This is a genomic window from Sphingomonas sp. H160509, from assembly GCF_024124765.2.
Lineage (GTDB): Bacteria > Pseudomonadota > Alphaproteobacteria > Sphingomonadales > Sphingomonadaceae > Sphingomonas.
On record NZ_JAMXSR020000004.1, the window covers coordinates 115,344 to 158,404 of the forward strand.

Here is a 43,061-nt window from a genome sequence, read left to right on the forward strand (position 1 = left end):
GATAGCCCAGAAACTCATGACGTAGAGGTCCATGTGGGCGACCCATCATAGACCTCGCAAAGCGTCAATCGGCAGCAGCAGGAACTTGTGGTTCTAGTGCGGATATCCTGCTGCCAGGGGTGTTGGGCACGCAGGTGCTGGGTCCAAAGCCAGGTACATCGAAAACGCTTATTAATTCGGTCATTACCTGGTGTGCTTCTGCGATCTTTGACTGAGAAAGTAGCTGAAAGTTCAGACTATCGGCCATCAGTTGCATCGCCTCGATCGATCCCTTGTCCATGAAGACGCGAGCGTCGGTTCGCTCGCCCTGCATAGCGATCAGGCAGCTCAGTGTGTCGGTGATCCCTCGATTCGTGGAGCGCTCGGCAGTGATTACCGCCTTCTTCGTGTTTTGAACGTGTTCGATTGAGACGCGGGGCATGACATTCTCCAAGCCCGCGGCGTGTGTCCGGGGCTTACTCGTGGGGCCGTTCGAGGCTGTTTGCGATGCGCTGCGCGGAAGAGTCGTAAATCGCCGGAGCGGCGATCACGACGAGTGCAGCCAAAACAGCAATCGCGAGGATCAGGGCAAGCCGCCGCAACGCGACGTCTGAATCCTGGTCCTGCCCACCGGAAGCAGAGAGCCGTTCGTCATCAAAAACGAAAGTGGATCGCTGTTCCCGAACCTCGGCGGGGTGCGGCAACTCTGCGGTGGGAAAGGGCCGATTGGCTATTGGCATCGACTGTCTAGACATCGGATATGGGGGGACGAAATCCTTGGGCGAGCCCTGCTCGGCTCCTGCCAGATTGCGCTCTACCGTTACGGTACCCGCGCCGGCACTTATCGATTCAAACCGTCGTAGCTGGTCTGCGGCGGACAATCGTGAGATGCCCCCGAGCTTCTTGCGTGCGGAGAAGACGTGCGAGTTCACCGTGGATGGCTTTATGCCGAGCTGGTGAGCGATTTCCTCGGCTTTGCACTCATGGTGGGCAAGCCGCAGGCAATTCCGCTCCATCGGCGTCAGCGAGTTGTACAGCATCTGGTCCATCGCTTGCTCGCCATGCTCCATCAACATCTCTGCCGCCAGTCTCAGCGAAACGTACCTGTCGGGTGTATTAAGCTAGGTCTGCTGACGACAGGCCTACGACTTGGCCCCCTGGAGGTCCATATGACGGGAGCGCATTATGGATTGGCACGGTAAGCGCCTGCCATGCTGAGTGAACTGGCGGTTGCGGGATTTTGCCTCGCATAGACAATTTGGGCGCGACCAACGAAGTCGCCTACCGCTGGCGACTGCCGACCCGCGTTGCCAAAATCGCTCGGCCCGATCCCCACACAAAAAGCGTCATTTCGGCTCTGAAAACGCTTGGACATTGGTTTGTAAGGAACAGCACGATTCAGTCTGTCAATAGATGCAATGTATTGAAAATATTTATGCTATGACCCGATTCGGTTCAGTTATCGGCGTACCAGCTATCGCTCCTAGGGGAGTTTTTAGTCATGCCCTCTTTTGAAGACTCTGCACGACGAGAGCGCGAGTATATCGCAGCTCAACTTCATATTACTGTCTCGGAATTGGCTCGATATCCCTATTGCGCAGGTGTTGAAAGCGTGCGCGGTAAGGTCGCACTTATGATACATTGGCTAGACGATACCCCCGATGGCGTCATCCGAGATGGGAGTATGCGGGGGATCATTCATCACCGATATCGAACTACCAACGTGGCGGTAAAAGATACTGAATAATATTACTAATCATCAACTTTCAGAATGGCGGGTAATTTTATTACTGGAGGGGCCCTTAGGGACCGAAGCTCTTCTTGAACTACTAGCATGGTAATGCTGGGACTGCTGCCCGGCTAAATTAACTTACGAAAACAGCTTCTGCATTCAGCTTAAGCGCCGGAGTAAACGCGGCCAACGTCTCAAATAGCGGTCATGAGCGACTTTCCGGGTTCGTTTTATGCGTCGACCCGAGTTAGCTAATTTCGCACAATCTGAGATTGTCAGATACCAATCAAGTACCTAGATGCGCCTTCTGAATTGGAGGCGTTTTATGTCTGACACTACCCTCGACCTTAACCCCCGTTGAACTCGCCATCGAGTTGACGATCGCCTGGCTGGCTAACCCCAATACGCGTACCAATGCTGACGATGTTCCAGCCTTCTTGAACAAAATGTATCAAACTGTTTCGGTGCTGGTCGGCGGAAACGCTACGGCTGCTGAGCCCGAGGCACCTGCTCAAGAATACACCCCGGCCGTGACGGCTCGTAAGTCGCTTGCCAGTCCCGATCACATCATCAGCATGATCGATGGCAAGCCGTACAAGACGCTGCGTCGTCATCTCGCGACTAATGGCATGACGCCAATGGAGTATCGCGAGCGTTATGGCCTGAAGGCTGATTACCCCATGGTCGCTCCTACCTATTCGGAAGCGCGCCGTACCATGGCTAAGAGCATCGGGCTGGGTCGCAAGCCCGGCCAGACGAATATAGCTATGGCAGACGCCAAGCCGGCTCCGCGCAAGCGCAAGGCCGAAGAGGCCGCAGTGGAATAATTTTACGGGGCTGGCTTCCTCGAAACAGGGAGCCGGCCCTTCCAATAGTGCGGCACTGACTACTTTGGGCACCAATTTTTACAAACCTAACGAAGGTTTGCGCGTGCGCCGGGGTTCAAGCTATGACGCTCCGCCATGCAAGGCATCGAGCGCATGACGGAGCGAAGCTTCGAGGCAGGGTTGGTCAGCAGTCGCACGGCTGAGGGCAGTTTTGACGACTGCCCCTACGATGAATGGCTCGCTCCAAATCTAAGGCGCGCCTGGGTTTACGGCTGGGCATCCGGCAAAAAAGAGTCGCCCCTGTAGACTGAAGCTGCGGCTCAGTTGACGGTGTATGCCGGTGGACAAGCCCCCCGCCGCAGCGTTTTAGACTCATGGCTTTCTGCGGTTGGGAAGTGCCGTCGCTTCCCGCTACGGACGCCTATATGACTTCCCGTCGTGAGTAGCCCGGGCCCACCCCGTACCAAGGTTGACGGCTGATTCGAGGAGCAAACTCTTTCAACCGACCGCTCCGCAATCAGGTACTACTACACCGATCAGTGTTGTAAAAAACGCCATCGTGTGAGTTCGGGAACGTCAGCCGCGGGCCGTGCAGCGCTGAAAAGGAAGCCTTGGCCAAAATTGCAGCCTGCGCTGCGCAGCAAAAGCGCTTGTTCTGCCGTCTCGATGCCCTCAGCCACGGTTTTCATTCTAAAACTTTTTGCGAGGCCAATTACGGCGTTCACTATCGGTGCGTCGCTCAAGTCCGCTAATAACGGCACAACGAACGACCGATCGATTTTTAGGACCGACACCGGAAATCGTTGGAGGTGCGACAGCGACGCGTAGCCGGTGCCAAAATCGTCAAGGGAAAGAGAAATGCCCGCCTGGCTTAACGTGGCCAAGGCCTCCTCCACGATATCGAGGTCTCGGCCGAGAAACACTGACTCGACTATTTCGATCTCCACCATGGAAGCAGGTACACCCGCGGCGGCCAGGCGCCCAAGTAGCTCTTGGGCGAAGCCCGGACGGCACAGATCTACACCGGATGCGTTCAGTGAGACATGACCGAACCCGGTCCCGGACTGCAGCCAATGTCGCATGTCGTCGATCACTTGGCGGTGCATGGACGCACTGATCTGGCGGCCGAGATCGCGATCATCGAAGGCGGCCGCCAGTGTGTCAGGCGTTTGTATGCCCTGGGTGGGATGGTCCCAGCGCAGCAGCGCTTCGAAACCCACCACATTACCTGTGACAAGGTCTATTTTGGGTTGATAGAAGGGTTTGATCAGCTCGGCGCTGAGAGCCTCACGGCCTACCGCGAGCATCGAAACGTGGCGCACAAGCTCGGCGCGCATCTCGGGCCTGAAATGGTGCAAGGAATTGCGACCACTAGCTTTCGCGTCATACAGCGCGAGGTCAGCGCTCCGAAGTAGCTCCTCACCGGTCGGGCCATGGAATGGGTAAATTGCCAGCCCGGCACTCACTTGGCATTCAATCGCGATATCGTCCACGTCTACTATGCCGTACAAGGCAAAGAATACGTCATGTGCCTTCTGTTCGACCCCGACCTGATCAGCGTCCTGGAGCAGTACGGCAAACTCGTCGCCGCCTAGCCGCGCTGGCGTGCCAAATCGAAGGGCCCTCAATCTCCCAGCGATCCAGCGCAGCACGGCGTCGCCAGCAGCGTGACCGTATCGATCATTGATCAACTTGAACCGGTCGATGTCAAAGACGATCACCGCTGTCGCACCGCCGTGCGCGGCAGTGTGCTGCAACGCAGCCTCGAGGCATTTCTGGAACGTGGCTCGGTTGGCAAGCTCGGTCAGTACGTCATGGCTGGCGCGCCACGCTACTTCCAACTCCGCCAGGCGCTGTTCGTGGACGTCTTCAGTCGTGCCGTACCAGCGCAGAACAGCGCCGGCGTCATCGCGCAAAGGAGCGCCGCGCGATCGTATCCATCTGAACGATCCGTCGTGTAGCATGAGGCGATAAATACAGTTGAGCGGCTGGCCAGTTGCGACACTATGCTCCCAGTTGCTCCGAAGCCGCATTACGTCGTCAACGTGGACGGCGCGAAAAAACCGTGTTCCTAACGCTTCCTTAGGTGGGCGCCCGGTCAGGCGCGTCCATGCCGACCCGACCTCGTTTAACGTGCCATCGCGTAAAGCGGTCCAGGCGATCTGCTCGCCCAGCTCAATTGTATAGCGGTATCGCTCCTCGCTCAGATGAAGCGCAGCCGCGGCACGGTTGCGTTCGGTGAAGTCCATCATCGCTCCCACCATACGGGTGGCTTTGCCGTTCTCATCTGTCACCAGGAACCCGCAGTCGACGATATCGGCATACCGCCCATCACCGCATTGGAAACGATAGCTTTCCCGCCATCGCTCGCCGGAACCAGCGTTAATTAACTTCTCGATGCTGGCAGAGACTCGGGCTCGGTCGTCGGGATGGATCTGCGCTTTCCACCAATCTCCATGATTTTTTTCGGGGCTGATGGGATGGCCGAGTTGGCTGAACATTGCCTCGCTCCAAGTCAACAGACCCGTACCGAAGTCCCAGTCCCAAACCACGTCGTCCGTCGCCTTGGTGGCGAGGCGGTAGCGTTCCTCGCTCGCACGCAACCTGTCCGTTGCACAACGTCTCTCGTCGCAATCCTCGGCCGTGCCGCACCATCTTAGGATCCGGCCGCGTCGCCCCCTTAGCGCTGTGGCGCGGAGGTGGAACCAGCGGTAATGGCCATTGGCCAGCCGGATGCGACATTCGATGTCCAGAGCACAGTCGCCCACGTTCGCCGTCCGCCAGGCTCGTTGGAGAGCCTCATGATCATCAGCATGGACGGCGCTGCGCCAATCTGCGCGCAATAGCTCGTGCGGAGCAAACCCGAGCTTTTCAAGCCCGTGCGGACCCACATTCACGATGGTACCGTTTGGGAGCGCCATCCAGGGGATAATGGGTCCAAACTCGACTAAGTACGCGTATTGCTCAGAACATTGCCCAATGGCGTCGAAACTTTCAGCCGTCGACCGGTCATCATGGACTGAGAAGCGCTTTTTTGCGAACCATAGCTCGAGAGCGAGCCGCGGCGCGGTGCAACCGAACTTCGTCGCTCATCTGGAACCTGCCCCCTAGGAAAACAAATTGGCACCGAGAATTAATAATTACCTATAGTAAACGCCTTTTTCGCTGGTCATTCTTAAAACTCAAGGTCTTTTTAAAGGCGGGTCGCGGTAAACAGATTACAAGCGGCAATGCAAATATCAGAGTCATAGGGTATAATTGTACTGGAGACGACGCGAATATGGCCTCCTATTCGTGAGGTATGCAAAACCCCGACCAACAACCAAATCAGCTTTTGAAGCCGAAGATGGAGCAAGCCCTTGGGCTTGCGGATGCTTTGATTTGACATTGGTCGGCACGTGGATATCGAGCAAAATAGAGGCTCTGTCTGCCTCAGATACGACCGATTTACCGCCGGGTTCTGGGAACGGACCATAAGCAGGGCGGTTTCTATAGCTGCTAGAAGCGTCCTGCCCTTTCGGGGGGAATGGCGGTGAAGGCTCGCAATGCTCTGTGGATCGGCAGGGCGTTTTAGTCATGATACGCGGAACAGACTTCAACACGTTCTGTTATCGTTATTACCGTCAGGCTTTCCCCCCTTTAGTTCTGATGGTGTATAAAGCGCCCCGTTGCCCCTCCGCAGCGGGGCGTTCTGTTTTCCACTTCTGCCAGCAAGGGATCTTTGGTTGGCAAAAGTGTAAGCGAAACGACATCTTTTGCAATGTGGCGGTGATCGTTTCAATTTTTAAAATTCGATCCTGAATAGAAGATCGACGGCAGGGCTGAAGCAGAGCGGCACGGTAAGAACCACCACGAACATTAATAGGAAGTTGGTCATAAATGCGCCAGCCGAAGGGTAAACCAGCTTCCTCAAAAGCCCGCAGACCAGCGATATTGGCGCGGCGAATAATAAAGTGATTAATAGCGCCTACCCTAGACTGGCCACAGTATGCGTTTCAGGACAACCGGTTGAGCGATCGCACGCACCCAACACGTTATCCACCAGTACAATACCGCCAATGCCAGACGCAAGAAGCCCGACCGTAAGACAGCCAAATGGCAAAACCTTTCGTAGGTGGGGAAAGAGTGGTTCTTCGCACATGCCGCAACATTAGGAACAATTGGAAGCCCTCTAAAGTAGCGGATTCTAGATCTGCTGCGCTGTTGCGGAACGTCCGCTCTCCCCATTATCGCCGCCCAGCAGTCAAATATGTGGAAAACCCTTTCTAAATTACGACTGCGCGACAAGCAGGTGTTTTCGTACGGCAGCCTATCGATCGTTTTATAACGCCGTCGCTAACCTTGTGTGGCGACTATCGTGTGATTTCCGACAACGATCGTCTGGCTTTGCCGGTCGCGTCGAGGTTGCCGTTATTGTACCACCCCGCAAGGCGTGATCATTGAGCGGGCCATTCCGTGTCCAGAATTGAGAACCACGCCGTATCGCCAGTCCGCTCAATCCTGCCGCCTTCATCCGCGCTGCGATCCGATGAAGTTTCTCAATCCCCTGATGTCTGGGTCCAAGGGGATAGATATCGATGTGACCGTCCTACGGTTCAGATCCCGATCGGGCAGGTCCGGACGCTCGTCGCCCATCGACACGCAGCACCGAGGATCGAGACGACCAATACCTCACGTCACTCCGACAGGCTGGTGATCGTAGAACTCGACCTGCATAGAAACAGGGCCGATCACCTCAACATGGTGCGGCTCGTCTGGATGGATGAGGCCCGGCATGCCAGGGTCGAGAACGCGCGAGGTTCCGTCCTCCCTGCAGTAGCGGAGCGACCCTTCTAAGATCCGGATCACGCCCCAGACACCGCGTTTCGTGCGATGCTCCCGTTGCAGCGCCTGGGGCAGAGTCTCCGCGGTGAACAAAGGCGACGAGCGGTAGGGCGTCGAGGCGTCGCGGAAAGCGCCACCGGGAATGTGCCGGGACGAGTCCCTCTGCAGCCGGTGAAGCGCCACTCGAGCCGCCCTGTCCCTGATTGATCATGTTTCACCTCCCTCTTCATGCTCGGGCGCCATCGCGCCACGTTTTCTCGAAAGACATCATCACGTGCCGTTTACGCGGTCGGCTAGTAAGCGAAGTGCTACGCCGAACATCGGCTGCGCGTTGGCATCAGACGGATCAGAGCAGGCCCGCCGCGCAGAGGCCAAGCAGGACCGCGATCGCGTCCTCCAGCACTGCGGCCGGAGGATCGCTCCTGAAGGACCGGGCAAGCCATTCACGCGCAAGCGCGCCGCCGTAGGTGCCGAGCGCCGCGCCGACCAAGCTGCACAGGCACCCTACGAGAATCATTCCCGAACTCGCGCCGACCGTGGCTCCTGCGAGTGACCCGGTGACCAGGCGGCCGGAGAGTTGAACGGGCACCGTTCTGCTCGGAGTCGAGGGCAGCAAATCCGTGATGAACTCGGCCAGCGCCAGCAAAGAGAGGATGCCTACGGTCCACGGGCTGGCCATGAAGCCCAGCCACGTTCCCGCCACCGGGAGCACACCAGCATAGGCGGCCCAGCTGGCCAGGGTCGGCGCGGTCATCGCACGCAGCCCCGCGACCAGACCGATCAGCAAGGACAGGAAAACGATCGTCATCGCACGCGAGCTCCTCAAAAGGTCAGGGCGTCGTTGTAGGCGTTGGCACGACGGCGCGCTTGCCCCCGACCGGCAGCGCTTGGCTGATTCCGTCACCGAGTGACGCACCAAGCGATCGCAACGGAACGCCGCCGCCAAGTGAACGGACGAGCGCGACGTCGAGGAGAAAGGCCCGTGACTCGAAGCCCGCCAGTACCCGGCGGCGGGTGAGCAGCCGGTCCTCGATCAGCAGCACGGACTGGTAGTCGGCCGCGCCCATTCGGTAGCGCAACTGAGCTAGCCGGTAGGCGCGCTCGGTGGCGACGACGGCGCCTTGAGCACCCGCTCTCGCATCGGCAAGGTGACGCTCACCTTGCACTACGTCCGCGACCTCGCGCAGCCCCTGCACGACCGCATCGTCATAGGTGGCGACCGCCGCATCGAACTCGGCACGTGCCCCGCTGTAGTTCGCGCGCCGCCGGCCGCCATCGAAGATGGGTAGGCTGAGCGCCGGCCCCGCCCCGCCAACGTCGGCGCCCGCGTTCAGGAGGTTGCCGAGACCCAGCGCGTCGAAGCCGATGAAGGCCAGGAGATTTACGCTCGGGTAGAACTGGGCGCGAGCCACCTTTATCCTACGTCCGGCCGCCTCGACACGCCAGCGTGCCGCAACCACGTCCGGCCGGCGTCCCAGCAAGTCGGCGGCAAGCGCAGCGGGCAGACCGAAGCTGCGTAGCGACGGCTTGACGGGACGTTCGATGGCCAGTCCCCGGTCTGGACCGGCACCCAGCAGAGCCGCGATGCGGTTGCGCGCGATGCCGATGGACTCGTCGGCTACGGCAAGATCCGCGCGCGCCGCAGGCGGGCCGGCCTCTGCTTGGGCCAGGTCAGATTCGGAATCGAAGCCGTGCTCCGTGCGCGCCCTGACTATCCGCAGGCTCTCACTGCGAAGATCAAGCGTGCTCTGGAGCACGTCGCGGTCCGCGTAGAGGCGGACCAAGTCTGCATAGGCCGCCGCGATCGACGCGGAGACTATCAACCTCGCCGCGGCGGCGTCCGCGGTCGCCGCCGCGGCATCCGAGCGAGCCGCTGCAAGCGTAGCCCGGTTCTTGCCCCAGAAATCCAATTCCCAGCTGAACCCGACAGTCGCGCGACCGTAGCCGCGGTAGCCGTCCCGCTGCGGGGTAACCGGAATGCCGTCCTCGCTGCTTGGCTTCGTAATCGTGACCGACGCATCCGCGTTAACGCTCGGGAGCAGGGGCGCTCCGGCCGCACCTACCGCGGCCTCGGCGCGGCGCAGGCGCGCGCTAGCCTGCGCGACCGACGGCGAGTCCTTCAGGCCTTCCTCGATCAACGCGTCGAGCTGGCCGTCGCCATAGGCGAGCCACCAGCTATCCGTGGGCCAGTCGGCGACAGGTGCTGCGAGGCTTTGGCTGCTCAAGTACGCCTGGGCTGCCTTTGGTACTGGGGCGGGGCCAAGATGGGGCGGCGACAGGCAGCCGCTCAGCAAGAGGCACGGCATCAGTAGGAGTGTGGGCAGCCGGCTCACGACCGGACGCCGCACTTGAACGATCCACCCTGGATCCACGAGAGCATGCCGCCGTGTGACCTGCCGTCGGCATGGCTCCCCAAGGCGATCCGTGGCGTCGCAGACATTCCGGTCGCTAGCCGCTCGCTAGACGGCTGGTCCCGATCCAGCAGTATGCGCACCGTAAAGCGCCGCGCGATCTTGGTGAAATTACCGGTCGCGTTGTCCGGAGGGATGACCGCGAACTCGGAACCGCTGGCGCCCTGGGTTCCCTCTACCACCCCGCAGAAGCTGGTCTCCGGCACCGCGTCGACGGCCACCTCGACCCGGTCACCCGGGCGCACGCGTGGAAGCTGCGTCTCGCGCAGGTTCGCCTCCACCCACAAGCCCTTTGTCGGGGTGATCGCCAGCAGCCGGGTCCCGGTGTTCACGAACTCGCCGAGCCGCACGTTGCGCGCTGCCACCCTGCCCTCGCGCGGCGCGACGATGGCGGTCCTGCCGAGATCGGCGCGCGCGCGGAGCAGCTTGGCCTCGGCGCTCTGCAGCTGCGCGCCGACGGCGAGAGTCTGCGCGTCGAGGACGCCGATCTGCCTGCGCGCGAAGGTCGCCTGCGCCCGGCTCTGCGCGACACCCGACACAGCGCGAACGTTTTCGGCGCGCGACGCCTCGAAGAGCTGACGGCTGATGGCGCCCCTCACCGACCAGGGCGTCCGAGCGTGCGAAGTCGGCACCCGTCTTTAACTGCGTGGCACGGGCCGCGACAACGCTCGAGTCGGCCACCTCTATCTGGGCCGCCTGGAGAGCGCGCTGCGCCGCAATCTGGCGGAGCGCCGCGTGCTGCTGCGCGACCGCCGCTTCCGCATCCGCCACTGCTGAGCGGTAATCAGTTGGGTCGATGTGCACGAGGACCTGCCCGGCCTTTACCAGTTGGTCGTTCTCCGTTTCGACGGCCGTGATGTAGCCGGGAACCTTCGGCGAGATAAAGGTGACATCGCCCTTCAGGAAGGCGTTGTCGGTGCTGATGAAGCCGGAGGACCCAGGGGTGGTGTCGTAGAGCGCGGCTACGGCTGCGGTCGCGACGCCCGCCACGAGGAACGCCACGGCGACCCTCCTAGCCGCGCCCCAGCGGCGGGGCTGCTGTTCGCCCCGCTCGTCCACCGGCTGCTGGATATCGGATTGCGCGTTCATACGATGCTCCTTCTAGGATCCGGTCGGGGCGCGATCTCGGATGGGATGCTGGGCAGGGCCCAGACGAGGACGGCTCCGAGCGCGAGCACGATGGCCGTGACGATGAAGGTGTCGGCGAACGCGAGGGCGAATGCCTGACCCGAGGCGGCGCGTCCCAACGCGGTCGTGGCGGCCGATTGTGCCGCGACAGTGTCGGCGGAGAACCGCCCAAAGGCGCCGGCTGTGGTCGCGAGACGCTGCGCGGTGGTCGGATCGGTCGCGGCCAAGCTCTCGACCAGAGACGCGGAGTGGAACTTCTCCCGCTCGACGAGCAGGTGGGAGAGCATCGCGAGACCAGTGACGATTCCGAGAACGCGCGCGAGGTTGAAGACTACCCCCACCGTCGGACCATCCTGCATCGTCGCGCCGAAGACGGCGAAGCGGAGCACCCCCACGGAGAATACGCCCATCCCTACCCCCGCGACCGCGGCCGCGGTCCGCAGCTGGTCGATCGCCCAGTCCGCCGAAAGGTCGCTGCAAAGGAGGGAGGCAAGCGCGAAGCACGCCAAGCCTGCGGAGAGCACGATGCGGGTGTCGTATCGCCTAGCGACGAGATACGCCGCGACGAGCCCGAGCGCCGTCCAAGGCGGCATGACCGTCAGCAGTCTCCCGAACTCCGCCGGCCGCAGGCTCTGGAGCCGCCCTAGATACTGCGGCACGATGAAGATCGCGAAGAGCGAGCCGAGATCGGAATACGAGCGAAAGGACTATCGCCAGGCTAAACGTCGGCCGGCGGAACACAGAGAGCATTAGGAGCGGTCGCGCCGCGCGGGCCATACCTGCGACGGCGAAGGAAACGCAGATCGCTCCTCCCAGGATCAGGCCCGGAACCCACCACGCTTCGCTCCAAAAGTGCCTCTCACCCTCCGAGAGCGCGAACAGTATCGCGCCGATGCCTACGGAGAGCAGCGCGTGGTCGGCCCAGTCTGCTTTCCGGAATGCGAGCGGGTCCCCACGTTCCGTCCTCAGGACGGAGAGCGCTGCGATGGTGTAGGGTAGCGCGGCGATCGCCTGGACCCAGAACAGCGACCGCCATCCCAACTGGTCGACGAGGAAGCCGCCGAGCAGCGCCGCGATGCCGAAAAACAGCGAGGTCGATGTCGCGAATAGCGCCATTCCCTCGAACCGTCCCGAGCCTGGCTTCAGGCTCGTCATCACGAGCAGCATGAACATCAGGGGCAGCACGCCGCCGAACGCGCCATGGGCGAAGCGGGCAACGAGCATCCAGGGGAGCGACGGCGCGCAGGCACAGGCCACGGAAGCCAGGACGAAACCGCCTCCCGCGAGCGCCATGGTGCGCCCGCGTCCGATGCCGGCCGCGAACGCAGGCGCAGCGAGGATGCCGACCACGCTGCCGACGTTCTGCATGGTGTTGACGAGAGCCGCGGAGTCAATCGGGACGGACAGGCCGCCCGAGACGTCCGCGATGGTCATGACGGTCATGACTGGGAAGACCGAGCCAAGGATGGCGCCGTAGCTCGCGGTCGCCAGGGCGGCGAGTGGCGGAGAATTTGCTGCGTTGCCCGCCATTGCTCGAAGTCCCCCTGCGCGATCCGCGAACCGGCCGTGCGCGATCCTGTTACCCCGCCCCCCGACCAAGGATTAGCCGGCGCGCGATCAACTGACTGGTGATGGCGGACGCATAATGGGTGGAGTCTGTCGCTCCCGCTCTGACCGGATAGGCGCCGACGGTCTTGTCCAGATCGAGCCGGTCTTGTTGGATCGATGCAGTTCCGCGTTCCGTCGACGCGTCGTCGGACCGCCCGCGGTGTCTCGGTGCTGCAGACGCGACGCGGGCGCGGCGGTTGCGCGGCGAACAGCGAGCCTCGTCTCAGCGCTCGACCGCAACCTTCACGGCACCGCCGGCCGGCGGCGCCAAGCCGACCAGCAGGGTCGGAATCAACTCGGAGACGGCGGGGTGGATCGGGACGGCCGAGCGCAGCTCTTCGATCAGCTGATCGGTGTTATTATGTCCAGCACCCGGTGGACCGCCTCGTCGCGGCCTGACCCAAGGAGGCGGCGCCTAAGATCCTCCTCTTGCCGGCTCAAGCACTTCCGCCGTGTCGCCAACCGTGACGACAAGCTCGCCGCAAACGTCCTCTCCGGCGTAGCCCTCGCAGCGGCCGTTTCCTTTTGGCTTTGATCGGAATGGAGACAGGGTTCCTGAAGAGGATGGAATGGCGGTCAAACGCATAAATCTGAACATCGCGGCTACCCAGCCTGACGCCGCGTGCGCCTTCTATGGCGGAGTTCTTGGCCTCGAAGTTGTTACGAAACACGGCTGGATCATGAACTTCGCCGCTTCACCTGTCGTGTTCACGCCTAAGATCAGCATCAGGAGCGAAGGGGGCTCGGGCACTTCAGCCCCCCAATTTATCAATCGAGTTGGACGATTTCGACGAAGCGCTTAGCCGTGCCAAGGTAGCAGGCTTAAATATTGAAATTGGACCGCAGTGGGAACCTGGGGGGATCCGCCGCTTCTAAATCCGCGATCCCTTTGGCAATCTCATCAACGCTCTAACCTATAGCGCGGGCAAGCCCGATTGAGTCTGGAGCCTGGAATTTTAATACTCGATGCCGCCCATGCGGAACACCCGGAGAGGCAAGCCTCCCCGAGTTCCTGATGCGGTCCCAGTCAATCGGCTCTGGCGCTCGCGAGATGGGCTCGGCGTCTACCGGGCACCCATCGTCAAGACGATCTTGCCCGCCTTGTGCGGTTCCTCGCCCTCTAGCATCCGGTGCGCGATAACGGCGTCACCGAGCGGGAGGACCGTCCCCACTTGGGTCACGAGCGCCCCATTGTCGAACATCGCCGTGAGCTCCGCGAGCGTCTCCGAACGGACGTCCACGAGCATGAAGCCGGCCTGCACTCCCCTGGCATCCGCCTGCGCTCGATCGGGCTCCGCCACGGCGGATACCAGACGTCCGCCGGACTTGATCGCCTCGAACAGGCTAATCTGACCTTCGCCCCCAACGAGGTCGACAGCGAGATCGACCTTCTCGTCGCCAAGCGCACCGCCGATGAGGACGATGTCCGCACCGAGCCTCGTCAGCTCCGCCCGCTCGTCGCGTAGCGCCGTGGCCACCACCCGAAGCCCGGCGGCCTTGGCGAGCTGGACAGCGAACCGGCCGACGTTGCCGGCGGCACCATGTACAAGGACGCTCTGCCCCTTCTGTGCGCCGCCGTGATTGAAGAGCGCTTGCCATGCCGTCACCGCGATGACCGGTGCCGATGCGGCTTCCACATGCGATAGCGCCGTGGGCTTCGCAGAGATCATGCCCGCCTTGCACAGAGCGTACTCGGCATAGCCGTCTGTGAAACGCTTGTTCGTAACGCCGTAGACCTCGTCACCTTGCCGAAACCCGGAGGAGGCGTCACCGAGGGAGGCTATCTCTCCAGAGACATCCGGAGCCGAGCGTCAGAGGAAGCGGCTGCGGTAAAACGCTCTTGCCGGATCGGATCCAACCATCCCACGGCCCGACGCCCGCGGCATGTACCTTTACCAGGACCTCGTCGGCACCCGGGGTAGGAATTGGAAGATCCTCTTCACGTATGGCGTCGGGGCCACCGAACTCATGCACCCGCATCGCCTTCATCGTACGGACTTCTGTCGAGACGCCATCTGCTGAACCCTGCTCGAACATGCTAAATCTCCTTCATTGACGTGGGATGTTGTTGATCGAGCCGCCAAGCAGGGCCACGAGTGTGACTACGACGAGCCCCGCGAACATCAACGCGATCAGCGGCTCGTCGAGCGGGGCGCAGAGCCACGCCGTAAGCGCGGCGACCGCTACGAGCATCGCCACGGCTGACAGCGTTGGCGCTATGCGACGCAGACCTTGCGAGCCACCGCGGACGGATCGATCGATGTGACGGCTGAAGCGGGATACGGCCTGGTCGGTGAAACCAATCGCGAGCATGCGCTGCTTCTCCGCAACGGACAGTTCGGCGCCTCGCAGCCTATAGAGGACCGCGAACCGCCGCAGCGCCTCGAGACGCCTGTCCGCTAACTGGTTCTGGCGTGAAAACCCGAAGAGCGCGGCGGCCACCCTTTGAACTCGGGTGGGCGTCCCAACGGATTCCAACCCATCTCGGAGGGAGAGTTCGATAACCTGGCGGTGGAGCGCCCTCTCGTCCGCCTTGCGGCGGGGGACGTCGCTCGGAGGGTCAGGGCAAAGCGAAGGGCCTGACGCGCTCGCCTCGAAGGCACTGCAATCCAGATCGAGATATGCCATTGCCGGTGCCCTTGAAGCTCTGCGGTCGACCCGCCTGTCGCATCCATTCATACCGTTGGCGCAGTCCGTGATTAGTCGCGGCGCACGCATTAGTCTGTTTCCGAGAGCGCTTGGATCCAGCCCCCCGTGACCAGGTAGATCGTTGATCAGAGGTGCCCGGAGACCCCCGTGCTCGCGATCACCGGATCGAGGGCGATCCCGGCCGCCACGCGCCTGCGATGCATAGGTCGCCGAAAAGATCGGTGTTGTCGGGTTCTGCGCTAGCGTGGGTGTCCATCGTGCGTATCCTCAATCGGCGGCGACGAAGCGGCTTGCCCAAACTGCGAACGCTTCCATGAAGTCGGTAAGGAGCGCCGCAGGAGCGGCCTCGCTCAGCGTCCCGTCTGCAGCGAAGCTCCGTTCCGCGTTGGCCAAGTAGACCTCCGGCTGCGGCATGACGGGCATGCCCATCGACATCGCGGCGAGGCGGAGGGCGTGGTTGGCCGCCATGCCTCCCATCGCGCCGGGTGATTGGCTCGCGATTGCAACCGGCTTACCTGCCAGCACGCTCTGGCCATAGGGCCGTGATGCGATGTCGAGGGCGTTCTTCAAGGCGCCGGGGATCGAGCGGTTATACTCGGGCGTCACGATAAGAACGGCCTGTGACCGTTCCAGTCTGGCGCGGAACTGTACATGCTCCTCCGGCGGCGCGTACTCGTCGTCCTGGTTGAACAGCGGAAGCTTCCCGATCGCCACCGTAGCGAGCGAGAGGCGTTGCGGAGCCGCATTGATCAGGGCGTTAGCGAGACGCGCACTAAAGCCATCTTTCCGTAAGCTTCCGATGAGAATTGGCACTTCCAAGTTGCTAGGCATTCGGGATCTCCATTTAGTTGTGCTGCCGATCAGTGGGAGTTGTGGGCCGCATCGGGTATGACGAGGTCCTTGGCGTTTGAGTTCTAGGGACGAAGACCGCCAGGAGCTTGGCGTGCTTGGTCGCGCTGACGTTGGCGCTGACCGAGTGGTGCGCGCCGGGCGGCTCTGACCAGCTCTCGCCGGCCCGATAGATCCTGACCGGCGAGCCGTTCACTGAGCTACGAACCGCGCCTTCAAGCACGTAGGCGAAGATGAAAGCGGACGGCGCATGCCGGTGGGCAGGGGACGCTCCGCCCGGGGGTAGTCCACGACGGCCGCGAGGAGCGTCTTGCCGGGGACGTTGGGTATGGCCTGGCTAAAGGCAGGAACGACGGTTTCGGTCGGAGGGGACGAGCCGGCGATCACTGCCGCGGAGGCCAGGGTCGCGATGAGTTTCAGCATTGACGGTCTCCGAGGAGGAAGATTACGGATGAACCCACGCGAGCGGTTCATCTTGTCGCTTCGCGGTGCATTTTGCCGGCTTCGGCCATCTAATACGGCGTCTGCGCTCAGGACGTTCGCCCCCGCCCGACTTATAAATTCGACATTCCGTCCATCGCCCGGCGCTGGCTGTCACCAGGACATCAAAAAAGACGCCATCGATTGACGCCGATCAGCTTGCAGCTCCGAGCGGTCCATCATTGAGCAATAAAGAAACGCCAAGGAATGCCATTGAGCGCAGCGGCGCGGCTGGCGCGCCTGTGACCTGGTCGAGGGAGGAGGAACGGTCAGCCTGTCGCGAAGTCGGATGATATCTGAACAGCTTCAGCCCACTTCCCTACGGTTCGGCGCTAGTTGTCTGGAGTAGACAACAGGCCGCGGCGCGAAGAGGAGCAACGCCGCCATCAACATAAGTTCGAGCGCGAACCCAAGCTGCGGGTCCATCCGCGACACGAACTGGAGTATCAATCCCGGCCATTCGGCCCCCGTCGAGCTTCCTTGCATGATCCGTCTCCGCAGTTGACGGCCGGTCTTACCGGAATGGCAAAGCCAGGCGGTATCCACTGCAGCTGCACATGACAGGTGCAGCATTGGTTCTAATCGGCTGGCCGGAGGAAGCGTAAACCGGAATCACCGCAGTGACGTGATCAGTCGATACTGCCGCGACCACGAGGACGAGACAATGAAGATCCTCTACAGAGCGGAGGCCACCGCGATTGGGGGCCGCGAGGGTTCAGCCGCGACCGCCGACGGGTCATTTCGCATCGGCTTCGCCACTCCCAAGGACCTGGGCGGTGACGGACGCCCGGGAAACAATCCAGAGCAGCTCTTCGCGGCCGGTTACGCCGCCTGCTTCCTTGATGCGATCAAGCGTGCGGCCGTGCAGGCTAGGACATACATCGCCGGCGATTCCAACGTCACCGTCACGGTTGGACTGATGGAGAGCGAGGGAGCTGAAGGCGTAGGGCTGACGATCTCCATCGCAGTCGATCTTCCAGGGACCGACGACGACCTCGCAAAAGCACTAATGCTCGAAGCGCACGCCACATGTCCGTACAGTCGGGCGACGCAGGGGAACGTCCCGGTCCGACTTCAGCTCGCATAGAGGCAGCACGGCGAAGAAGACATGGCCGGCGGCGGCTCCCGCGCAAAGGACGCTGCTGGGACACGGGTACTTAGAACACGCGCTAGGTTTGCTCGACGCATTTCGATCCCCGACCGGACAAGGTCGAGGCGACGACGATCTATGAAATTCGCTCATCCAGTCCGACGGCGCAATTCCTGCCAGAAGAACAGACGGTGCGTTGAATTGGCTTAGCGGATCCCACGGGATCGAAGCGATTCAGCAAGATAGGAAAAAGTGAAGCGCAACGCAGGAAAAGACGACCCGCCGGACGCGCGCAATGATCGTCGCCAACAGTTGGGGAGTATCAGCGATGTATTTTAATTCCATCATTCCGTTCGATGTCGGCTTCTCGTCGTCCAAGGTGGCGCGCGTCGACATCCTCGATAAGGCCAAAGTGATCATCGCCGTTGGAGGTCATCTCCGGACATCGGCGCATGGCGATACCCACGATCGCGCGTACTTGCTGGTCCTCCGGACCGCGGTGGCGGTGATTGGCGAGGAGCATGCCACGCAAATGCAGCCTGGACAGTGCACTATCGTGGAAGTCGATCCGGGCGCAACCTCCGTAAGCATGTCGAACACCGGTTGCCTCGCGCTGCAGTTCACGCAGTCCGCGTTAGACGCGATCTCGGATGACGCCAACGCGACCCGCATCACTGCACTTGGATTGGTTGGGGAGCCGCTGCAGGACGACTGCGTGGCCGCGATCGGCGCGGCCATGCTATCTGACATGGATGCGGCGACACCGTCGAGCCGGCTCTTCCTCACGAGCCTCGCGCTGGCGTTGCTGACGCATGTCGCCATCCGCTACGGCGGCCTCGAACCGGTGGAAAGGATCCGCAAGGGTGGGCTCGCGCCTTGGCAGGCCCAACGTGCGCAGGAGCGTATGCTCGCCGGGCTCGAAACAGATGTAGAGCTTTCCGCGGTCGCGCGTGAGTGCGGCCTGTCGACCAGTCATTTCTCTAGGGCGTTCCGGAACACTGTCGGCGAGCCGCCACATACCTGGCTGGTCAAGCGACGCCTTGAAGCCGCCAAGGAGATGATGGCCAGCCGCGATGTGGCCCTAGCGACGGTGGCACTAAGCTGTGGGTTCGCGGATCAGAGCCACTTTACGCGCGCGTTCACCCGCCAAGTGGGAACCAGCCCCGGGCAGTGGCGGCGTTGTCTGGCCCGATGACACCAGCTCAGCCCCAGCACAGTGCCAGGACTTCCGCGCCTCCCGAGGACAGTGGGACCTAGGACATCGTCGTTGCCGGCCGTTCTTCGGGTCACGACGACCATGGAACGGGGCGGCGCCACGTCGCTGCACCTAGCTGGTCAACCAAGCGCGATGCCGAAATGGACGTTCGAACGGCTGTCGTTAGCAACTCAACACCGTCTCAAGTCTCGATGCCGTGTGCCCAAGGCTGAGAAGAGAAGTGCTGCCGCAGGTGCTCAAGCAGAACCCGAACGCGCGCCGGCCGAGCACGCCCGGGCGGTGAGATGACGTTCACTGCCGCCGGCGTCACGGGCCAGTCCTTCAACACCTCCGTGAGGCGGCCATCTTGAAGCTCCTGCCAGACGTATGCCTCGGGCAGTGCGGTGATCCCCAGACCGGCGACGAGCGCTGGCACCGCTGCGACTCCGTTGTTCATGTGAACGGGGCCGTCCACGTGCACGGTCACCTCGCCGTGCTCCGGATGAGTGAAGTGCCAGGCATCGGCACCGGCAATGTGGGTGAATACGAGTGCGGGCAGGTTCGCTAGCTCGGTTGGATGCGTCGGAACCCCGTGCTTCGCGAAATAGCCCGGAGACGCCACGACAGGTACCCTGAAGGCGAACAGACGGCTGATGCGCATTGTCGAGTCGGCAACTGGACCGACCCTTAGCACGAAATCGAAGCTGTCCGAGACGAGGTCGATCCGCCTGTCGGTAAGTTCAAGGTCGATCTCGATCTCCGGGTATCGCTGCATGAACCCCGGCAGCACTGCGGCCAACTTGTCGATTCCGAACGCGGTCGTGCATCCTATGCGGATGAGCCCGCGCGGGATCGCCGCTTCCTCGAGCATCTCGGCCTCCACGGAGGCGCCGTCGGCCAAGATCCGCGTCGCGCGCTCGAGCGATTGTCGTCCGCTCTCCGTCAGGGAGAGCTTGCGAGTCGTGCGGTGAAGGAGCGTCGTGCGCATCCTTTCCTCCAGTCGTGTCACGGCCTTCGATACCGTCGTCTTCGCGAGACCAAGCTCCTCGGCTGCGTGGCTGAACGATCCACGCTCGGCGACTTTCGCGAAGATGGCCCAGGCCTCGAAGTCGGGCAGATGCGGCATGTCGGTCTCCGATCGGCAGGCTGGCAGGCCACCCGTGGTGAAGGCGAGCCGTGATACGTGTCGGCCGCTCTCACGGATGACATCACCAGGTTCTAGGCCGCGCCTGTCAGTGGCTCAAGCCGGTGCACCCTTGACGCTCACCACCGACACCGTCGGCGATCGCCTTTTGTCCAATCCCATCATGTTCGTTCCCACGGGGCCCCAGCCCGTACCACTTTGTGATGAACGCGCACGATGAAGCGTATGCTGATACGAACGTCCAAAGGGACCGTGCATGATGCAAGCCGGACGACGGGCGGCCGGCTATGGTAAATCCGCGGCCAACAGGTTTCCTCGGTCCCGGCACATGGGCGACGGAGACTTACGCCGGTTGCTGCGGACGGGCCCTAATAGGCGCTCAAGCAGCGTCTCCGCGCGCTCCCCCCTCCCGAGCGCGCGGAGACATCCGGCCGGAATCGCCGTGGCCACTCCAGCGTGGTCGGTGCGGGATTTTTGCGCCTCAGCTACCCTGCACTACCGATAGAGGCTGCGCGGCAACCCTGTATTGCCCGGGGGAGATACCGGCCGCCCGGTGAAACGCTTTGGTGAAATTTGCCTGTGACGAAAACCGGCAGGTGAGCGCGACTTGCGCCAGGGGTTCGGAGGACTCGGCGAGGAGCCTGCGGGCAAGGACCAGCCGCTGCTCGCTTACGTAGCGATGCGGCGGCAAGCCGACCGCTTTCTGGAAAGCGCGGGCGAAATGGTATCGGCTCAGGCAAGCGACCGAGGCCAGGTCGGCGACGCTAAGGTCGCCATCCGGGTTGTCCCGGACGTAGTCGAGGACCCGCTGCAACCTTGCGCCATCGAGGCCATCGGGCTTCGTGCCGGTGGCGGCGCGCTTGCGGGGCTGTCCCGAGTAGGAGTGGGCGAGATGAGCGCACAGTGCCAAAGACATAGTCTCGACGAGGAGCTTCCCGCCGGAAGTTTCCTCCCGCAGCTCGCTGAGTATCGAATTGCATAGCTGCCGGATCAGGTCATCCTCGATCCCTGCAAGATAGTGGATTGCCTCGGGCGAGAAAGGCCGGTCCCATTCTTCACGCGACAAAGTGTCGAACTGTTGCCGGGAAAGGTAGAGGTGGAAGACCTCGGGGATGTTACTGGTCATGCGTATGGAGTCTTCGTGGATCCCGATGGGGCAAAGCCAGAGAGTGCCAGGACGGGCGATTGTCTCCTGCCAGCTGCCACTACCCCGCCGCCCCACCTTGCCGCCCGCCGCACACCGCAGGGACATGGTGACTTCCATGTTCTCAGGGGGTGAACGGCGGCAGTTCGCCCGCAGGATGTGACCTGGTCTCGGCTGAGATTCCGGACCATCCCCGCCCGCCCGACGATAGAGAGAGATGCGCGCCGGGGAACTTTGCAGCACCGTGCCGGCAAATGGACGAGGTCGCATTTCCTCGACGGTTCAGCACGGGCCCGCCGCCTGCGAAGATGCCGCCCTCAACTTCTTGCACACTCGCTACCATTCATCGCTAGAACCTAGGCGCAACAGCTTTCGCGACATCTTACGGATGGAACCCAACGCTTCCATTATACTACCGTATCATTGCCGCTCGCCGCCAAGTGCGACCCGACCCGGGCAATGGCGATGCTGAAATGCTGGAAACCCGCATGACGAGCCGATTCGACCGCAGCTTCCGGACGCCCCTCGACTGAACGGGTCGCTGTATCGCACCGCCGCCAATGCAGCTGAAGTGACATCAAATGCCGCTCTCAGTGGTAGGTGCGCCGGTAGCGTCCGGGGCTCACGCCGACCACCTTCGTGAACGCTTTGGTGAAGTTCGCCTGGCCGGAGAACCGGCAGGACAGCGATATATCCACGAGCGGCACGTTCGTGTGCGCGAGCAGGTGCTTGGCATGGTCGAGCCGCCGTTCGCTCAGATACGCATGCGGCGGGCGGCCCGTCGCAAGGTGGAACGCCCTTGCGAAATGGAAGAGGCTGAAGCAGGCTGCCTCCGCCAAGTCGCTGACGCTAATGTCGTTCTCAAGGTTCTCCTCGACATATTCCAGAACGCGCTTCAGTCTGCGATCGTCAAGCAGCCCCTTCGCGCGGGCGATCGGCTGGCGCAACGGAGCGATCTCAACGTGTGAGTGGGCAAGGTTCGCAATCAGCTCGAAGGCGAGCGCGTCAATGCGCAGACCACCCGAGGAGGTCTCGCAGCAAAGCTCCTCGATCACCTGCTGGGTCACCTTGTGAACCAGTGGATCCGTAACCTGGCACTCGTATCGCATGTTCTGCGCAGAGCAGGTGAGCAGGCCCCTCGTTCCCCACCCGGATGAAGCTCTGCTGCGGTATGTAGATGTGAAGCACCTCTGGGAAGTCGTCGGAAAGACGGGTGGCCTCCTCCATTATGCCGGCAGGGCAGAGCCAGGTGGTGCCCGGCGTCGTCACGACCTCTTGGCAGATGCCGCCCGATCCCCGCGTGGAGAGCGCGTGCCGAGTATCACAAACCACCTGCGTGATCTCCGCATTCTGGGGAGTGAACGCTCCGATCTCTCCTGCCTTGTGACTGCGGAGTTCGGCTGACAGCATCGTCCACGACCTCCGCGATGATGACGCAATGAGATCGGTGTCCTTGAACTTCTCTAGACCGTGACCTTCCACGACGCTCCTCCCTGGCACTTGGCCGGCTCCCGTGCGGGCGTTCATCCGGTCCTCCGCGGAGCCTGCGCAAGCCGCGCTCCAGCCGTTATATTGCTAGGCCGTCCGGCGGTTCCCCGCCGACGCGCGCCCAAACCTGCCCGCCTGGATGGACGCGTCGGCAGCCTCCGCATATTATACGGCAGTATCATTGGCGGTGCCGTGCCGAAGGGATACGGACAGCCGGGGGACGATCGCAGGCACCATGAACAAGGTCTTCTCGAGGTGGCCGAGCCAAGCCCCGCCGCTCCAAAGGGATGCCACCAGGAATGCCGAGGTTGGCCTGCCGAGATGGGTCTTCGCCAAGCCGCAGCGAAATGGTCCGGAGAGACGCAGGGCCGGTGCAACGTATCGCCTAGCTATCCTCGCGGGTATAGGATCGACGCTTGCCGCTAGCCTGCTGCTCGGCAGCACCACCGCGGCATACGGATGGCCGGCATTCATCGCCGCGTGCTTCTCGGCCCTCGGTCTATCTGCGGCCGTCCAGATGAACCGGGCCAATTCCCGCTGCGAGGATCGTTTCGAGGCAATCTTCGAACGGGCCGGCATCTCAATGTGGCTGGAGGACTGGAGCGCGGCCGCGTCCGAAATCGAGACCATCTTACGGAGCGGCGTGCACGACATCGAAGGCTACTTCGCGACCAGGCCGGACGAGCTTCGGGCTTTGTGTGCGAAGGTGATAATTAAGGATGTTAACTCCTTCACCGTCGAGGAGGCTGGCGTCGGGAGCAAGGACGTCTTCCTCGGACCACTCGACCGGCTACTCCCGGAGACGGATCAGACCTTCGTGCAGTGGCTGGTCGCCATCGCGAGAGGTGACCGCTATTTCCGCTCCGAAGCGCACATCAGCACACCCGACGGGTCCGAGGCCGACGTGCTGTTCACGGCGGCGCTCCCAATTGACGTCGCGGGGTTCTCGACCGTGCTCGTGACCTCGCTCGATATCACCAACTACAAGAGGGAGCAGACCAAGCTGCTCGGCGCGGACGCGGAGATCGCGAGAGCCTCCCGCGCCTCCACGGTCGGCGCGCTCAGCGCATCGATCGCGCACGAGGTCAACTCGCCCCCTCGCCGCGGTCGTCGCGAATGCCCAGGCGGCTCGGCGCTGGCTGCAGCGGCCTTTACCCGAAGTTACCGAAGCGCTTGATGCAGTGTCGGCGATCATCGCCGACGCTACACGCGCGAAAGATGTCGTCGCGCGAACACGTTCCTTCGTCAGCAACGCCCCGAAAACATTCGCCCCGCTCGATCTGGTCGTCGCGGCACGAGAGGCGAACATGCTTGTCGAACGCGATCTGCGAAGCAGCGGCGCGACCGTAAGCCTTCTAGCCGAGTCCGACCTTCCGCTAGCCTGCGGTGACATGGTTCAGATCCAGCAGGTCTTCACCAACCTCCTGCTCAACGCTGCGCAGGCGATGGCGGGCAAGGACTGCGCGAAGGAGATCACCGTGTCGTTCAGGTCCGACGGACAGAACATACGGGTCGACGTCATCGATGAGGGGCCGGGGATAAGTGCGACGCAGCTCGAACGCGTATTCGATCCCTTCTACACCACCAGGGATGGCGGGATCGGCATGGGGCTTGCCATCTGTCGCAACTGCATCGACGCCCAGGGCGGCAACATCTGGGCCACGAGCAACCACTCAGGCGGTGCAACATTCCATTTTACGCTGCCGATCCACAATGACTAAAACGAACACTGGCGGCTTCTCACGCGTGATCGCCGTCGTCGACGACGATGAGCCGATCCGATCAGCATTGGCGCGCCTGTTGAGAACGATCGGATACGAAGCACGCCTCTATGCGAGCGCAGAGACACTGCTGGCCGAACTCCCACGCTCGTCACCGTCCTGCGTGCTTACGGACATCCAGATGCCCGGGATGAACGGCCTGGAACTCGCGAGGGAGCTCAGCAGGCTTGCACCGGCTCTGCCGGTCCTCGTGATGACGGCTTATCCGAGTCTCGCCAGTCGGGAATTGGCATTGGCGGCGGGCGCCACCGAGTATCTCACTAAACCGCTCGATGACCTGCTGCTCGAAGACTGGCTGCGGGAAGCGGTTGGTCCCCCGGTCTGATCCAGATTGCCGCAGAATTGTGCAAGACGCGCCTAATCCTTTCAAGTTATGCTTTCTTCCATGGGGACCGGATACGGCGTAAACGCACGGTGGGAGGCCGCCAAGAATGAAGGAAGGGGCTGCCGGCCTCGTTCACGTCGTCGAAGACGACAAGGCGCTGCGTGCAGCGCTCGTGCGCTTGATTCGGTCAGACGGACTCGAGGCGGTTGGACATGCCGACGCCATGGGCCTCGACGATAATTTGGGAGCCTATCGTCCGTCATGCATCCTGCTCGACATCAGACTTGACGGTGAGAGCGGGCTGAACGTGCAGGCGGCGCTTCGCGAGCGTGGAAGTACAACGCCGATCATTTTCCTGACGGGCTTCGGAACGATCCCGATGACGGTACAGGCGATGCGTGCCGGCGCCGTCGAATTCCTCACCAAGCCGGTAGATGACGACGTCCTGCTGGATGCGGTTCGGCGCGCGCTGGAAATGGATGCCTCTGCGGTGGAGCGTCAACACGCGGAGGGGGATCTCGCAGATCGGCTCATGAGTCTGACGGACCGTGAGCGCGAGGTGATGGCGCTCGCCATCGGAGGCCTCATGAACAAGCAGATCGCAGGCGAGCTGGGGACAACCGAGATCACAGCCAAGGTCCACAAGCGACGGATGATGACCAAGATGCGGGCGAGATCCCTCCCCGATCTGGTAAGGATGGCAGAAACGCTGGGCATGCAGGCGGCACGATCCCGCTAGCCGGAACCGAGGCAGAGCAACTCGGACAACCTAAGCCACTGTTTCAAAAATTTCGGTCGGCGTCGGGCGGGTCCCCCTCCGGCCCGAAGTGGAAAAACGCGACGTCGATCGCTCACTTCCAGAACAAGCGCGGCGGGATCGTCAAAGGCCGCGGCCGCGGCAGAGTCTATGCATCAGATCTGGGAGAAGATTATCATGCGAGATCCAGCGGTCAGAAACGGGGTGGCAGCCAGGTCCGAACGCGCGTTCACCGCGGCGGCTGCCCGGATAGCCAACGCCGCTGGCCAACCCGGGAGCTTCCTCGCCGCGGTCGGCGCGATCGCCACCTGGGGCGCTACGGGACCACTGTTCAGGTTTTCCGACACATGGCAGCTAGTAGTGAACACGGCTACGACGATCATCACGTTCCTGATGGTGTTCCTCATTCAGAATTCGCAAAATCGCGACGCAGCCGCCATTCAGGCGAAGCTCGACGAGCTGATCCGGGCGACCAAGGACGCCCGGAACCAGTTCATCGGCATCGAGCACCTTGCCGACCATGAGATTGAGGACGTCAGGCGGCTCCTGGAACGCGACTTCGCAGGTGCGATCCCGGAATTGTCCCCGCAGGAGGCCATCCGTCGGCTACAGGATCGGCTCTGAATTCCGCGGCCAGACGATCCCAACCGTGTAGTCCGCTTCCGCGCAAACGGTCAATTGCCCTCCCAGCATGGTGACAAGCCGTGAGACGACCCTCGGGGCGGTAGCCGGACCGAAGCGGACACCGCCGCATCCGGTACTCACGATCCGCACTTCGACGGCGTCCGTCCCGGTGATTATGCTCGCTCGCACCACCAGTGGACGGGTGGGATCAGCATGCTTCAGGGCGTTGGTCATGAGTTCCGCCAGCAAAGTCATGCGACGACGCGCGCGGTCGGCATATCGAGCTCCGATCCGAGGACGCTGAAGGTGAGCGACGCGTCCGTGCGCCCGAACGAGGTTGTGAGGCATCGCCAGATCTGCCGGGAATCGTCAGCGAGGTTCCCCGACGAGCCCAGCGCCAACCGACGGTGGAATTCGCCCATGGCCGAAATCCGGTCCTGCAGCGACTCCAACAACGCCCGACGCGACGCAGGTGCCTGCTCGCGACCAACACCACTGGCCATTGCCGCGATGACCTGGAGACTGTTGAGGAAGCGGTGATGAAGCTCCTCGAACAGCACATCCTGCGCTTCACAAGCCGATTGAGCCGCCTTGACCATGCCCATCCTCCTCACTGTAGGAGTGCCTGTCCAAGGGGGTGGCCGTCTTGCCGGACATGATCACGGATTGGACATCACGCCTATAGCACTCGATGGTTCGACGTTTTCGAGCGCGGTTCCAGTTTTCTCGTGCTTTGGTAGCGTAGGGCGTCGGCTCATGTTCAGTATCAGAAACTAGACTTCCGTAGCAGTGGCCTGCTTCCACTACGACCGTGGTCAAGCTGCCTTTCGCAGCTCCAGACTTTGCCAGATCCCGACCAGCGCTTCGATCAGTTCGCGCATCATCGCGACTGTGTGCGCCGGCCCCGGCGTGAAGCGTAGCCGCTCAGTGCCGCGAGGCACCGTCGGGTAGTTTATCGGCTGGACGTAGACGCCGTGTTCGGCGAGCAGGATATCGCTGATTTTCTTGGCTTCGACCGGATCGCCAACCAGCAGGGGCACGATGTGAGTCTCGCCGAGCATCACCGGCAACCCAGCTTCGCGCATCATTCCCTTAAGCATGGCGGCAGCCGCTTGCTGACCCTCTCGCTCAACGCTGGAGGCTTTCAGGTGTCGCACGCTCGCAAGCACGCCGGCGACCAGCACCGGCGACAGCGATGTCGTGAAGATGAACCCCGGCGCATAGGAGCGGATGACATCGACGATCATCCGGTCGGCCGCGATATAGCCGCCCATCACGCCGAACGCCTTACCCAGCGTGCCTTCGATGATCGTGATTCGGTCCGCGACACCGTCACGTTCGGTAATCCCGCCGCCGCGCGGGCCGTACATGCCCACCGCATGAACCTCATCGCAATAGGTCAGCGCGTTATAGCGATCTGCCAGGTCGCAGATCGCGGCGATCGGCGCCACGTCGCCCTCCATCGAATAGACGCTCTCGAACGCGAGCAGCTTTGGAGAAGCTGGATCCTCAGCGGCGAGCAATTCTTCGAGATGGGCCAGGTCGTTGTGTCGGAAAATGCGCTTCTCGCAGCCTGAATTACGGATGCCGGCGATCATCGAGGCGTGGTTGAGTTCATCTGAGAAGATCACACATCCCGGCAGCACGTTCGCGACCGTCGCCAGTGTCGCCTCGTTGGAGATGTATCCGCTGGTGAATAGGAGCGCCGCTTCCTTGCCATGCAGGTCAGCGAGTTCATGCTCGAGATCGACATGATAATGCGTGTTGCCGCCGATGTTGCGCGTGCCGCCAGACCCGGCACCGACGTCGTGCAACGCCTTCTCCATCGCCGCGATCACCTTGGGATGCTGCCCCATCGCGAGATAGTCGTTGGAGCACCAGACGGTGATCGGCTTTGGGCCATTGTGTCCGGCGAAGCAGCGCGCGTTTGGGAAGTCGCCCTTATTGCGCAGCACGTCGATGAACACGCGGTAGCGGCCTTCGGTATGAAGCCGTTCGATCGCCTGGGCGAACACGCGCGAGTAGTCACCTGCCCTTTTGAAGGTCGGCGGGTTCGAGGCGGCTGCCTCCGCCATCCCTCCAAGGAACCGTTGGTTCAAAGCCTCGCCTAGAGCACGATCCTTGGAAACGATCGGGACAAGCAATGCTTCCTCCTTTCCTGTCCGGGCGGGCTGGATCGCCGGCGCGCCGGTCAATGGTATCCAATCCCCGCCTGCAGCTTCCCGCGGAAGACCCAGTATGACCAAGCCGTGTAGAAGAGGATGACGGGGAGCAGGAGAAGTGTCCCGACGAGCAGGAAGGCTTGGGTGTCTGGCGACGAACTGGCCTGCCACAGCGAGTAGTGGTGCGGGACGATCATCGGCCACAGGCTGATGGCGATACCGAGATAGGAAACGAGGAAGAGCCCCATGCCAGCGATGAACATGCGCTGGTCGCCACCGCGTCCCTCCGTCGCGGTCCAGCCGAGATAGGCGATAAGACCGGTTGCCACTGGGATCGGGGATAGTGCGAGCAGATTGGGCCACGCCATCCATCGCCGCATGATGTCTGCGTCGGCCAGCGGCGTCCACACGCTCACCAGCACGACGGCCGCGAGGGTGCCGAAAAGCGCGATGCGACCCATCCTCCTCGCCCAGGTCTGAAGCTCGCCTTCCGTCTTTATGACGAGCCAGCCGGCACCGAGCAGCGCATAGCCGAACATCAACGCGATCCCCGTGGTGGCGGAGAACGGCGTGAGCCAGTCCCACGAGCTGCCGGCAAAGTCGCGGCCGCGTACGGCGAAACCTTGGATGAAAGCCCCGAGTACAGCACCCTGCGCGAAGGTCGCGACAGCGGAACCGTAGCAGAAGCCCTTCGCCCAGAAGCGCGAGATCCACGGTTGCTTGAAGCGAAACTCGAAAGCGACCCCACGAAAAACTAGGGCCAGCAGCATCATCAGCACAGGAAAGTAAACCGCGGGTATGATGATCGCGAAGGCGAGCGGGAACACCGACAACAGCGCGACACCGCCGAGGATGAGCCATGTCTCGTTGCCGTCCCAGACCGGCGCGATGGCGTTCATAACCATCGGCCTCTCCTGCTCATTCGCAAAGGCGTAAAGAATGCCGACGCCAAGGTCGAAGCCGTCGAGCAGCACGTACAGGAAGACACTCAGCGCGATGATGACCGTCCAGATCATCACGAGGTCGAGGAGACCGCCCATGCTCAGCGTTCCTTCTGACTGTCGAGCGCGACGCTAAACGGCGCCTCGTGCTGCAGGCCCTCGACCGGCTTATCGGGCAGTTCCTCGGCGACAGGTCCTCTCCTCACGATACCCGCCATGACGGCGATGCCTGCCGGAAACATCAGGAGGTAGACCCCCATGTAGGCAAGCAGCGACCAAAGCACGTCGGGTCCGGTCAGCGACGGCGACACGGAATGTGCGGTCCGCATGAGCCCGTAAACAGTCCACGGCTGCCGCCCGACCTCGGTTGTCGTCCACCCGGCAATCACGGCGACGAAGCCGAGAGGTGCAGTCCACTCGCAGATCTTAAGGAACCAGGCCGTGTCGTAAAGCCTCCGGCGAGCGCGCAGGAACCAGGCGATCAGGACGACGCAGAGCATGACCATTCCGACGCCGACCATGATGCGGAACGCGAAGAAGACTGGCCATACCGGAGGACGCTGGTCGGCCGGGAAGGACTTCAGACCTTTGATCTCGCCGTCCAACGAGTGGGTCAGGATGAGGCTGCCCATGGCCGGGACCTCGAGCGCGTAGCGGGTTCCCTCTCAGCGGACTGGTCGGGCCAGGCGAAGACGGTCAGGGGCACCCGGGTCCCCGTCTCCCAGCGCCCTTCGATTGCCGCGAGCTTGGCGGGCTGATGCTCGCGCGTGTTGAGGCCGTGCATGTCGCCGAGGACGATCTGCGCGGGCACGAAAACGGTCAGGAAGCCGAGCGCCATCCGCATCATGCGCCGTCCATCGGCGACGTGTTCCCCGCGCCTGATCACATAGGCGGCGACCCCGAGCACGACGAAGGCGGTGGTGACGTAGAAGGCGCTGACGTTGTGGGCGAGCCGATAGGGGAAAGAAGGATTGAATATGATGCGCATCCAGTCGACCGGGAAGAAACGGCCGTCGCGGATCACGTAGCCTGCAGGTGTCTGCATCCAGCTGTTCACCGACAGGATCCAGAACGAGGAGAACAGGGTTCCGACCGCCACCATGCAGGCGGCGAAGAAGTGCATCCCGCGGGGTACAAGCGTCCTCCCGAAGAGCAGCACACCGAGGAAAGTCGCCTCCAGGAAGAACGCCATCAAATCCTCGTATGCGAGCATCGGCGAGATGACGTTGGCGGCGGCATCCGAGAAACGCGACCAGTTGGTGCCGAACTGGAAGGGCATGATGATGCCGGAGACGACCCCCATCGCGAAGGAGACCGCGAAGATCCGCGTCCAGAACCGCGAGATCCGCAGCCATGCCGGATCCCGGGTAAAGTAGTGCAGCCCCTTCCAGAACGGCGATGTACGAGGCCAGACCGACGGTGAAGGCAGGCAACAGTATGTGCCAGCCAATCACCCACGCCCACTGGATACGGGAAAGGAGGAGCGGATCGAGATGCATGTCCGAGATCGCCTGAATGAGTGAGGATCGGGCTCAGCCGGCAATCGTCAGCCAGTACCCGTTCGCCACGGCGATGGTCCGAAAGTTTGTCGCGACCACCTGCGACGAGGATATCAGTGCGTCGGCGTCGTTCTCGTAGATCGTGCGAAGGTGGTTCCGCATCGCCTCGTCAGGCTGTGTCTTCTTCACCGCCAGCCGCGACAGCTTCAAGGCGAGCTCGAAGCCTAGTTCGGGGGTGTCGGTCCTTAGGGTGGGAAGGTAGCTGGACATCGCGATATCCTCGATCTGTGCCGCCCGGCGTAGCGTCCGATGCAGGCTAGGAGGGCTGGAGCGGTGGATGAGTGGGGCTGCGTTCGCTTCGCTGCGGCGGAACTACTGCCGCTCATGGAAAGATAGCGGATAGGCGGCGTTCCGGATGGTCAGCATCGGATCCGCGATCGCGATCCCCGCAGGCGTGCTTCCCGGCAGGAACGCGAGGGACTTGTCCGCGAGGGCCGTCTGCGGACCGACCCGGTCGATCGTCACGACACCGAGCTTCACGAGTCTGCGGCTTTCGGGCCACGCGATCGAGGGATCCTCGATCACGTCGACGGCCGCCGCCATCTGCGCGTACCATCCGAACCGGATCGGACCACGCGCGACCCGCTCGACGATCTCGCCCGCCAGGTAATCCGGCGACCGCTTCGCGACGTCGGCGGCAGTAAGGTAGTGATTGCCCGCCTCCGGCACGAACCTGTATCTGACAAAGTGGCTGTGCTGGGACGCGTCCGTTAACGCGAACGAGTTGACCCCAAAATAAGACGTGGTGCCCCAGCTGGCCGGGGAGCGTCCTGCGTCGTCAGGAAGCGCTTCGCCACCGGGTGTGATCCCTAGGGAAACGGTCGAGGGCGGTAGGCTTCGCAGCGTCCTTCCCGCTTGCGCCGATGGCCTCGAGTAACTCGCCGAACTCGCTCGCGGTGGAGACGGGGAACCCGTTGAAGCTGTGGTTCACGACGTCGTAGTTGCTGCCGTCCGGTAGGAGGAACTTGATCGCAAAACCTCGGGGGGAGGCATCGCCGGCGGTATCAGGTATTGTCGGCAGGCCTGTAAAATTAGAGAATCGCACGATCACCGGGACCGCCTCGCGAAACAGAAAGGCATGACTGAGCGCCCGCGCCTCGACCGTTGGCTGAAATGAGCCGAGGAGAATCGTGCCCTTTGAGTGGACGGCTCGCGCCCCGTGGGCGCCGAACGCCGCGTGGAGATCCTGGATGAGGTGACCCGGCGTCCGCTCGCTTAGCTGCTCGGGATCGCCGACACTCTTGCCATCGGTCGAGGAGACGGGATGCACCCCCGCAGAAAGCGTCGACTGCGCGCGAAGCGGACCTGAAGCCACTCCGAGGAGCAGGGCCACTGCCACGAATTTGCGGCACGCTCGGAAGCGGCACACTTGGAACTCGCTGCGCATTTATTTGACCTCCCGGGACGGCACTGCGGAGGGCGGCGCCGCACGACCCGGTTCCAGAGGTATGCGGCGGCACGTCGAAGTTCTTGATGGAAACCGGCATCGCTTGTCGCACTCTGCGCGAACCGCAAAGCGCGGTGCCGTCGAGCGTCATGCCTCTCAGACGTCTCAACCTGGGTCCGTCTAATCCTGCGCGGCCTCCTCGGTCACGTGGGCGATCGTCTCTTTCAGCGGCTCGAAGGTCCCAAAGATCCTACGCAAATCGACCCGCCGAATAAGGATGTCCTCGATGGAGTACTTGTCCAGGACGGCAAGGAACGCCTCGGTCGCTTCGCGAAGAACGCGCGGCATCGTGCAGGCCGGCGCGATGATGCATGAACCACAGTCCACCATCTCAAACCCCTGCTCAGTATGGCGGACCACGTCGCCTATGCGAATGTCGTCTGCCGGACGGCCGAGCTTCAGACCGCCATTCCGTCCGCGGACGGTCGTGAGGAAGCCGGCTTGGCCGAGGTCCTGCACGACCTTCATCAGGTGGTTCCTAGAGATGTTATAGGTGTGGGCGATCTCCGCGATCGACGAAAGTCCGTCTTCTCGGGCGCCGACGTGGAGAAGCACCCTGATCGCGTAGTCGGTGTAGCGCGTCAGCTGCACAGGATCCCTCTCCCTTCGGTTCCGCCGCGCCCCCCGCCAGACCGCCACCTCCCAGAAGCACGGAGGTCGGCAGGTCACCGGACGAAAGGCAGCCACCCATATCTAGGATTAAGATGTCCGGGGCACAACACAAATGATGCATAGCGATTGCATCTTTTGCTACCGAAGAATAGATGCACCGCAGATGCATGATTCGGGAGTTAGATACGGTGGCTCGGGAGATGGTTGATGAAGGTGAGATCCCACCCCTCGTCGACAGATTCTACGCACGGGTCCGGTCGGACGACCTGCTGGGTCCCATTTTCGCGGGCGCGGTCGGCGACTGGCCGGAGCACCTGTCGCGCCTCTGCGACTTCTGGTCGTCGGTCATGCTCACCAGCGGTCGCTACAAGGGCAGTCCGGTTTCTACGCACCTGCGCCATTCCCTCTGTAATGACCCCAACCACCTTCGAACGGTGGCTGGCCCTGTGGCGCATAACGACCGCGGAGATGCTGGAAGCCGACGTCGCCGCGGCGATGCAGGCCAAGGCCGAACGGATCGCGGACAGCCTTCAGCTGGCGATCATCCATCGCCCCCCGAACCAATTGACCCATTGAAAGAGGAGAAGACCATGACGAAACCGCTTAGCAGCAGGACCATCGAACTCGTGAAGGCAACGGTGCCCGCGTTGGAGAAGCACGGCGCGACGATTACGAACGTGATGTACGGTCGGCTATTCAAAGATGACCACGTCCGGGCGCTCTTCAATCACGCCAACCAGGGTGAAGGCGGCGGACAGGTCCACGCCCTTGCGGCAGCGGTCCTGGCCTATGCCCGCAACATCGACAATCTCGGGGTACTAGGCCCAGTCGTGGAACGGATTGCGCATAAGCACATCGGGTATAACATCCTTCCCGAGCACTATCCTTACGTCGCGACGGCGCTTCTCGACGCGATCGAGGAGGTGCTGGGTGATCTGGCGACGCCTGACATCCTTGCGGCATGGGGCGAGGCATACTGGTTCCTCGCTGAGGTGCTGAAGTCGCGAGAGGTCTTGCTCAGGGATGATATAGGGGCGCTGAAGGGTGGCTGGAGCGGGTGGCGCCGGCTGCGTGTCGTTGACAAGGTCCGCGAGAGTTCGCTGATCACATCGTTCATCCTACGCCCGGAGGACGGGGGCCCGTCATGCGGCACCGGGCTGGCCAGTATCTCACCTTTAGGTTCGACGCCCCGAATCAACCTGGCCTGAAGCGGAACTACTCGATCTCCAGCGCGCCAGGAGCGGACCATTACCGGATCTCTGTCAAGCGAGAGGATTTGGGGAACGGCGGTTCGCGCTATCTCCACGACGACCTCGCGGTCGAGGACGTGATCGAGGCAACGCCACCGTCTGGCGACTTCTTCCTCGCTGAACGTCCTTCGCGACCGGTGGTCCTGCTCTCGGGCGGAGTCGGGCTTACGCCAATGGTCAGCATGGTCGAAGCGATCGCGGCCGAACACCCTGGCGTCGATGCCTACTACGTCCACGCAACCGCGAGCAGCGCCACACATGCCATGGACGCGCACGTCCGTTCGCTGGCCGACCGCCACGGCGGGATCAGGGTAGCGACGTTCTATAGCGAGCCCGAGCCGGGCGACGTCGCAGGGGAAACCCACGACGCCGACGGGTTTGTAACTGTGGACTGGCTCCAGCGTAACACTCCGCTCCGCTCCGCCGACATCTACCTCTGCGGCCCGAAGGGCTTCCTGCAGACCTTCGTCAGCGGACTCGCTGGTGCAGGCGTCCCTGCCGACCGCATCCACTACGAGTTCTTCGGCCCCGCCGACGAACTGCTCGCTGCCTGATCAACGGATAACGACGCTTTAGTGGCGAAGCCAACGGCAGCAGAATGACGTAGCTCGTTTGTTTCGCCTCTATCGCATCGCGTCACGATGAGCCGCGGCACTTGGCACGGTTTCGAAAGACTTGGGATCGTCTTGCCTGGGGCTGGGCCGCTGTTCGGAAAACGTTACGACAGCTACCTCAACATCGGGGGGGCACGGCACGGCATTAATGGGGGCCGGATAACGGCAGCCGTCACGAAAACTGCCAACGTAAGAGGTAACCCTCGCGCCCGCGGGACATCGCTCCACATCCGGGAGCGACCAAGCTACGCCCTAGCGGCCTCCATTGTTGAACGCAGCGTTCTGAAGCATGCCAGTCAGGTCGAACGTGCGTATCTGAAAAACTATCAAATCATGGAGATGTTAGTGCGATCGTTATCAATGTCGTTGTATTTAGCGGGTGTATTGGCGCTCGGCGGTTTGGCCACTTGGGCGTCCGCCAGCGTCGACCCGTCCCCCAAGCCCGGCGGGGTCTACCTGCTCAAGCCAGGTATCTACGTGCAGCGAGATGTCTCTTGCGAGTCTGCCCCGAATGCCGCTGTCCGACAGTATGATGGCTTCGGCATCAGCGATGCGCGCACCCATGCATGCCGCGCGCGGATACTGGCGCATAGGGGCAGCCGATACGTCGTTGAGCAATCCTGCATCGACGCGGGAGCGGGCGCGGCTCCTAGGGTCAAGGAACGTCAAACCGTCATGATCGCCGACGCCCTGACCTTCACGGTCCGGACCACCGGCCAAGGGACGACCTACCGCTACTGCCCAGCTTACATGCTCCCCCCGGGCTTGCGCGAGACGAACAAGTGAGACGATCGATCGGCTGGTTGTGCGCATGAGGGGCACGGTCCAAGCGGCTAGGCAACTCGCGGACCGCCCGCTGGGAACGTAACGGCGAAGCCCTTGGCCGCCCCTTCCTCCGCCGCCATTCTACGAGGGGTAATCAAGCGGACGTCTCAGCAATCGACGTCTAGCGCTACGCCGTCCGTGGTGCAGAGCGGTCAGCACGCGAAACCTCGTTGAGGACGCAGTAACTGCGGGTCCAGCTCAGGCTCGTCGTCATCGACCACCGGCAAGCCGAAACTACGTTTCGAGGCCCATCGATGATTCTTGAACGAAGGGCCGCTTATCAACCCGAACGCTCCATAGCGGCCTGGCCGCTTTCCTGAAGAGTTTCGGATGCCGGCAGGCGTACGAAAGTCTTGGAAGCCCGAACCCGCGGGCCGCAGGCGATGCGCTATGGGGTTTTCGGTTTCCGGCCGGTCTTGGTGACCAGCGCCACGGCAGATGTAGGCGCGGGCTTGAAAGCAGACTGCCCGAATCCGGGTGAGCATGATGGGTTCGCCAGCGCGGACAGCGCGGCTTTGCTCGGTGTGGCCGCCCCTCTGATGGCTATCGGCGCAGGTAACATCGTCTCCGCAAGCACGAGCCCTGCGAGATAGATAACTCCTTGGCCGTGCCGGGTCACGACGCCTGTATCCCGGATAACGGCGCAGGAGCCGGTGGAGCGCGGGCCTGGCGCTGGCGAAGGAAGGTCTCGATGACCACCATACGCCCGCCGCAACACGGGCATGGCGGGCGGATGTCGTCCGGTTCGGCTCGTGCGTCGGACGCCGCGGGCGGTGCGACCCCGAGCAGTTCGCGGGCTCTTTCGAGATGCGCCTTGCGGGTGGCGCCTGCGAGCAGGCCATAGTGGCGGATGCGGTGGAAGCCCTTCGGCAGGACGTGGAGCAGGAAGCGGCGGATGAACTCGTCGGCGGTCAGCGTCATGACCTGCTGGCGGTCGGCGCCACCCCGGCGATAATCTTTATAGCGGAAGGTAACGCCGGTCTGGTCGAAGCGCAGGATCCGGCTGTTCGAGATCGCAACGCGGTGCGTGTAGCGCGACAGATAGGCGAGCACCGTCTCGGGGCCGGCAAACGGCGGCTTGGCGTAGACAACCCAGCGCTTCTTCCTGACCGGGGACAGGTGCCGCAGGGAATGCACGCCGGTCGGCGAGGTGCGCGAGCCTGCCGTAGAACGCGAGACGCCCAGTTTCGTGCAGCAACATCAGCCGGGTCAGGAACAGGCGACGAAACAGCTTACCCAGGACGCGTACCGGCAAGAGGAACGCGGGTCGTGATGACACCCAGCGACTACCGTCGGGCGAAAGTCCGCCGCCTGGGACAATCATGTGGATGTGCGGATGGTGGGTCATTGCCGAACCCCAGGTATGGAGCACCGCGGTGATGCCGATGCGCGCACCCAGATGCTTCGGGTCGGCGGCGATGGTCGTCATCGTCTCTGACGCCGCCTGGAACAGCAGGCCGTAGACCGCCGCCTTGTTCTGCCACGCGACATCGGCAACCTCGGCGGGCAGCGTGAAGACGACATGGAAGTAGCCGACCGGCAGAAGGTCGGCCTCGCGCTCGGCGAGCCACGTGCGTGCCGCTGCGCCCTGGCACCGCGGGCAGTGCCGGTTCCGGCAAGAGTTGTAGGCAACCCGCCAGTGCCCGCAGTCGGTGCAGGCTTCGACGTGACCGCCCATGACGGCGGTGCGGCAGGTCTCTATCGCCGACATCACCTTGAGCTGGTCGAGGCTCAGGTGTCCCGCGCGGGCGGCCCGGTACGTAGAACCAGCGGTGCGAAAGATGTCGGCGACCTCGACAGAGGCACGCATTCTCGCTCAGCCGCTGGGCGCTCTCGCTTCCATAGCGGTCATCGCCAGCCTGTCGAACGGACTGGTCACGTTGCGCAGCACCCGGGTGGCGACCTGCGTGTAATAGGCGGTGGTCTCCAGCTTGGCGTGCCCTAGCAGCGTCTGAATGATGCGAACGTCGATTCCGTCCTCGAGCAGGTGCGTGGCGAAACAGTGCCGCAACGTGTGCGGTCCGACCCGCTTGTCGATGCCCGCTGCTTGCCCCGCCTCGACCACCACCCGGTAGATCTGCCGCGTGCTGAGAGGCTTGAGATAGTGCTGACCGGGAAACAGCCACCCATCGACGTGCAATACGCCCCTCACGCCGACCCACTCGCCACCACTCTCGCAGCAACGCCAACAGCCCGACCGGGAGCATGGCGTTGCGATACCGCCCGCCCTTGCCGCGCTCGACCCGCAGCAGCATGCGCTCGCTGTCGACGTCGCGCACTTTGAGGGCGGAGACCTCGGCCGCACGCAGTCCGGCGCCATAGGCGACCGACAGCGCCGCCTGATGTTTGAGGCATGTGGTTGCCGCCAACAGCCGCGCCACCTCGTCCTGGCTCAGGACCACCGGCAACTTGCGCACGTGCCGCATGCGGACCAGCTTACGCGCCAGATCGGGCCGGTCGAGCGTCTGGGTAAAGAAGAACCGCAGTGCCGATACGATGGCATTCATGGTCGGCGCAGGCACGCCCAGGTCACACTGCTCGATCTGGAAGCGCCGAACCTCCTCCGCCGTTGCTGTGTCGGGCAAGCGTCCGAGGAACGTCGCGAACCGCCCGACGTCGCGAATGTAGTTCCGATGCGTCTCAGGACCGAAGCGGCGTATGTCCATCTCGTCAATGAGACGTTGGCGTAACGGGCTGACGGCAACAACGGGTATGAGGATTGTCATGGCAGGGCTCCTTTCGTGGAACCCCGATGCTCTGCCTGCTTCCCGTAGCGCTCAACCGATGCGCTACACCCGCGATGTCAATTCAACCGCGCCCCGCACGACCCTCCCGCGCAGCGGGTTCGTGCTTCCTTCCCATTGTCGCCATTCAGGGGCCCGATGTGTGGAAAACCCAGTCGTCATCACCATTGTGCGACAAACAGGTGTTTCGCGATACTTGGGCGGATGGCATATAGCGCTGACAAGCTGCGCCGACCAGCATCAACGGTTATAAAGCAATGGGCCGTCCTGCTGTCGCGAAAATCAGAAATGCTGCAACACGGCCATATGAGCGGTAGAAACCAGTCCTTTCGCTAACCAGCAGCCATTAGCGGACTTATAGCCGCTCTACTTGCTTACCAAAGCCGGATAGTGGGTTGGCTTCATTCACTGTGATCTATCCGCGTAGCGGAAGCAGCGCGCGTAGGCGAGTGTCACGCAGCCACAATCCTGCCCAGGCACCGACACCAAGTGCAACGTTGATAATTTCGGGCAAGATCAGCGCCTGCGTAACGCGCAGATGGGCAGCAAGCGCGCCGCCAACGAAACCCGTAATGAGTATCGCACCTAGCACTGCTGTGCGCGGGACCGCGTAGAGCGACCCGCTGACCAAGGCGAGCATGGCAACGGGGAGAAGTGTCTTTGAACCCCAGCCATCTGATGACATGTCGGACGCAAATACATGCGGTTGTAGCAAGCCGATGAGTCCATCGGCTATCATGATGAAGGCCACCAGTGTGCTGATCAGGACACCAGTGTGACGTTCGATCGTTCCCTTAATCATCGTAGTCCTTCCATTGCATGTCACAGATGAGTTGGAATCATCTCACGAACATAAACTGGACTAATTTATCATAATCAGAAAGATGACTATGATGCATTTGGAATAGGAGATTATGCCGACTCATTTCGGTTGTTTTTTTGAGGCATAATATGTATCATATTGCATATACAAGCCGAGCTATCGGATATATCTCTTCCGTTGATTTGGAGGAGCTTTGTCATGGTTCGGCTGCTTATAATCAGCTAGTAGGTGTCACTGGGCTGCTGGTCTTTGACGGTGTAAGGTACATTCAGCTGATTGAAGGTGAGGCTTCCGCTGTTTGCCCACTCATGGCCCGCATTGCTCGCGACAGTCGGCATGACAAAATCGTCTACATTATTGACGGGCATACTCCTCGACGAGCGTTTGAAAATTGGGATTTGGCATGTATCGGATTCAAAGCTAACCTAAGCGGTCCACAACTACTTGCGGATGTGAAAACGAAGGTCCGCAATGTAACTGACATCTATATTCAGGCGTCGTTTATAGGGTTTGCCGCTTTGGCAAAGTGACGCAATGCCAAGACATACGGTTTTTATAAATTTCTTAGCGAAAAGACCGCGGCCCTTATTAGAACAAGGTCGCATTCAAAACGCGGGCTGATCTTAACTTTAATTTCGTACAGATCGTGTCTACACTTATCGCAAGGGGGGAAGCACCGTGCAGTTAGTCAGGCAACGCATAAGTATAGGGGGCATAGTCTTTGTAACGCTCTTTGCACCTGCGATGGCAGTGGCGCAGGGTTTCGATGTCGAGCAGGCCACGCGTGCTTACCTTGATCTGCTTCATGGGCCGGCACGAGTGCAATCTGACGCCTATTTCGAGGGTGGATATTGGCTGATCCTTTGGAGCACGCTTGTTGCGTGGCTTGTCTACTGGGCAGTGCTGGCCACAGGCTTCTCGGCTCGACTGCGCACTTGGGCTGAAGCGCGCACCAAGCGGAGGGCGCTTGCGACTATGCTCTACGGGGTCGGCCTTACGTTGGTGACGACGATCGCCATGCTACCTTGGTCGATATACACCGGGTTTGTTCGCGAGGCTCAATATGGTTTGATGAGCCAGAGCTTTGCGCTCTGGTCCGTTGACCAGCTAAAGGCGCTTGTCCTTGCGCTGATCGTCACCCCTCTGGCGTTTGCAGCAATCTACGCAGTGATAAGGCGCGCGCCGCGTCTCTGGTGGGTTTGGGGTGCAGGCATGGCTTGGGCCTTCGCTTTGCTCGCGAGCGCAGTGCTCCCTGTGTTGATTGCTCCGCTGTTCTTCACGATGAGCGAGTTGCCGGCAGGCCCGCTTCGCGAACGGATCGTGGCGATGGCGCGGACACACGATATCCCAGCGGAACATATCTATGTCGCCGATCTGTCGCGACAGACCAAGCGCATCTCGGCAAACGTGTCTGGCTTAGGTCCAACCGTTCAGATCACGCTGACAGACAACCTTCTCTCTCGAACGAGCCCCGATGAGGTGGCCTCAGTCATGGGCCACGAGATGGGGCATTATGTGCTTGGCCATGTCTGGCGGAACGCCGCGTGGTTCGCAGTTCTTTTCCTGGCAATGTTCTTCGCTGTAGCAAAAGTGACGCCGATCGTAATAGCGCGACACCCCCGCTGGAGGGTTGAGGGCGTCTCCGACGTCGCCGCGGCTCCAGCGCTGCTGCTGGTAGCAACACTTGTTATGATGCTGGCGACGCCGTTCCAAAGCGCGATAGTCCGATCCGCCGAGAGCGAGGCGGATGCATTCGGCCTCGATGTAGCGCGTCAGCCCGATGCATTTGCGCTAATCGCGATCCGGCTATCGGAATATCGCAAGCTGGAGCCCGGTCCGATTGAGGAGTTCTTGTTCTTCGATCATCCGTCAGGTGAAACCCGCATACGTCGCGCCATGCAATGGAAGAAGGACCACGTGTCTGGTGCAACGATGGTCAAGCCGGTTCTGCGCCCTTGAGGCAAATTCGACCTGCTTTCTACCAAGTCCGGCCTTCCCCCTGTGCCGTAATTAGGGTCATACGCGACGGTCGAAAATCCGAGCTTCTGCGTGAGGAGGGTAGCGAGCTTGGGACCTGCCCCTTGCAGGCCATTAGTGGTACCATGATCGCATGTTGAAAATACGGATGAAGCGGGATGCGGAGCAGAACGCGGCCGTAATAAAGCGCCTCGCGCAGATCGAGACGTCAATCGTAGAACTCGGAAACGAGGACCTGCTCGATCTTGCTGACATTTTCAGGGAGAAGTCCGAGACGGCTATCGCGCAGTGTGCCTTTGCTGAAATGGCTCGACGCAAAATCACGCTTTAATCTGCCTACTTTAATCTGCCCGGCAATGCGGGATGTATGACGGCTTCCGCCCCACAGAGACATTAATCGGTCAATTCTCGGAACCGGTAGCGGACATTCCGCCGCCCTTTTTGGGAGAAGCAGCGTCGCGTAACGTCAACTATTGCACCCGCCGTCCCGAAACCTGCCAGCCGCTGGTGACGTACCGTTGTAAAATTCAACGCCTAAACGATTAATCGAGGATAACAGGAGCTGACCCGGGGAAACTACGATTGGGCGATCTTGCGGAGTCGCTCAGTATCTCGCACGAATACCCCTGTCTGCTTGGCGAACCATGTGGATCGGCGCCGAAGTAGGACTCCAGTAGATTTCCGACAAGTTAATAAATCTTCGCCAGAGCTTTACTTAGTCAGTGGCATCGATCAGCGCAGATCTGCGTCCCTTTCAACCCATACTTTTAAAATATTTCAGTTATTTGCATGCTTTGAGCGGGGCCTCGCTTTCGGCGCGGATCCACATACACGAGTGTGTTGTTTGATGTCGGCTTTGCCCAGCATCGATGGATAGATATCACGTCGGGATCTCACCATCTGGCGGAACGATGCCAGCTATGAGATTGTAGCCCTCGACGATACGGGGACTCACGATGGCCACCATCTACACTGCGTCACCAAAGCCGGATCACGGCTTTTTCATGAAAAACGGCGATCGCAATGGCAATCGTCATCGTACTCGGTTTTTCAACACAGCTGGCTACGGGCCGGTCCACCTTCGCCGTGCCATTGATGCTGCATCTTCACGCACTGGTGTTCTTCGGCTGGACGGTGCTCTTCGTGGTGCAGACCGCGCTGATCGGTCGATCCCTCTGCACGCATTCACAGGCGCCTGGGGTGGATCGGAGCGGTCTGGGCCACAACCGTTGTGCTCCTCGGAATCTACACGACGGTCATGATGGTTGGTCGAGGCGCTGCTCCGTTCTTCTTCACCCCGTCTTACTTCCTGTACATGAACTTGCTCACGGTCATCGGCTTCGGGGTCTTGACAGCCGCAGCGATCTTTATGCGCCGACGGACAGCATGCCACCGCCGTCTTATGATCTGCGGAATGGCCATACTGACCGGGCCAGCGTTCGGCCGCCTGCTTCCGCTGCCGCTGCTTATCCCTTGGGCTGCTTGGGCGGTGTTCGCAGCGGTAATGATCTTCCCCCTTGTCGGCATGCTAATGGATCTACGGCGCAAGGGCCACGTGCACCTTGCCTGGTGGTGGGGGGCTGGAACCATCTTTGGCATCCAGCTGACGATTGGCATGGTTGCAACGAGCGACGTTGGGCTAGCGGGCTATAATGCTGTCGTCGATGGCAGGGCTGGAGCGAGCGTTCCGCCCCCTGCTCTACCCTGCGAGTCCGCCAAAATGATGGACAAGGCCCTGAAGCTTGCTGCTTAAGTTCTCTCGACCAGCAACCTCGTCTCCAAGCATCCTTACTGATCCGCGGTACTACGATTGTAAAATTTTGATGTAACTTCGTCGCTATCGGAAGTGGCAATAATGAAGTATGGCTAAATCGTAAAGACGACTCGACAATGAAGTCGCTTAAGAAAAGTTTCAGGTAGGAGAAGATCGATGGCGAGGCATGGCATCTATCCGCGCGACATAATTCCACCTGTGTCTGATTATTATGACGCGGGCCGCTTTGGACGCATGTTCGGTAAGCTGCCGCCTTTCTCTTCCGACAATCCGCGGATCAGGAAGGCGCTGATGGACA

The 43,061-nt window shown here is 61.6% G+C and carries 39 protein-coding genes and 6 pseudogenes; 16 read left to right on the plus strand and 29 right to left on the minus strand.

Translation table 11 applies throughout. The features are described 5' to 3' along the window. Positions 1–64 precede the first annotated feature (64 nt). Complete coding sequence (locus NHF48_RS23730) at positions 65–421, minus strand: hypothetical protein (protein ID WP_253072744.1); 357 nt, start codon at positions 419–421, stop codon at positions 65–67. A gap of 34 nt (positions 422–455) precedes the next feature. Then, positions 456–1,028, minus strand: a complete 573-nt coding sequence (locus NHF48_RS23735) for a helix-turn-helix domain-containing protein (RefSeq protein ID WP_263817159.1) — start codon at positions 1,026–1,028, stop codon at positions 456–458. A gap of 1,057 nt (positions 1,029–2,085) precedes the next feature. Here NHF48_RS23735 and NHF48_RS23740 point away from each other — a divergent pair. Continuing rightward, entirely contained in the window at positions 2,086–2,538 is a 453-nt protein-coding gene (locus NHF48_RS23740) for a MucR family transcriptional regulator (RefSeq protein ID WP_253072746.1), read from the plus strand. Positions 2,539–3,074: 536 nt separating this feature from the next. On the opposite strand, the gene NHF48_RS23745 is transcribed toward NHF48_RS23740, so the two are convergent. From NHF48_RS23745 to NHF48_RS23775, 8 genes and pseudogenes are all read right to left on the minus strand, one after another. Then, a complete protein-coding gene (locus tag NHF48_RS23745) occupies positions 3,075–5,141 on the minus strand; it encodes a putative bifunctional diguanylate cyclase/phosphodiesterase (protein ID WP_253072747.1) in 2,067 nt (688 codons plus the stop codon). Between the two features lie 15 nt (positions 5,142–5,156). Continuing rightward, a pseudogene (locus NHF48_RS26405) lies at positions 5,157–5,519 on the minus strand (PAS domain-containing protein); the annotation flags it as partial. Positions 5,520–7,209: 1,690 nt separating this feature from the next. Continuing rightward, positions 7,210–7,545, minus strand: a complete 336-nt coding sequence (locus NHF48_RS23750) for a DUF1971 domain-containing protein (protein ID WP_342454790.1) — start codon at positions 7,543–7,545, stop codon at positions 7,210–7,212. A gap of 163 nt (positions 7,546–7,708) precedes the next feature. Next, entirely contained in the window at positions 7,709–8,170 is a 462-nt protein-coding gene (locus NHF48_RS23755) for a DUF4126 domain-containing protein (protein WP_253072842.1), read from the minus strand. A gap of 22 nt (positions 8,171–8,192) precedes the next feature. After that, positions 8,193–9,668, minus strand: coding sequence for an efflux transporter outer membrane subunit (locus tag NHF48_RS23760; RefSeq protein ID WP_253072748.1), 1,476 nt, complete (start codon positions 9,666–9,668; stop codon positions 8,193–8,195). Between the two features lie 23 nt (positions 9,669–9,691). Beyond that, complete coding sequence (locus NHF48_RS23765; RefSeq protein ID WP_253072749.1) at positions 9,692–10,372, minus strand: HlyD family secretion protein; 681 nt, start codon at positions 10,370–10,372, stop codon at positions 9,692–9,694. A 486-nt stretch (positions 10,373–10,858) separates the two neighbouring features. Then, complete coding sequence (locus tag NHF48_RS23770; RefSeq protein WP_253072750.1) at positions 10,859–11,494, minus strand: hypothetical protein; 636 nt, start codon at positions 11,492–11,494, stop codon at positions 10,859–10,861. Then, a complete protein-coding gene (locus NHF48_RS23775) occupies positions 11,445–12,431 on the minus strand; it encodes an MFS transporter (protein WP_253072751.1) in 987 nt (328 codons plus the stop codon). The genes NHF48_RS23770 and NHF48_RS23775 overlap by 50 nt, the downstream gene beginning before the upstream one ends. Before the next feature lie 508 nt (positions 12,432–12,939). On the opposite strand from NHF48_RS23775, the pseudogene NHF48_RS23780 reads away from it, so the two are divergent. Continuing rightward, a pseudogene (locus tag NHF48_RS23780) lies at positions 12,940–13,044 on the plus strand (IS5/IS1182 family transposase); the annotation flags it as partial. Positions 13,045–13,573: 529 nt separating this feature from the next. On the opposite strand, the gene NHF48_RS23785 reads toward NHF48_RS23780, so the two are convergent. The 4 genes from NHF48_RS23785 to NHF48_RS26410 form a co-directional block, all read right to left on the minus strand. Next, the gene (locus NHF48_RS23785; protein ID WP_263817163.1) at positions 13,574–14,179 is read right to left on the minus strand and encodes an NADP-dependent oxidoreductase; all 606 of its coding nucleotides are present in this window, start codon (positions 14,177–14,179) and stop codon (positions 13,574–13,576) included. 379 nt (positions 14,180–14,558) lie between these two features. Next, on the minus strand, positions 14,559–14,951 hold the full coding sequence (locus NHF48_RS23790) for a hypothetical protein (protein WP_253072752.1): 393 nt from the start codon (positions 14,949–14,951) through the stop codon (positions 14,559–14,561). A 474-nt stretch (positions 14,952–15,425) separates the two neighbouring features. Continuing rightward, a complete protein-coding gene (locus NHF48_RS23795; RefSeq protein WP_263817170.1) occupies positions 15,426–15,971 on the minus strand; it encodes an NADPH-dependent FMN reductase in 546 nt (181 codons plus the stop codon). A gap of 31 nt (positions 15,972–16,002) precedes the next feature. Beyond that, positions 16,003–16,242 (minus strand): cupin domain-containing protein, encoded by a 240-nt coding sequence (locus NHF48_RS26410; RefSeq protein ID WP_446741249.1) that lies wholly within the window; start codon positions 16,240–16,242, stop codon positions 16,003–16,005. Between the two features lie 909 nt (positions 16,243–17,151). On the opposite strand from NHF48_RS26410, the gene NHF48_RS23800 reads away from it, so the two are divergent. Together NHF48_RS23800 and NHF48_RS23805 are read left to right on the plus strand one after the other, a co-directional pair. Continuing rightward, positions 17,152–17,574, plus strand: coding sequence for an Ohr family peroxiredoxin (locus tag NHF48_RS23800; RefSeq protein ID WP_253072754.1), 423 nt, complete (start codon positions 17,152–17,154; stop codon positions 17,572–17,574). A 298-nt stretch (positions 17,575–17,872) separates the two neighbouring features. After that, positions 17,873–18,772, plus strand: a complete 900-nt coding sequence (locus tag NHF48_RS23805; protein ID WP_253072755.1) for a helix-turn-helix domain-containing protein — start codon at positions 17,873–17,875, stop codon at positions 18,770–18,772. Between the two features lie 202 nt (positions 18,773–18,974). Here NHF48_RS23805 and NHF48_RS23810 read toward each other — a convergent pair whose 3' ends face one another. From NHF48_RS23810 to NHF48_RS23820, 3 genes are all read right to left on the minus strand, one after another. Next, positions 18,975–19,898, minus strand: a complete 924-nt coding sequence (locus tag NHF48_RS23810) for a LysR family transcriptional regulator (RefSeq protein ID WP_253072756.1) — start codon at positions 19,896–19,898, stop codon at positions 18,975–18,977. 499 nt (positions 19,899–20,397) lie between these two features. Next, the gene (locus NHF48_RS23815) at positions 20,398–21,042 is read right to left on the minus strand and encodes a helix-turn-helix domain-containing protein (RefSeq protein WP_253072757.1); all 645 of its coding nucleotides are present in this window, start codon (positions 21,040–21,042) and stop codon (positions 20,398–20,400) included. Between the two features lie 608 nt (positions 21,043–21,650). Beyond that, positions 21,651–22,127, minus strand: a complete 477-nt coding sequence (locus NHF48_RS23820; protein ID WP_253072758.1) for a helix-turn-helix domain-containing protein — start codon at positions 22,125–22,127, stop codon at positions 21,651–21,653. Positions 22,128–22,783: 656 nt separating this feature from the next. Here NHF48_RS23820 and NHF48_RS23825 point away from each other — a divergent pair. From NHF48_RS23825 to NHF48_RS23845, 5 genes are all read left to right on the plus strand, one after another. Then, positions 22,784–23,725 (plus strand): hypothetical protein, encoded by a 942-nt coding sequence (locus NHF48_RS23825; RefSeq protein WP_253072759.1) that lies wholly within the window; start codon positions 22,784–22,786, stop codon positions 23,723–23,725. Positions 23,726–23,729: 4 nt separating this feature from the next. Then, a complete protein-coding gene (locus NHF48_RS25610; protein ID WP_253072760.1) occupies positions 23,730–24,269 on the plus strand; it encodes a sensor histidine kinase in 540 nt (179 codons plus the stop codon). A 25-nt stretch (positions 24,270–24,294) separates the two neighbouring features. After that, complete coding sequence (locus NHF48_RS23835) at positions 24,295–24,654, plus strand: response regulator transcription factor (RefSeq protein ID WP_253072761.1); 360 nt, start codon at positions 24,295–24,297, stop codon at positions 24,652–24,654. Between the two features lie 106 nt (positions 24,655–24,760). Next, on the plus strand, positions 24,761–25,393 hold the full coding sequence (locus NHF48_RS23840; RefSeq protein ID WP_253072762.1) for a response regulator transcription factor: 633 nt from the start codon (positions 24,761–24,763) through the stop codon (positions 25,391–25,393). A 195-nt stretch (positions 25,394–25,588) separates the two neighbouring features. Continuing rightward, positions 25,589–26,035: a low affinity iron permease family protein gene (locus NHF48_RS23845; RefSeq protein ID WP_263817172.1), complete on the plus strand. Its 447-nt coding sequence runs from the start codon at positions 25,589–25,591 to the stop codon at positions 26,033–26,035. A 251-nt stretch (positions 26,036–26,286) separates the two neighbouring features. On the opposite strand, the gene NHF48_RS23850 is transcribed toward NHF48_RS23845, so the two are convergent. The 9 genes from NHF48_RS23850 to NHF48_RS23890 form a co-directional block, all read right to left on the minus strand. Further along, positions 26,287–26,634: a histidine kinase dimerization/phosphoacceptor domain -containing protein gene (locus NHF48_RS23850; protein WP_253072764.1), complete on the minus strand. Its 348-nt coding sequence runs from the start codon at positions 26,632–26,634 to the stop codon at positions 26,287–26,289. Positions 26,635–26,850: 216 nt separating this feature from the next. Beyond that, positions 26,851–28,110: a 5-aminolevulinate synthase gene (gene hemA, locus NHF48_RS23855; protein WP_253072843.1), complete on the minus strand. Its 1,260-nt coding sequence runs from the start codon at positions 28,108–28,110 to the stop codon at positions 26,851–26,853. Positions 28,111–28,226: 116 nt separating this feature from the next. After that, positions 28,227–29,237 (minus strand): cytochrome d ubiquinol oxidase subunit II, encoded by a 1,011-nt coding sequence (gene cydB / locus NHF48_RS23860; protein WP_253072765.1) that lies wholly within the window; start codon positions 29,235–29,237, stop codon positions 28,227–28,229. Between the two features lie 2 nt (positions 29,238–29,239). Beyond that, on the minus strand, positions 29,240–29,770 hold the full coding sequence (locus NHF48_RS23865; protein ID WP_263817166.1) for a cytochrome ubiquinol oxidase subunit I: 531 nt from the start codon (positions 29,768–29,770) through the stop codon (positions 29,240–29,242). Next, on the minus strand, positions 29,752–30,588 hold the full coding sequence (locus NHF48_RS23870) for a cytochrome ubiquinol oxidase subunit I (RefSeq protein ID WP_263817167.1): 837 nt from the start codon (positions 30,586–30,588) through the stop codon (positions 29,752–29,754). Before NHF48_RS23870 ends, NHF48_RS23865 begins: the two co-directional genes overlap by 19 nt. Before the next feature lie 82 nt (positions 30,589–30,670). Beyond that, entirely contained in the window at positions 30,671–30,907 is a 237-nt protein-coding gene (locus NHF48_RS23875; RefSeq protein WP_253072766.1) for a hexameric tyrosine-coordinated heme protein, read from the minus strand. A gap of 102 nt (positions 30,908–31,009) precedes the next feature. Then, entirely contained in the window at positions 31,010–31,540 is a 531-nt protein-coding gene (locus NHF48_RS23880) for a catalase (protein WP_274705476.1), read from the minus strand. Beyond that, the gene (locus tag NHF48_RS23885) at positions 31,476–32,084 is read right to left on the minus strand and encodes a catalase (protein ID WP_253072767.1); all 609 of its coding nucleotides are present in this window, start codon (positions 32,082–32,084) and stop codon (positions 31,476–31,478) included. Before NHF48_RS23885 ends, NHF48_RS23880 begins: the two co-directional genes overlap by 65 nt. A 180-nt stretch (positions 32,085–32,264) precedes the next feature. Then, on the minus strand, positions 32,265–32,735 hold the full coding sequence (locus tag NHF48_RS23890; protein WP_253072768.1) for an Rrf2 family transcriptional regulator: 471 nt from the start codon (positions 32,733–32,735) through the stop codon (positions 32,265–32,267). Between the two features lie 221 nt (positions 32,736–32,956). On the opposite strand from NHF48_RS23890, the pseudogene NHF48_RS26415 reads away from it, so the two are divergent. The 3 genes and pseudogenes from NHF48_RS26415 (at position 32,957) to NHF48_RS23905 (ending at position 35,406) form a co-directional block, all read left to right on the plus strand. Next, positions 32,957–33,332 (plus strand): annotated as a pseudogene (locus NHF48_RS26415) (group III truncated hemoglobin). A 14-nt stretch (positions 33,333–33,346) separates the two neighbouring features. Further along, a pseudogene (hmpA, locus tag NHF48_RS23900) lies at positions 33,347–34,560 on the plus strand (NO-inducible flavohemoprotein). An 87-nt stretch (positions 34,561–34,647) separates the two neighbouring features. Continuing rightward, the gene (locus tag NHF48_RS23905; protein WP_253072769.1) at positions 34,648–35,406 is read left to right on the plus strand and encodes a hypothetical protein; all 759 of its coding nucleotides are present in this window, start codon (positions 34,648–34,650) and stop codon (positions 35,404–35,406) included. Positions 35,407–36,060: 654 nt separating this feature from the next. Here the strand turns inward: NHF48_RS23905 and NHF48_RS23910 are convergent. The 3 genes and pseudogenes from NHF48_RS23910 to NHF48_RS23920 form a co-directional block, all read right to left on the minus strand. Further along, positions 36,061–37,255: pseudogene (locus tag NHF48_RS23910) on the minus strand (IS91 family transposase). Between the two features lie 6 nt (positions 37,256–37,261). Then, positions 37,262–38,171: pseudogene (locus NHF48_RS23915) on the minus strand (tyrosine-type recombinase/integrase). A gap of 433 nt (positions 38,172–38,604) precedes the next feature. Next, complete coding sequence (locus NHF48_RS23920; protein WP_253072770.1) at positions 38,605–38,991, minus strand: DoxX family protein; 387 nt, start codon at positions 38,989–38,991, stop codon at positions 38,605–38,607. Between the two features lie 149 nt (positions 38,992–39,140). Here NHF48_RS23920 and NHF48_RS23925 point away from each other — a divergent pair, with 149 nt between their 5' ends. The 4 genes from NHF48_RS23925 to NHF48_RS23940 all read left to right on the plus strand — a co-directional run bounded on the left by NHF48_RS23925 (position 39,141) and on the right by NHF48_RS23940 (position 42,742). Then, positions 39,141–39,542, plus strand: coding sequence for a BLUF domain-containing protein (locus NHF48_RS23925; RefSeq protein WP_253072771.1), 402 nt, complete (start codon positions 39,141–39,143; stop codon positions 39,540–39,542). Positions 39,543–39,756: 214 nt separating this feature from the next. Continuing rightward, positions 39,757–40,971: a M48 family metallopeptidase gene (locus NHF48_RS23930; RefSeq protein ID WP_253072772.1), complete on the plus strand. Its 1,215-nt coding sequence runs from the start codon at positions 39,757–39,759 to the stop codon at positions 40,969–40,971. A gap of 166 nt (positions 40,972–41,137) precedes the next feature. Further along, the gene (locus NHF48_RS23935; RefSeq protein WP_253072773.1) at positions 41,138–41,320 is read left to right on the plus strand and encodes a hypothetical protein; all 183 of its coding nucleotides are present in this window, start codon (positions 41,138–41,140) and stop codon (positions 41,318–41,320) included. 900 nt (positions 41,321–42,220) lie between these two features. Further along, complete coding sequence (locus NHF48_RS23940; protein WP_253072774.1) at positions 42,221–42,742, plus strand: hypothetical protein; 522 nt, start codon at positions 42,221–42,223, stop codon at positions 42,740–42,742. Positions 42,743–43,061 lie beyond the last annotated feature (319 nt).

Coding starts and splice junctions, on each gene's coding strand:
- NHF48_RS23815 (WP_253072757.1), bottom strand. CDS start 21,042: ATGACCAGTAACATCCCCGAGGTCTTCCACCTCTACCTTTCCCGGCAA.
- NHF48_RS23845 (WP_263817172.1), top strand. CDS start 25,589: ATGCGAGATCCAGCGGTCAGAAACGGGGTGGCAGCCAGGTCCGAACGC.
- NHF48_RS23770 (WP_253072750.1), bottom strand. CDS start 11,494: ATGCCGCCTTGGACGGCGCTCGGGCTCGTCGCGGCGTATCTCGTCGCT.
- NHF48_RS23755 (WP_253072842.1), bottom strand. CDS start 8,170: ATGACGATCGTTTTCCTGTCCTTGCTGATCGGTCTGGTCGCGGGGCTG.
- NHF48_RS23775 (WP_253072751.1), bottom strand. CDS start 12,431: ATGGCGGGCAACGCAGCAAATTCTCCGCCACTCGCCGCCCTGGCGACC.
- NHF48_RS23925 (WP_253072771.1), top strand. CDS start 39,141: ATGTATCATATTGCATATACAAGCCGAGCTATCGGATATATCTCTTCC.
- NHF48_RS23800 (WP_253072754.1), top strand. CDS start 17,152: ATGAAGATCCTCTACAGAGCGGAGGCCACCGCGATTGGGGGCCGCGAG.
- NHF48_RS23865 (WP_263817166.1), bottom strand. CDS start 29,770: ATGGGCAGCCTCATCCTGACCCACTCGTTGGACGGCGAGATCAAAGGT.
- NHF48_RS23730 (WP_253072744.1), bottom strand. CDS start 421: ATGCCCCGCGTCTCAATCGAACACGTTCAAAACACGAAGAAGGCGGTA.
- NHF48_RS23825 (WP_253072759.1), top strand. CDS start 22,784: ATGAACAAGGTCTTCTCGAGGTGGCCGAGCCAAGCCCCGCCGCTCCAA.
- NHF48_RS23935 (WP_253072773.1), top strand. CDS start 41,138: ATGAAGCGGGATGCGGAGCAGAACGCGGCCGTAATAAAGCGCCTCGCG.
- NHF48_RS23930 (WP_253072772.1), top strand. CDS start 39,757: ATGGCAGTGGCGCAGGGTTTCGATGTCGAGCAGGCCACGCGTGCTTAC.
- NHF48_RS23875 (WP_253072766.1), bottom strand. CDS start 30,907: ATGTCCAGCTACCTTCCCACCCTAAGGACCGACACCCCCGAACTAGGC.
- cydB (WP_253072765.1), bottom strand. CDS start 29,237: ATGGGCGGTCTCCTCGACCTCGTGATGATCTGGACGGTCATCATCGCG.
- NHF48_RS23905 (WP_253072769.1), top strand. CDS start 34,648: ATGAGCCGCGGCACTTGGCACGGTTTCGAAAGACTTGGGATCGTCTTG.
- NHF48_RS23920 (WP_253072770.1), bottom strand. CDS start 38,991: ATGATTAAGGGAACGATCGAACGTCACACTGGTGTCCTGATCAGCACA.
- NHF48_RS23785 (WP_263817163.1), bottom strand. CDS start 14,179: ATGATCTCTGCGAAGCCCACGGCGCTATCGCATGTGGAAGCCGCATCG.
- NHF48_RS23805 (WP_253072755.1), top strand. CDS start 17,873: ATGATCGTCGCCAACAGTTGGGGAGTATCAGCGATGTATTTTAATTCC.
- NHF48_RS23850 (WP_253072764.1), bottom strand. CDS start 26,634: ATGGTCAAGGCGGCTCAATCGGCTTGTGAAGCGCAGGATGTGCTGTTC.
- NHF48_RS23735 (WP_263817159.1), bottom strand. CDS start 1,028: ATGGACCAGATGCTGTACAACTCGCTGACGCCGATGGAGCGGAATTGC.
- hemA (WP_253072843.1), bottom strand. CDS start 28,110: ATGGCGGAGGCAGCCGCCTCGAACCCGCCGACCTTCAAAAGGGCAGGT.
- NHF48_RS23885 (WP_253072767.1), bottom strand. CDS start 32,084: ATGCGCAGCGAGTTCCAAGTGTGCCGCTTCCGAGCGTGCCGCAAATTC.
- NHF48_RS23810 (WP_253072756.1), bottom strand. CDS start 19,898: ATGCCGCATCTGCCCGACTTCGAGGCCTGGGCCATCTTCGCGAAAGTC.
- NHF48_RS23840 (WP_253072762.1), top strand. CDS start 24,761: ATGAAGGAAGGGGCTGCCGGCCTCGTTCACGTCGTCGAAGACGACAAG.
- NHF48_RS23760 (WP_253072748.1), bottom strand. CDS start 9,668: ATGCCGTGCCTCTTGCTGAGCGGCTGCCTGTCGCCGCCCCATCTTGGC.